The sequence below is a fragment of the Streptomyces sp. NPDC059452 genome (assembly GCF_042750035.1).
Classification (GTDB): Bacteria; Actinomycetota; Actinomycetes; order Streptomycetales; family Streptomycetaceae; genus Streptomyces.
Genome location: NZ_JBHYVE010000002.1, coordinates 369,396 through 411,050, shown reverse-complemented (window position 1 = coordinate 411,050; position 41,655 = coordinate 369,396). Strand labels below are relative to the sequence as shown.

Below are 41,655 nucleotides of genomic sequence, written 5' to 3'. Positions count from 1 at the left end.
CGCCCCCGTCCCCGCCCGCCCCCCCGGTCCCCCCCCAATCCCCGAACCCGGGGGGGGGGCCCGCCTGGGTCCCCCCCCCCCCCACCGAAAGGGGTGAACCGTCGTAACTTTCCCGGCCCGGTCGCGTTCCGTCGCGATAGGGCGGTCGGTTGTTACGGAGGGTCAGGCTGCGGCCAGCTCCTTGCGGGCCGCCCGGCGGGCCGCGGCCAGCCCGGGATCGAGGGCCGGAACGGCTGCCAGGAGCTGCTTCGTGTACGGGTCGCGGGGGTCTCCGTACACCTCGTCGGCGCTGCCCTGTTCGACGATCAGGCCGCCGCGCATCACCGCGACCCGGTCGCTGACCTGCCGGACCACGGCGAGGTCGTGGGCGATGAAGACCAGGCCGATGCCCAGTTCGCGCTGGAGTTCGGCGAGCAGGGCGACCACCTGGGCCTGGGTGGTGACGTCGAGCGCGGAGACCGGTTCGTCGCAGACGATGACCTTCGGCTCGGCGGCCAGGGCGCGGGCGATCCCGATGCGCTGGCGCTGTCCGCCGCTGAACTCGTGCGGGTAGCGCTCGAAGTGCGCCGGGTCGAGGCCGACGCGCTCCAGGAGTGCGCCCACCCGGTCCCGTACGCGCTCCTCGTCGCGCTCCCCGGCCGCCCGCAGCGGGTCGGCCACGGACTCCCCCACCGAGCGGCGCGGGTTGAGGGAGGCGACGGGGTCCTGGAACACCATCTGGAGCTCGCGCCGGAAGGGCCGCAGCTCCTTCTCCGACAGCGAGCCGATCTCCGTACCCCCGTAACGGAGCAGGCCCGCCGTCGGGTCCAGCAGGCGGACCAGCATCCGCCCGAGCGTGGTCTTGCCGCTGCCGCTCTCGCCGACGATGCCGAGCGTCTCCCCGGCGTGCACGGTGAGCGAGACCCCGCCCACGGCGACGGCCTTCCCGCTCCCCCGGCCGAACTCACGCCGCAGGTCGACGGCTTCGAGCAGCGGTACGGAGGTCTCCCCGGCACCCACGCCCGCCTCGGCGGCACGCGGGGAAGGCACCGGACCCGGCGTCGTCGGCACCCTCCGGGTCTCCACCCTCGGCACCGCCGCCAGCAGCTCCTTCGTATAGGCCTCGCGCGGCGAACCCAGCACCCGCGCCACCGGCCCGCGCTCCACCTCCCGGCCGCCGCGCATGACGAGCACCTCGTCCACGCTCTCGGCGGCCACGCCCACGTCATGGGTGACCAGCAGCAGCCCCATGCCCGTCTCCTGCCGCAGGGTGTGCAACAGGTCCAGGATCTGGGCCTGCACGGTGACGTCGAGCGCGGTCGTCGGCTCGTCCGCCACGATCAGCTGCGGCTCGCAGGCCAGGGCCATCGCGATGAGCGCCCGCTGCCGCATCCCGCCGGAGAACTCGTGCGGGCGCAGCCGGGAGCGGCGGGCCGCGTCCGGGATGCCGACCCGGTCCAGCACCTCCACGGCCCGGGCGCGGGCGGCCCGGCGGGAGGCGCGGTGGTGTACCCGGTACACCTCGGCGATCTGGTCGCCCACCGCGTAGTACGGGTCGAGCGAGGAGAGCGGGTCCTGGAAGACCATGGCGGCCTTCGCACCCCGCAGCGCCCGCAGCCCGGCGTCGTCGGCCGCGTTCACGTCCGTACCGGCGACCTCGACCGTGCCGCCGACCCGGGCGCCCGTCCCCCGGTGCAGGCCGAGCAGGGCGTAGGCGGAGGCGCTCTTGCCGGAGCCGGACTCCCCCACGACGGCGAGCGCGCCGCCCGCCTCCAGGGTGAAGGAGAGCCCGTCGACGGCCCGGACGGAACCGAAGTCGACGGTGAGATCGGCGACGCGCACCAATGGCTCACGCGGTGCCTTCAGTAGGTCATGCGTTGTCTTCACCGGCTCGCGCGTTGTCTCCTCTGGTGCATGCGTTGTCTTCACCGGCTCACGCGTTGCCTTCACCGGCTCATTCGTTGTCATGAAAGGACCACCCGTCGGTCGGCCAGCGCGTACAGCAGGTCCGCGACGGCATTGGCGAGGACGACGAAGAACCCGGTCACCAGCACCATGCCGACCACCACGGGCAGGTCGACGAGCTTGACGGCGGTGACCAGTTCACGCCCGATGCCGGGGATACCGAAGAGGGATTCGGTGAGCACGGCGCCGCCGAACATCGTGCCGAAGTCCAGCGCGCTGAGGGCGATGACGGGCGCCACCGCGCCCCGGAGCGCGTGCCGGCCGATGATGGCCCGCTCCCCGACCCCGTACGCCCGGAAGGTGCGCACATGGTCCTCGGCGAGCGTCTCCAGCATGGCGCTGCGGGTGAGCCGCGCGTACTTGGCGGACTCGATCAGCGCCAGCGACACCCAGGGCAGCAGCAGCCCCCAGGCCCACTGTTCGGGGTCCTCGGCGAAGGGGACGTACGACGGCGCCGGGAGCCACTGGAGGGTGGAGCAGAACACGATGATGAGCAGCAGCCCGATCACGAAGACGGGCGTGGCCGAGCCCGCCAGGGTCAGCCAGGTCAGGACGCGTTCGGTGATCCGGCCGCGCCGCCAGGCGGAGAGCACGCCCGTGCCCACGCCGAGCAGCAGCCACCCGGCGAAGGCGCCGATGACCAGCGAGCCGGTGACCGGGAGCTTGGCCAGGATGAGCTGGGTGACCTGCTGGTCGGACTGGTAGGAGACGCCGAGGCAGGGCGCGGAGCAGTGTTCGACGCCGACGCCGGTGGAGAAGTCGCGCCCGGCGACGATGCCCTGGAGGAAGTGCCCGTACTGCACGTACAGCGGGTCGTCCAGCCGCAGTTGCTCGGTGACCTGGGCGACCTGGGCGGGTGAGCAGCGCGGGCCGCAGACGAGCTGGGCGACATCGCCGGGGGCCACGTAGAAGATGCCGTAGAGGATGGCGGTCAAGGCGAACAGGACGAGGACGGCCCCGCCGAGCCGCCGGATCAGGAACCCGGTCATGCCGCGCCTCCCTCGTTCTTCTCGCTGTTCTTGGTGCCCACCCGCAGCCGGGAGGCGGCGCGCGGGTCGAGGGCCGTGCGGACGCCCTCGCCGAGGACGGTGAGCGCGAGGACGGTGATGAAGAGGAGCACGGCGGGGAGCAGGAGATAGGTGGGGGCGGCCTGGTACCAGGTGTTGGCCTCGGTGAGCATCTGGCCCCAGGACGGGGTGGGCGGTTTGATGCCGACGCCGAGGAAGGAGAGGGCCGCCTCCGCGACGATGTTGGAGGGGAAGGCCAGGGCGCCGTACGTGATCACGGGGGCGGCGAGCGAGGGCAGCAGCTCGCGGCGGGCGATGGCCCATCGGCCGCGCCCGCTGAGCCGGGCCGCCGCGACGAAGTCGAGGGACGTGAGCGCGAGCGCCTGGGCCCGCACGATCTTCGACGTACCGGACCAGCCGATGCCCCCGAGGACCAGGGCGATCAGGACGGGCCGGGGGAAGGTGTCGGGGACGATCGCCAGGAGCGCCAGGGCGATGACCATGAGCGGCAGGGCGACGTTGATGTCGGTGATCCGGCTGAGGAGCTGGTCGACCCAGCGGCTGCCGAGCGCGGCGGTGAGGCCGATGACCAGGCCGAGGGTGATCTGGAGGACGGTGGCGACGAGGGCGACGCCGAGCGAGACCCGGGCGCCGTACACGATCCGGGCGAACAGGTCGCGGCCGGTCTGAGGTTCGACGCCGAGCCAGTGCTCGGCGCTGATGCCGCCGAAGGGGCCGATGGGGACGCCGCCGGCCGCCGAGTCGACGAGGTCGGGGTGGTAGGTGTTCGGGTCCTGGCCCGCCACTGCGGTGAGCAGCGGCGCGGCGAGCGCGACCAGGACGAGCAGGAGGACGACGAGGGCCGCGGCGGAGGCCGCGCGCTGGGCGCGCAGCCTCCGCCAGAACAGCCGGGCCCCGGAGGCGGGGACGACGGCCGGCGCCGCTCCCGCCTCCTTGACCAGCAGAGCTTCCGACATGGTTACTTGACCGCGACCTGGGAGACGTCCAGGACGCCGGTCCAGTCGCTGATGACGACGTTCTTGACGCTCTCGCCGTACAGCCGCTTGTAGACCGGGTGGAACAGCGGCACGGTCAGCGCCTTCTCGCCGATTTTGCTGTCGAGCGCGCCCCAGCGGGTGGCGGCGGCCTTCAGGTCGGTCAGCTTGTTGATCTCGTCGATCTCCTTGTTGACCTCGGGGTCGTTCAGGAAGGCGGCGTTGTAGTTGGAGCCGCCCTTGACGATCTGCCGGCCGTCGAAGATCGGGGCGAGGAAGGGACCACCGGAGGGCCAGTCGGCGCCCCAGCGGGAAAGGAAGAAGCCGGGCGTCTTCTTGGCGTCGTGGGTGGTGTCGTAGTAGTCGTTGTCCTCCAGGCCCTGGAGCTCGACGGTGATACCGGCCTTCTTGAGCGCGGCCTGGATCGCGGTGGCGATCTCCGGGCTGGTCTGGAAGTCCTTGGCGTTGGAGTGGGTGAGGGTGACGGTCAGGCCCTTGTCGTACCCGGCCTCCTTCAGCACCTCCTTCGCCTTCTCCGCGTTGCCCGTCTTCCCGGCCGGGAAGTGGTCGTAGGGCGTGTGGCCGAAGAAGTCACGCTCGGGGAGGAAGGTGGTGGCGGGCTCGGCGAGCGAGGAGCCGCCCGCCGCGTTGATGACCGAGGTGCGGTCGATGGCGTACGAGATCGCCTGACGCACCTTCGGGTCGTCGAAGGGCTTCACCTTCGGGTTGAAGGCGATGTAGTTGGTGTAGCCGAAGTGGCCGGTGCCGACGCGGGCGGCGAGCTTCTTGTCGCTGCCGACCTTGGCGAGTTCGGCCGGGCCGAGGTTGGTGTCGGTGGTGACGGCGGCGGAGTCGGCGCCCTGGGAGGCGGAGAGCCGCTGGTTGATGACGGCGGAGTCCAGGCCGGAGCGGACGTCGATCCGGTCGGGGTAGGCCTTGCGCTCCTCGTCGGTCTCGGCCGACCAGTGCGGGTTGCGCTCCAGGACGAGGCGCTCGCCGTCGTTCTCGTTGGTGACGACCTTGTACGGGCCCGAGGCGATCGGGTGCTCCTCGTACTTGGTACCGGTGTCCTTGACCTTGGGTACGGGGGTGGTCTGGGTCTGCGTGGCCAGGTAGGGGAACTCGCCCTCGGGCTTGTTCAGCCGGAAGACGATGGTCTTGTCGTCGGGCACCTCGATGGAGTCGAGGCCCTTCTTTTCCTTGTACGGGCCCTGGTAGTCGGCGCCGCCGATGAGCCAGTCCCGAAGGTAGGGGGCACCGCCGGAGAGTTCGGGGGCGAAGGAGCGCTCGATGCCGTACTTGATGTCGGCCGAGGTGATCGCGGTGCCGTCCTCGTACTTGAGGCCGTCCTTCAGGGTGTACGTCCAGACCGTGGCGTCCTTGTTGGGCTTGCCCAGGTCGGTGGCGAGGTCGGGGACGACCTGCGCGCCCTCGGCGCCGTCCTCGCGGTTGCGGGTGGTGAGGGTGCGGAAGACGAGGGAGGGGACGTTGCCGCCGCCGGAGGTGTAGAGGCGTGCGGGGTCGAAGTCCTGCTGCGGGTTGCGGTTGAGGACGGTGAGGGTGCCGCCCTTCTGCGGCTTGCCCTCGGCTCCGGAGCCGCTGTCGCCGCCCTTGCTGTCCTCGGGGCCGCAGGCCGCGGCACCCGCGGCGAGGACGAGGGTGACGGTGGCCGCTGCCACGCGGCGCGATATGACGGACGGTTGACGCATCGGAAGATGACCTCTCGGAGTACTGCGGAACAACGCGGAAAGGGAAAAGGGAAAGGGGAATCCGCGCAGGCGACAGCATGAGAAACGATCCTGGCCTCGGAACCAGGGCCGGAAGCCCGGGAACCAGGGCAGGAAGCCCGGGAACCAGGGCAGGAAGCCCGGGAACCAGGGCAGGAAGCCCGGGAAACGGGGCCGGAAGCCCGGGAAACGGGCCGGAAAAGGAAATGCCGCGCCTGCGGACGGAGTACGTCCGGGCGCGGCGGTCACGGTGCCATCGGAGCCAGTCAGGGGCTCACGGATGGGTCACGGACAGAAGAGAAAACCGACGGCGCGCTCGGACAGGCGTCAGCGACAGAGAATGTCGGCTACGCAGTGCCCGGTCACGCCGAGAAGCGCCAGCTCAAGGGCGGCGATCTCGGAAGGTGCGGGGCTGCGTGACATGCCGAGAAATATGAACGACCGCCTTGACCGCTGTCAAAGCGGAATAAGACGGCCGTCTCGATATGCGGACACCGGTCGTCAACTACCGGGATACGCCCAGGGGTTGGGCTTGCACTTGATCCCGTCGATCTCCAGGGTTTTGGTCTGCTGCTGCATCACAGGGGCCAGGGTGCCGGGGGTGCGGCAGCTCACATGCCCATAGCCGAGCCGGTGGCCGACCTCGTGATTGATGAGCATCTGACGGTAGGGCAGAAGCTTGTCCGGACCGAAGGTGGCGGAGCCCTGCGCCCAGCGATAGGCATTGATCATCACGCGGTCGGTCGAGGCGGAATCACAGGAGACGTTCTCGACCGTCGTATCCAGACCGGATTTCGCACACCATTCGCCGGTCGTTCCGGGACTGGCAAGCGTGATCACGAAGTCCGGCCGCCCCGAGGAGATCCGCTCGAAGGTCATCGCACCGTTGTGTGCCCAACTCCGGTCGTCGTTCAGCGTCTTCTGGACGGCCTCGGCGAACAGGCCCGCGTCGAGCGAGAGACCCTTCTCGACATCGATCCGGTAGCGGTACTTCTTTCCCTTGCCGGGCGCCTTCGCGAGTCCGGGGACCGCCTCGAATTTCCCGCTCGCCTTCAGGTCCGCGGCGAGCGGGAAGGGCTGCGCCATCTTGGCGGCGTACGAGAGCGGCTTGACCTCGGGGGGCTTCGCGGGGTGCTCGGGGGTCGGGCGGGCGTCCGAGCGCGAGGCGCCCTCGCCGCCGTCCCGGTCCACCCCCGCGGCCCGGGCCGCCGCGGCTCCCCGGTCGGCGGAGTCCTCGGCGACCTGACCGGCCACCACGATCGCCAGGACGGTGGTCACGGCGGCAGCGGCGATCCCGGTGAAGGTGCGCCCCTTGCTGCCCTTGGCCTCGCGGCGTTCGGCGGACTCCCCGTCCGGGGCGCCGTCCGGCTCGACCGGCGGACCGGCGGCTCCGGAGTCGGTGCGGAGGCCGGAGGGGTCGGACAGGTTGGCCGGATCGGACGGAGCGGAGGAGCCGGTCGGGCCGGACGCGCCGGGGGCCTCGGCGTCGAAGGCGTCGACGAACTCCCGGCGCGGGCCCGGCATCACTCCGGGACCGCCGCCCGGCACTCCGGGTCCACCGCCCGGCTGCCGCGCCGCCCGTCCGTCGGCCGCGCGCTGTGCGGCCCGCTGGGCGGACACCTGGCGCGCCACGGCCTGCTCCCGGGCACCGGCGTCCTGGCCCTGGGGGCCCGGTGCGTCGGCGTACGCCTGGGGGTACGGCGAGCCGGGCGTCTGCGGGTACGGCGGTGCGCCGACGGCCCGGGCGCCGGCTGCGGTGGCGCCGTACGGCGACGGCCCGGGGGCCTGGGCACCGTACGACTGCGGCCCGGCGTACGGCTGCTGCCCGGCGGGAGCCCCGTAACGCGGCTGCGGTCCGGTGCCCCAGCCGCCGCCCGGCTCACGCTGCTCGGGGTGGCCGCCGCGCACCTGCGGGGCGGCCGAGAAAGGGCTGCCCGACGAAGGGCCGCCCGGGAACGAGGCGTCAGGGAACGAGGCGTCAGGGAAGGAAGCGTCACGGAACGAGGCGTCAGGGAAAGGCGCGTCCGGATACGAGGCGTCCGGGGAAGGCGCGTCCGGGAAAGGGGGGTGCCCGTCGGCCGGGGGCGCGGGCGTCTGGCGTCGGCGTCGGCCGCCACCGCCGGGCCGGGGTACGGCGCGCCGACCGCCCGGATCCGCCGCTGCGGCGTCCGGGCGGGTGGCCCCTGCGCCCTTTCGGCTGTGTCGTCCCACGCCCCGGATCAGCTCCCGCCGCAATCGTCCAGCAGCCCCCGGAACGCCTCGGCGACCGCCTCCGGGTACTCCATCATCGCCACGTGCCCCGCATCGGGCAGGGTCAGCAGCCGGGCACCGCGGAAGGCCGCGGACGCCCTGCGCGCCATCCGGTACGAGACGAGCTGGTCCCGTCCGCCGTACACGAGCTGGGTCGGTGCGAGCACCCGCTCGGCCTGGCGCCACAGTCCGTGCTGGCCGCCCAGGGTGTACGCGTCCACGATGCCCCGGGCCGAACGCGTCATCGCGTCCCAGAAGTACGGCAGCTCCAGCCGGCGCTCCATCTCGGCCACCGCATGACGGAAGGCTTCGTCGGAGACCCGTGCCGGATCGCCGTAACAGAGTGCCATGACTCCACGCGTCCGCTGCTCCGCCGTCCAGTCCTTCGTGAGCCGGGCGAACAGGGAAGCGACCCCCGGCACCGCCAGAAGACCGGTCGGCACGGCGGGCCGCTGCACCCGCCACTCGGGCAGCGCGGGCGAGATCAGGGTGAGGGTGCGCACGAGGTCGGGGCGGACGGCGGCCACCCGGGTGGCGACCGCGCCGCCCAGGGAGTTGCCGAAGAGATGGACGGGGCCCCGGCCCCCCGCATCCAGCAGCCGGATCACCGCACGGGCGTGCCCGGTGACCGAGTAGTTCCCGTCGTCCGGCGGCGGCGAGTCACCGAATCCGGGCAGGTCGACGGCGTCGCTGTCGAGCGTGTCCGCCAGCAGCGGCATCAGCGCCGACCAGTTCTGCGAGGAGCCGCCGAGCCCGTGCACGAAGAGCGCGGGGGCCAGTCCCGTCCGGTCGGCGGGCCGGGAGCGGACGGTCAGCGTGAGCCCCGGGAGCGCCACGGAGCGCAGCCGCTCGCCCTCGGCGACCCGTACGGCGCTGACCGTGGGCGCCACCGCGGCGGCGACGGCCTGAGTACCCGGCAGCTCGGTCGAAGACATGCGCCAATGTTACGAGACGATCACGCGGCAGTTCATGTGTTCGCGGTCACAGGCCGCATCGCGGGGTAGGAGTGTTGCTCCTACGCTTCAAGAGAAGCCGCTTCGGGGGAGAAAAGAGGGAGCCACACATGACGGTCGACCCGAGCGACCCGGACACCTTCGAGAACCCCGGGCCGGACACCCCCGGCCCGGAGGCCCCGGAGGCGGATGCCGCCGAGCAGCGGACGGACATCCGGCCCGAGGAGGACGAAGAGGTGGAGATCGTCGACCTGGCCACGGCGAACGAGGCCGATGTGGCGGAACAGCGCAGGGTGATCCCTCTCGATGAGGATGATTACCGCTGATACGCCCCGCTTTGCTCCTGGCGCAGGCGAACTGTGGCTTCCGCAGTCGTCCGGTCCGTGAAATTCTGCGTCCGCGCCGCGCGCACCGGGGTTACCCAAAAGTACGATGTCTGTACGGCGCAGCGTGTACGGATCGGCTGTGCTGGAACACACATTTGGGAGGCGGCGTGAGCGCCATCGAGCAGACAGAGGCAGCGCGCCCGCGGGGCACGCGCCTTCCCCGCCGCGCCCGACGCAATCAGCTGCTGGGCGCCGCGCAGGAGGTCTTTGTCGCACAGGGCTACCACTCCGCCGCGATGGACGACATCGCCGAGCGGGCGGGTGTGAGCAAGCCGGTGCTCTATCAGCACTTCCCCGGCAAGCTGGAGCTCTACCTGGCCCTCCTCGACCAGCACTGCGAGTCGCTGCTCCAGGCCGTGGTGACGGCCCTGGCCTCGACGACCGACAACAAGCTGCGGGTCGAGGCGACGATGGACGCCTACTTCGCGTACGTCGAGGACGAGGGCGGCGCCTTCCGGCTGGTCTTCGAGTCCGACCTGACCAACGAGCCCGCCGTGCGCGAGCGGGTCGACCGGGTCTCCCTCCAGTGCGCCGAGGCGATCTCCGATGTGATCGCCGGGGACACGGGGCTGTCCAAGGACGAGTCCATGCTCCTCGCGGTGGGCCTCGGCGGCGTGTCGCAGGTGGTGGCGCGCTACTGGCTCTCCAGCGGCTCCAGCATCCCGCGCGACACGGCGGTCCAGCTGCTCACCTCGCTGGCCTGGCGGGGCATCGCGGGCTTCCCGCTGCACGGCGCCGAGCAGCACTGACCCCGGTCCCGGCCGAGCTTCGAGCCGCGTACCGCACCGTGTTCGCTGCGGGCGTTGCCGGTCGGGCCGTGAGGCGTGGTCCCACCGGGCTAATGTGGCTGCGTACGGCGCGGTTCGCCGCGCAGGGACTGACCGTCGGAGGGACATAGCCGTGGAGGTCAAGATCGGGGTGCAGCACACGCCCCGCGAGATCGTTCTGGAGAGCGGGCTTTCCGCCGAGGACGTCGAGAGCGCGGTCGCCGCTGCACTGGGCGGCAAGGCGGAGCTGCTGAGCCTCACGGACGACAAGGGCCGCAGGGTCCTGGTGCCGGCCGACCGGATCGCGTACGTGGAGATCGGCGAGCCCAGCACCCGGCGTGTGGGGTTCGGCGCGCTGTAGTCCACGGGCCGCTCCCGTATGCCGTGGGGCCGCTTCCGTACGGCCGTGGGGCCACTTCCGTACGGCGATGGGGCCGCTTCCGTACGGCGATGGGGTGCGGACCCGTGCCCGTACGGCCGTACCTGTGCGGGGCGCCGCGTGTGCCGTACGGTGTCCGAGCTGTTGGCCCTGGGTGTGCGAACGGTTACCCGTACGGGTTTCCCGGGCTCCGCGGAGGGTTGTACGGCGTGGGCCAGGGGTAGTACCGCCTACGACCGATTTGCCCGCCCCGCACACCCCCGCGAGGTGATCCTTAGTGATCTGGGAATCCTTCGGCGCCGCCGTCCTCGGACTCGCCCTGTCCTGGGCGGCCGTCCGCTCACTGGCCGACCGGCTCCCCTCCGCCCGTGCGGTGTATCTCACCGGCGCGCTGGGGGCGCTGTTCGGGGCCTTCCTCACGCACTCCGCGCTCGGCCCCGGTCACACCGTGGCGACCCTGGTCGGTGCCGTATCCGTGGGGGCGGTGACGCTGTCGCTGCTGATCCGCCCACGCGGCCGCCGCCTCACCAGGTCGGCGGCGGCCCAGTAGCCCGGTGTCACGCGGTCCTAGGCGGCCAGCCCCAGCGCGGCCATGCGCTTGGTGTGGGCCTCGGTGATCCGGGAGAACATCCGGCCCACCTCCGCAAGGTCGAAGCCGCCCGCCACGCCGCCCACCAGCATCGTCGAGAGCGCGTCGCGGTCCGCGACCACCCGCTGGGCCTGCGAGAGCGCCTCACCCATCAGTCGGCGGGCCCAGAGCGCGAGCCGTCCGCCGAGCCGGGGGTCGGCCTCGATCGCGGCGCGCACCTTCTCCACGGCGAAGTTGCCGTGGCCCGTGTCGTCGAGCACGGCGAGGACCAGGGCGCGGGTGTCGGTGTCGAGCCGGGCCGCGACCTCCCGGTAGAAGTCGCTGGCGATCGAGTCGCCGACGTACGCCTTGACCAGGCCCTCCAGCCAGTCGGACGGGGCCGTCTGGCGGTGGAAGTCGTCGAGCGCCTTGGCGAACGGCTCCATCGCGGCGGTCGGGTCCTCGTCGATGGCGGTGAGCCGCTCGGACAGCTGCTCGAAGTGGTGGAACTCGGCGGTGGCCATCTTTGCCAGCTCCGCCTTGTCCCCGAGTGTCGGCGCGAGTTTCGCGTCCTCGGCGAGGCGCTCGAAGGCGGCCAGCTCGCCGTAGGCGAGGGCGCCCAGCAGGTCCACGACGGCGGCGCGATACTGCGGCTCCGCGGCGGCGGTGGCCCAGTCCTGGGCGGCGATCCCGGTCGCCGCGGGCGGTTCTTCGGGGTGGTCAGTGGCGTTGTCAGGCGTCTCCATGAACCGCACAATAGCCCGCTCGACGAGGGGCGGAAGGGCCCGGTGAGGAGCGGACATCACACCGTTCCGATGAATTCGTCCAACACACATGCGCGAATCCGGGGTACAGTGGTATTGCGCTTACTGAGCATTTTCCTGTGCCAGGGGCGCGTCCCTTGAATGAGGATGCCCGGTCGGTGGCCCGATCGGCTCCGACCCGACAGCCCTCCACGCGGTGCGTACGACACGTACGACCGCAGCATGAGGGGCCCCCTCAGCGGCACGAGCGCTCGAGCGACGGCAGTGGTCCCGCGCCACCCGGCCCATCCACGGCCGGATGACCAACCCCGGCACGGTACGACCCCCAGCGTTCGCCTCGGACCGCGTCTCACAGAAGAGGCAGCACCCTGACTACGTTCCGCGACCTCGGTATTCTTTCCGAGACGGCCGAAGCCCTTGAGGCGGTCGGCATCATGTCCCCCTTCCCCATCCAGGAGATGACGCTCCCCGTGGCGCTCTCCGGCTCCGACGTCATCGGCCAGGCCAAGACCGGCACCGGAAAGACGCTCGGCTTCGGACTCCCCCTCCTGGAGCGCGTGACCGTCCCCGCCGATGTCGAGGCGGGGCGTGCCACGCCCGAGCAGCTGACCGACGCGCCGCAGGCGCTCGTCGTCGTCCCCACCCGTGAGCTGTGCCAGCAGGTCACCAACGACCTGCTGACCGCCGGCAAGGTCCGGAACGTCCGCGTTCTCGCGATCTACGGCGGCCGGGCCTACGAGCCCCAGGTCGAGGCCCTCAAGAAGGGCGTCGACGTGATCGTCGGCACCCCGGGCCGTCTGCTGGACCTGGCAGGCCAGCGCAAGCTCGACCTCTCCCACATCCGCGGGCTCGTCCTCGACGAGGCCGACGAGATGCTGGACCTGGGCTTCCTGCCCGACGTCGAGCGCATCATCACGATGCTGCCGCCCAAGCGCCAGACGATGCTGTTCTCGGCCACCATGCCCGGTGCCGTCATCAGCCTCGCCCGCCGCTACATGTCGCAGCCGACGCACATCAACGCCACCTCGCCCGACGACGAGGGCACGACCGTCAAGAACACGGTCCAGCACGTCTACCGCGCGCACAACATGGACAAGCCGGAGATGCTGGCCCGCATCCTCCAGGCCGAGGGCCGCGGGCTCGCGATGATCTTCTGCCGGACGAAGCGGACGGCCGCCGACATCGCCGAGCAGCTGGAGAAGCGCGGCTTCGCCTCCGGCGCGGTCCACGGCGACCTCGGCCAGGGCGCCCGCGAGCAGGCGCTGCGCGCCTTCCGCAACGGCAAGGTCGACGTCCTCGTCTGCACCGATGTCGCCGCGCGCGGCATCGACGTCGAGGGTGTGACCCATGTCATCAACTACCAGTCGCCGGAGGACGAGAAGACCTACCTCCACCGCATCGGCCGGACCGGCCGCGCGGGCGCCAAGGGCATCGCGATCACGCTGGTCGACTGGGACGACATCCCGCGCTGGCAGCTGATCAACAAGGCGCTGGACCTGAAGTTCCCGGACCCGCCGGAGACGTACTCCACCTCGCCGCACCTCTTCGAGGAGCTCGGCATCCCGGCGGGCACCAAGGGTGTGCTGCCGCGTGGCGAGCGGACCCGGGCCGGTCTGCGCGCGGAGGAGGTCGAGGACCTCGGCGAGACCGGTGGCCGCGGCCGCAAGTCCGCCGCCCCGGCTCCGGCCCGCGAGGAGCGCGAGCCCCGTACGCGTACGCCGCGTCAGCGCCGCCGCACCCGTGGCGGGTCCACCCTGGAGGAGGGCGCCGCGACGGTGCCCGCACCCGCCAAGGAGGCCACGCCGGTCACTCCGGCCGGTGACGAGGCCCCCGAGGGGCCGCGCACGCCGCGCCGCCGTCGCCGTACGCGGGTCAGCGCTGCCGAGGCCGTGACCGAGGCGGCCGTGGCGGTCGCCGAGGCTCCGGCCGCGGCTCCGGCTCCGGTGGCTCCCGCCGCCGAGGCCGTCGCCCCGGTCGCGGCCGAGCCGGTCGCGGAGACCGTCACGGAGGCCAAGCCGCGCCGTCGTCGCAGCCGCGCCGCCGCGAAGCCGGTGGCCGAGCCGGTGGCGCAGGTTCCTGCCGCCGCCGCTCCGGCCGAGGTCGGGTTCCAGACCGTGGCGGCCGCCGCGGGCATCGCGGAGCCGGTCGCCGAGCCGGTGACCAAGCCGCGCCGCCGCGCCCGGATCGTGAAGCCGGCCGACGAGGTCGACTTCCAGATCGCCCCGGCCTCCGAGCCGGAGCCCGAGTCGAAGACCCGTCGCCGTCCGGCGCGCGCCACGAGCCGACCGAAGACGGAGTCGAAGCCGAAGGCCGAGGCCGGTACGGAGACCGAGTCGAAGCCCAGGCGGGCTTCGAGGGCGAAGGCCGCGGCCCCCGCCGAGACCGTGGCTCCGGAGGCTCCGGCCGCCGAGGCCGAGACCAAGCCGCGCCGCCGCCGGGCCACCCGGAGCGCGACCGGCACGGTGGCCACGGCCCCCGCCGAAGCCGCCGCCCCGGAAGCTCCGGCCGCCGCCGTGGAGGCCGAGGCTAAGCCGCGCCGCCGCAGGGCGACCCGCAGCGTCACCTCGACCGCGACCCAGGAGGCCGCCGTGGTCTCCGAGGCCGAGGCCGTGGTGAGCGAGGCCGCCGCCGAGGCGAAGCCCCGCCGCCGCCGAGCCACCCGCGCCGCGGGCAAGGCCACGGCGACGACCGAGAGCTGACGGCCTGATCGGTCCGACGAGACACCCTGAGGCCCTGGCCCCCGCAACTGCGGGGGCCAGGGCCTTTTCGCTGTGCGGGGGCCCCGGGACGCCCGGTGGGCCCGGGCACGGACCGGCGACCGGGGCTGCCCGACGGTGCCCCAGGCCGGGCCCGACGGTGCCGGGGCAGGCCCGACGGTACTCCGGCAGGCCCGGCGGTGCTGGGGCAGGCCAGCGGCGCCCAAGCCCGGGCAGCCGATCGCACCCCGGGCCAGGACCGGCGGCGCCCCGCACCAACCCATGGCACCCCAGCACCACGGACCCCGGCACCACGGCCCCCGGCACAGCCCGTGTCACCCCGGCACCGCGCTCCCCGGCACACCCCATGGCACCCCAGCACCACACTCCCCGGCATGCCCCCTGATGCCCCGTACCCGACGGCGGCGATAGCCTCGGCCCATGAGTCGCCCGCCCACCTTCACCCCGCCGCCCTGCGCCACCGCCCGCGTCCTGCGTACCGCGCGCGGGGACTTCGCCGTCCTGGATGCCGTACCGGCCGTTCCCGCACGGGCCACCGCCCTGCTGCTGCCCGGGTACACCGGCAGCAAGGAGGACTTCATCGCGCTGCTCGAACCGCTGTGCGCGGCCGGGTACCGGGTGGTCGCCGTCGACGGTCGCGGGCAGTACGAGTCCGAGGGGGTGGACCGTCAGGAAGCTTACGTCCAGGGGGAGTTGGCCCGGGACGTGCTGGCGCAGGCGGCGGCTCTGAGCGGGGGCGGGCAGACGCTGCACCTGCTCGGGCACTCGCTCGGCGGCCAGATCTCCCGTGCCGCCGTCCTGCTGGACCCCGCCCCGTTCCGTTCGCTGACGCTGATGTCCTCCGGCCCGGCCCAGGTGGTCGCCGCCCAGCGGGACAAGGTGAAGATGCTCAGCGACGCGCTGTCCGTGCTCTCCATGGCCGAGGTGTGGGAGGCGATGACGGCCCTGGACCCGCCGCAGGACGCGGACACCGGCGACGGAGAGGACATGCGCCGGCGCTGGCTGCGCCACAACCCGGCGCAGTTGATCGCCACCGGCGCCCAGCTGGCCGCCGAACCGGACCGGGTGGACGAGCTGGCCGCGCTCGGGCTGCCCGTCCACGTCCTGTCCGGCGAGCGCGACGACGTATGGCCGGTGGAGCAGTTCGACGCGATGGCCGAACGCCTCGGCGCCCGCCGCACCACGATCGCCGGGGCCGAGCACTCCCCCAACACCGCCCGGCCGCACGAGACCGCCGAGGCCCTCGCCGCGTTCTGGGATGTCGTGGACGGGGCCTGACGGACCGGCGGTTCCGCGTGGGCGGGCGGACGGAAAGCCCGCCCACGCGGAGCCGTTGGATCAGACCGCAGGCGCCTCGGGCGTCAGCCCGGTGGCGGAGGTCCACAGCTGGTCGTCCTGCACCCAGACGGCGGTGGCGTTTCCGTCGGGGCCCACGGACACCGAACCGGCCGTGTACGCGGACGGCTTCTCGCTCAGCCGGGTACTCGCGGCCCAGACGCCGTCGACGCGGGCGACGGTGTGGAAGACCTGCCCCTCCCCGCCCGTCTCGTCGCCCTGCGCCCAGCCCACCTGGACCGTGCCGTCGGCGCCGATCTTCGCGTCGAACTCCTCGGACACGTACCCGCTGGACAGCGTCCGGACCTCGGACCAGCTCCCGGTCGCGGCCGAGCGGTCGGCGGTACGCAGGCCAAGCGTCTCCTGGTAGTCGATCCAGACCAGGGTGACGTCACCGTCGGGTCCGACCAGCGGCGCCCCGAGCCGGGAGAAGGAGTCGGACTGGATGGTGTGCAGGGCACCCCACTCGGTGCCGCCCGGGGCCCTGACCGACGAGACGACGTCGATGTCACTGCCGATGTCGTCCCCGAGCCACTTGTGCGCGACCCAGGCCAGGGCCGCGGTCCCGTCCGGCCCCTGGGACAGCACCGGGGCGCCGCCCTCGTAGGGCTCCGAGACGAGGACGGGTGCGCTCCAGTCGGCGGCACCGGCCGCCTTGGTGACGACCTTGACGGTCATGCCCTCGGCGGCGGAGTCGGCCCAGGCGACCGTCACGCTGCCGTCGGCCGCGACCAGGGCCTGCGGCCAGGAGGCGCCGTCGTCGACCAGCGCGGCGGGCTCCGACCAGGCGCCGTCCGGGCCCGAGCGCTCGGAGACGAACAGCCGGGACTTGTGCCCCTCGTTCTGGTGCCACGTGGCCACGCTCTTCCCGGACGGGCCGCCCGCGAACGCGAGCTCGCCGAAGACCGGGGCCGTCGCGATGTCCACCGGGGCGGACCAGGACGTCGCCCCCTTGGCGAGCGTCGCCGTGCGGAGTACGGAACTGTCCTTCCCGGCGTGCACCCAGGTGACGGCGGCCGAGCCGTCGGACGACGGGACGAGCAGAACACTGTCCCGCCCCTCGGGCAGGGTCGCCAGGACCTCCGCGGGCCCCCACTCCGTACTCGCGGCCGGCCGGACCGCGACCCGCAGCTCCTGCTCGCCGGGGGCGGCAGCGCTGTACCAGACGGCGACGGCGTCACCGTCCGCCGTCGTCCGCACGTCGATGAGGTCGGCGACGCCCTCAGGTCCGGTCAGCGCCGTCGGCGCACTCCACGGTCCGGTGGTCCGGTCGGCTGCCGTCGCGGTCACGGTCGCGGTCGCGGCGGCCGGTGCGGCGCTCGCGGTGGCGGTGGCGCCCAGACCGACGAGCCCCAGGACCAGCGTGGGTACCAGTGCGGCGGTGATGAATCTGCTGTTCTTACGCAACGTGAAATCCCCCCTCGTAGGCATGTGCGCGACAATAGCCGACCGGTTGTCCCCCGCTCACCTGGTATTTCGGGCCGCCTGACGGGTCAGTACCACGACTGCCTGACGGGTCAGTACTGCGACTGCAACGGGTCAGTACTGCGACTGCAGGTGCTGCCAGAAGCCGTCCCGCAGCGCCCGGCGCAGGTGCGCGTGGCCGCGCAGGGAGTGCTGGAGCAGGCGTTCGGCCTCCACCAGGAGGTCCTGGTCGACCGAGCCCGGCAGATAGGGGTGGCCGGGCAGCAGGTCGGCAAGGGATTCGCGGCCACGGGCGGCGAGCCAGGCGGCGGCGATCTGGGCGCCGACGAAGTGGACGTCCTCCCGGGAGGGGGCCGGGGTGTCGTCCTCGTACGTCGTCACCGGGCGCCGGGTGACGTAGGGGCGGCAGAAGTCGAGGTCGAAGGTGCGCTGGCTGTCGACCTCCCAGAGCAGCGGTTCGGCCTGGTTGCGGCCTTCGCCCGCCTCGATGCCCCAGAGGTGGACGCGCGCCCCGTAGCCCTGGGCCGCCTCGACCGCGGAGACCAGGTCCTCGTCGCCGCCGATGAGGGCCGCGTCGCTGATGGCGCGGTGCCGGGCGAGCGATTCGAGGTCGGTGCGGATGAGGGAGTCGACGCCCTTCTGCTGGTTGTTGGCGTTGAGGTTGCCGAGCCGCACCTTGACGTCCGGGAGTTCGGCGATGGCCTGCTGTTCGGTGGTGTGGATGCGGCGCCTGGCCCCGTCGTACCAGTACACGCGCAGCAGTCGGCTGTCCGCGAAGATCGTGCGGGCCCGGTCGATGAACGCCTCGATCAGCCCCTCGGCGTCGAGGTCGAAGGAGCGGCGGTCCTCGGTGCCGGTGACGAGCAGCCCGGCCGCCGCGTACACATAGCCCGCGTCCACGAAGATGGCGTGGGTGGAAGGGGTCTTGGAGACCTCCACGAGCACGCGCTGAAGCAGCTCGTTGGTGCGGTCCAGACGCTCCGCGATATCCGCCGGGTACTTAGACATCCAAAAAATTTCCTTAGCGTAGGGAATGTTTGTACCAGGCAAGCCGTTGTCACATACAAGAAACGGACGAGACGAAGGGAAGCCCTGTGCGCTTCGAGATCATGCGACTCGACGACGTCGACGGTACCGCCGTCGACAGCACCGTCGTGGACGCCGCCTCCGTCAACCGGATCGTGCAGCAGGCCGCGGCCATGGGCCAGCGCATCTACATCCGGCCGACCGGGAGCGCGGCTTCGTAACCCGCCTCGCCCCCTCGGCGACACGGCGCCCCCGCACGGAAGGACCGTGCGGGGGCGCTGTGGTGTGTGGGGGACGGCCTCAGGAGTTCTGGATGACCTGGGTGACGCCGTTGATGATCTGCTGTACGGCGATGGCCGAGAGCATCATGCCCGCGAGCCGGGTCACCAGCACGACCCCGCCGTCCTTGATGATGCGGATGATCACCAGCGAGTAGCGCATCGCCAGCCAGAGCACCACGTGCATGGCCACGATGGCCGACCAGACGGAGAGCTGGCCGCCGAAGCCGTCGGCGTGCTGCACGGCCAGGATGACCGAGACGATCGCGCCGGGACCGGCCAGCAGGGGCATGCCCAGCGGTACGAGCGCCACGTTGACGTCCTTGGTCTGCGTCGGCTGCTCCGTCTTGCCGGTCAGCAGGTCCAGCGCGATGAGCAGCAGCAGGAGTCCGCCCGCGATCATCAGGGCGGGCACGGAGACATGCAGATAGTCGAGGATCTGCTGGCCGAGCAGACCGAAGACGGCGATCACGCCGAAGGCGACCGCGACGGCCTGGAGCGCCATCCTGCGCTGCACCTTGGCAGGGCGGCCCGCGGTGAGGGCCAGGAAGATCGGGGTGACCCCGGGCGGATCCATAATCACAAAAAGGGTGAGAAAAAGGGATCCGAAGACAGCGACGTCGAACACAGTGAGCCTTGCGAGAGATAAGCGGGTGGTACGGGAGGTGCGCGGGTCCGGGCGTGGGCTGTCGGCGCTGGGCGCACGACGGCACACGAAGGGCGCGCGAGGAGTGGGACGTGGTGCGGTGAAAGGAGGCGCGCGCGGGGCGCGCGGGACCTACTACCTACAGACCGGTCCACCGGCGCCCGGCACCGGGAAGGCTCCCGTGGCGCGCCGGGTGATCTCGCCGTAGATCTCGGGGTCGGTCGTGTACTCGCCGAGCCGCACCGTTTTTCGGCTGCCGTGGTAGTCGCTGGAGCCGGTGGGCAGGAGCCCCAGCTCCCGGGCGAGGCCGCGCAGCCGGGCCCGGGTGGGCTCGTCGTGGTCCATGTGGTCGATCTCTATGCCGTCCAGGCCCGCGGCGGCGAGTGCGGCGATCGTGGTCTCGGGGACCACCTCACCCCGTTTCGAGGCGGCCGGGTGGGCGAAGACGGTGACCCCGCCCGCCGCCTTGACGAGCCGGACCGCCGCGAAGGGGTCGAGCTCGTGCTTTTCGGCGTGGGCCCGGCCGCCGTTGCCCAGCCAGTCGGGCGTGAAGGCGTCGGAGACGGTGGGGACGACGCCCAGTTCGACGAGGGCGGCGGCGATGTGCGGGCGGCCGACCGAGCCGTCCCCGGCGATGCGGGTGACCTGCTCCCAGGTGATGGGCACGTCGAGGGCGCGGAGCTTGCGGACCATCTCCTGGGCGCGCGGCACCCGGTCGTCGCGGACGAGCTCGCGCTCGCGCTCCAGCTCGGGTTCGGCGGGGTCGAAGAGGTACGCCAGCATGTGCATGCTCACGCCGTCGACGCGGCAGGAGAGCTCGGCGCCGGTGACGAGGGTGAGCCCTTCGGGCAGCGCGTCGATCGCCTGCTTGTGGCCGCCGACGGTGTCGTGGTCGGTGAGCGCGATGACGTCCAGCCCGGCCGCGGCGGCGTTCGCGACCAGCTCGGCGGGGGTGTCCGTACCGTCCGAAGCGGTGGAGTGGGTGTGCAGGTCGATGCGCACGACGTGTGACTCCAGGGCTCGCGGGCGGACGGGGACCGCTCAAGGATAACCGCCGCACACCAGGGCCCCGGCCCCGATCGGCCCGGCCCGCGCGTGATCTACCGCTCGCCCTCCGCTCGCCCTCGCGGGGTCTGCCGCTCGCCCCTACGTACCTGATCTGCCGCTCGCCCTTACGGGGTCTGCCGCTCGCCCGGCCCCTGTCGGGGCGGTGTCTCCGGGGCGGCGAGGAGGCGCGGGGTGAGCGCCCCGCACGGGACGAGGTCCACCTCTCCCCCGGCGTCGCGCAGATCGGTCAGCACCAGCTCGTCGTACATCAGCAGCCCCGACTGCTCGGGCCACAGGATCGCCCAGAGCCACAGGCCCTGCGCCTCGCCCGCGAAGACCGCCCGGTCCCCCGGGGCGTTCCTGACGTGCCAGAGCGGGGTGGGGCGCCCGGCGGCGTGGACCTTGGCGTCGGGGGCGGATTCGACGTTCAGGTGGGGGCCGGGGTCGGGGCCGTCGATTCCGGCGTAACGGGCTCCGAGGCCGACGCCGAGCTCCTCGGCGACGAGGAGCAGCTCTCCCATGCCCCCCAGCGGACCGGGGCCCGAGCACGCGACAACGCTCGCCCGTCCGCCGCTGCGGTCGTCACCCGCGCCGGCCACCCCGGTGAACAGCCAGCCCACGGGGAGCGGCCAGGGCATCCAGACGGGCACCTGGGAGCGGTGCACCGCGACCCCGAGCGCCTCGACGCTCGGTGGGACGACCGGCTGCATCGGATGCACCTGGCCGTGCGCGGAGCACTGCCAGGCGTCGGCGAAAAGACCGGGCGCCCTGACCCGGCCACCGCACTTCGGGCAACTGGGTTCGCCCCTCATAGAGCCCAACGGTCCTCCCCGCCGGTCGCCCCGTCAAGGACGATCACCCGTCCGCAGCGTGGCTACCACCCGGTAAAGCAGATGCCCGTACCACCTACCGGGCCGCAGGGCCCGGTCAGTCCAGCGGTACGGAGGTGCGCAGCGGGTCACGCAGGTCCGTGCCGTGCGTGAGCCACCGCTCCTGGAGTTCCTGCGCCCCGCGCACCCGCTTCCAGGCGGCCTCGTTGTGGGTCATCGGCAGCAGCGGCAGGAAGCGCACCGGGTCCATCGGCTCGTCCAGCTCCAGGTCCTCCACCAGCCCGCCGGACTCCGCCACCAGCACCGAGGTGAACGGCGCCCCGGTCCACAGCGGCTCCCCCAGGTCCAGTGAGGCGCCCGGCGCCACGATGAGCCCCTCGACCTGCGGGGAGGCGGCCAGCACCGCGAGCGGGCGCAGCACCTGGTCGGTGTCGGCGAGCCCGCCCCGTACCGACAGGATCAGCTCGGCGCGGGGGCCCTTCACCGGGTCGGCGAGCGGCGAGGTGGGGTCGGCCATCGGCTGCCCCGACATGCCGAGCGTGGCGTAGCGCACCACATCGCCGTCGAGGAAGCGGAGCACCTCGATCCGGTCCGTACCGAGGAACGTCACATCGGCGCGGGCGTCCGGTTCACCGAGGGCCGAACGGAGCCGGGCTTCGGCCAGAGCGAGAATTTCTGCCATCCGGCGAGCATAGAGTGCGTATGGAGTGGGCAAAGTAAGGGATTCGGCCCGGGACGGCTGATAGCCTGGCCGCCGGTCGGGACAGCACGCAGAAGCGTCGCTCTCTTTGTCCCGACGACACGTCGTCCCTCACGGGGGACCGGCCGGAGGAGGTGGGGACTGCTATGGATCCAAGTCGACCGTGCAGTACCGATCACCCTTCCGCGTACCACCCTTCCCGTTGACCCTCCCGCTGGGCTTCCGGGTGAACCTCGCGCTGGACTTCCCGTTGAACTGACGCCTCGTCGGCTTCCGCCGGTGGCTCATGAACGGTCGTTCGCACCGCGGAAGAGTCTCGAAGAGTCTGCGGAAAAAGCCTTTCTTCCCTGCCTGTCTGTAGCGAACGCCGTCATCGCGCCCGCGCGGTGCCGCCCGCTTTGCGGACGTGAGCGCACGTCCCCATTCCGGGCTGTTCCACGCCCTCGCCGACGGCCCTCCGTGAAGGAGCCAGCCATGTCGATGATCCGTGACCTGCGCGCCGCCGTGCGCCCGTCCCTGCGCCCCTCCCTCCGTAAGACCAGCGCCCCGCACAGCGGGTACGACACCACCCGTGACCCGTCCGCCTCCAGCGCCGTCGTGGACTGCGCGGTCTACCGCGACGGCTCCCGGGTGGCGGCGCCCGCGACCCCGACCCCGCACGAGGCGATGCTTCAGGTGCGCGAGGACGGCGGCTTCGCCTGGATCGGTCTGCACGAGCCGACGGAGGAGGAATTCGCGGGCATCGCCCGGGAGTTCGGGCTCCACCCGCTCGCCGTGGAGGACGCCGTCCACGCCCACCAGCGGCCCAAGCTGGAGCGGTACGACGACACGCTGTTCACCGTCTTCAAGACGATCCACTACGTGGAGCACGACGAACTGACCGCGACCAGCGAGGTCGTGGAGACCGGTGAGGTGATGTGCTTCACCGGCCGGGACTTCGTCATCACCGTCCGGCACGGCGGCCAGGGCTCCCTGCGCGCGCTGCGCCACCGCCTCCAGGAGGACCCCGAGCTCCTCGCCAAGGGCCCCTCCGCCGTGCTGCACGCCATCGCCGACCATGTGGTCGACGGGTACATCGCGGTGGCGGAGGCGGTGCAGGACGACATCGACGAGGTGGAGATCGACGTCTTCTCCACCCCGGCGAAGGGCGGCCGGCGCGGTTCGGACGCGGGCCGGATCTACCAGCTCAAGCGTGAGGTGCTGGAGTTCAAGCGGGCCGTCTCGCCGCTGCTGCGCCCGATGCAGCTGCTCAGCGAGCGGCCGATGCGGCTGATCGACCCCGACATCCAGAAGTACTTCCGGGACGTCGCCGACCACCTCGCCCGGGTCCAGGAGGAGGTCATCGGCTTCGACGAGCTGCTGAACTCGATCCTCCAGGCCAATCTGGCGCAGGCGACCGTCACCCAGAACGAGGACATGCGCAAGATCACCTCCTGGGCGGCGATCATCGCCGTACCCACGATGATCTGCGGGGTCTACGGCATGAACTTCGAGTACATGCCCGAGGTGGAGTGGAAGTACGGCTATCCGATGGTGCTGGGCGTCATCGGGGCGGTGTGTTTCTCCATCCACCGCATCCTGAAGCGCAACGGCTGGCTGTGAGCTCGAAAGGCCCCGCGCGAGGCCCTAAGCTCCCGGCCATGACTGACGGAGCCGACGCGCTGCTGGAGAGGGCCCTCGTCGAGGAGGCCACGAAGAAGTCCGGCCTCATCTGGGTACGGGCCACCGGGCCCGCCCGTGCCGTCTGGCACATCTGGCACGAGGGCGCGGCCCACCTCGTCGGGGACGGCCCGGGCGAGCAGCCGCTGCCCCCTGGGCTGACCGACGGCGGGAGCGCCGAGGTGACCGTACGCAGCAAGGACAAGGGCGGCCGGATCGTCGCCTGGACCGCGGGGGTACGGGTCCTGGCGCCGCACTCCGAGGAGTGGGAGGCGGCCGTCGCCGAGCTGAAGGGCAAGCGGCTCAACGCGCCGGACGCCGAGGTGATGACCGAGCGCTGGGCGCGGGAGTGCGCGGTGGTGCGCCTGACGCCCGGGGCGGTCAGCACCGATCTGCCGGACACCTCGCTGGCCGCCGCCCCGCTGCCGACCGCGGCGACCACCCGGCGGCCCGTACCGGCCGCGCTCCCCAGGCTGCTGCTGAAGCGGCGCCGGGGGAGCGCGGACGCGTAGTCGCCTGAGAGCTCAGCCGGAGGACTTGGGGAGCTGGCCGCCGTAGTCCACGGTGTCGTCCTTGTCCGGGGCCTCCAGCGGGAAGGCGCGCCCCCAGTCGGCCAGGGAGACCGTGCCCCCGCCGCCGCCCCTGGCCACCCGCACCGGGTACGGCTTGCCCTCCAGGGAGACGTCCAGCGCCCCGCCCTCGCCCTTGCCGCCCAGGAGCTGGATGGTGCGGTGCCCGGCGACCGTGTCCCGGCTGCCCTTGTTCAGGGTGCCGTGCAGCGGCAGCAGACCGCCGAGCAGGACCTTCTTGTCGGTGAAGCCGCGCAGCTGCCGGTAGCTGGGGTCGTCCTTGGGGACCTTCACGTACTTGCCGCCCAGCTTCTCGGCGGCCTCCTGGTCGGACGGACTCACCTTGCCGCCCTCGTCCTCGTGCACCCAGAAGTCGGCGTCGGCCTTGATGAAGAGCTCGTCCTCGATCCGCAGCAGCACGAAGTTCCGCTTCTTGGAGGAGACCGACCCCGTGCCGCCCTTGTCGCTGAGCTTCATGTTCAGCATGTAGGTGCCGCCCTTGCTCACCAGGGTGCCCGCCAGCCGTACGCCGTCGGCGCTGTCGGCCGCCGCTCTGGTCTTCGCGTCGATCTGCTGCGCGGAGAGTTTCCCGATCCCGTTGGTCCCCTTGTCCGGGTCCTCGCCCGCGCAGGCCGTGAGGGCGGCGACGAGCCCCCCGCAGAGCGCGAGCGCGAGCGCGGTCCGGTGATGATTCCGGACTGCCGGGGCAAAAGAGGTCACGGGCGTACTGCCTCTCAACTGCGATCGGGGGGCAGAGCGCAGCGTACCCGGGCTCCGGGCACCGTCCGGCAGCCCACCGTACGGCCGGGTCCGCCGGGGCGCGGTACGGCGGCAGGGGCTAGCCTGATCCCGCGTACGGCTGTCCGCGCACGACTGCCCGCGTACGGTGAAACGCCCTGGTCGGTGCGGAGCGTCGGCACAAGGCGTCAGCACAAGGCGGCGGCCGGACACCGGCGGAGCAGCGGCCGGACACGGTGGCGCAGCGGCCGACCACCGGCGGCACGAGAGACGAGGAGGCGGAGCATGGCGGCAGGAGCCCCCCGGGTCTTCGTCTCGCACCTCGCCGGAGTGCCCGTGTTCGACCCGAACGGGGACCAGGTCGGCCGGGTCCGCGATCTGGTGGCGATGCTGCGGGTCGGCGCACGGCCGCCGCGCATCCTGGGCCTGGTCGTCGAGGTGATCAGCCGACGGCGGATCTTCCTGCCGATGACCCGGGTGACGGGCGTCGAGTCCGGCCAGGTCATCACGACCGGTGTCGTCAACATGCGGCGCTTCGAACAGCGGCCCACCGAACGGCTCGTCCTCGGCGAGTTCCTCGACCGTCGCGTACGGCTGGTGGAGAGCGACGAGGAGGTCACCGTCCTGGACGTGGCGATCCAGCAGCTGCCCGCCCGCCGGGACTGGGAGATCGACAAGTACTTCGTCCGCAAGGGGCGCGGCGGGGCGCTGCGCCGCAAGGGCGAGACGTTGACGGTGGAGTGGTCGGCGGTCAGCGGCTTCTCGCTGGAGGAGCACGGGCAGGGCGCCGAGAACCTGGTGGCCACCTTCGAACGGCTGCGCCCCGCCGACGTGGCCAACGCCCTGCACCACCTCTCCCCCAAGCGCCGGGTCGAGGTGGCCGCCGCGCTGGACGACGACCGGCTCGCCGACGTCCTGGAGGAGCTGCCCGAGGACGACCAGGTGGAGATCCTCGGCAAGCTGAAGGAGGAGCGGGCCGCCGACGTCCTGGAGGCGATGGACCCGGACGACGCGGCCGACCTGCTCTCGGAGCTGCCCGAGGAGGACAAGGAGCGGCTGCTGACCCTGATGCGGCCGGACGACGCCGCCGACGTACGGCGTCTGATGTCGTACGAGGAGCGGACGGCGGGCGGTCTGATGACGACCGAGCCGATCGTGCTGCGCCCGGACGCCACGGTGGCGGACGCGCTCGCCCGGGTGCGGCAGCAGGACCTGTCCCCGGCGCTCGCCGCCCAGGTGTACGTGTGCCGCTCCCCCGACGAGACGCCGACCGGCAAGTACCTGGGCACCGTGCACTTCCAGCGGTTGCTGCGCGATCCGCCGTTCACGCTGGTCAGCTCCATCGTCGACAGCGATCTGGTGCCGCTGCCCCCGGACACCCCGCTGCCGACGGTGACCAGCTATCTGGCCGCGTACAACCTGGTCTCGGCGCCCGTGGTGGACGAGAGCGGGTCGCTGCTGGGCGCGGTGACCGTGGACGACGTCCTGGACCACCTGCTCCCCGAGGACTGGCGCGAGACCGACTTCCACGGCGAGGGGGGCATCCGGCATGGCCGGTGAGGAGCGGTCGAAGGCCGCGTCGACGGGTTCGTCGGGCCTGGTGCGGCCCCCGCGCACCCGGATCGACCAGCCGAAGTCGCCGGGGCTGAAGCTGCTGCCGGAGTACGACCCGGAGGCGTTCGGCCGGTTCTCCGAGCGGATCGCACGGTTCCTGGGGACCGGGCGGTTCATCGTCTGGATGACGCTGATCATCATCGTCTGGGTGGCGTGGAACGTCTGGGCGCCGAAGGAGCTGCGCTGGGACGAGTACCCGTTCATCTTCCTGACCCTGATGCTCTCGCTCCAGGCCTCGTACGCGGCCCCGCTGATCCTGCTCGCCCAGAACCGGCAGGACGACCGGGACCGGGTCACCCACGAGCAGGACCGCAAGCAGAACGAGCGGTCCATCGCCGACACCGAGTACCTCAGCCGGGAGATCGCGGCGCTGCGGATGGGCCTCGGGGAGGTCGCCACCCGGGACTGGATCCGCTCGGAGCTCCAGGACATGGTGCGGGACATGGAGGACCGCCGGATCGTACGGACATCCGAGAGTGACGAAGGCGACCGCTGACGGGCTACCCGCCCGTAGGGCCCGGCGCCGTAACATCGTCGGTATGGCTACGGAAGACGCGGTGCTTGAGGCACTGGCGACAGTGAACGACCCGGAGATCCACCGCCCGATCACCGAGCTGGGCATGGTGAAATCGGTCGAGATCGATCCTGACGGTGTAGTCGCTGTCACGGTGTATCTCACGGTCTCCGGCTGCCCGATGCGCGACACGATCACCAGGAACGTGACGGAGGCGGTCTCCCGGGTGGAGGGCGTCTCCCGGGTGGAGGTCACCCTCGACGTCATGAGCGACGAGCAGCGCAAGGAGCTGGCGAGCTCGCTGCGCGGCGGCACGGCCGAGCGCGAGGTGCCCTTCGCCAAGCCCGGCTCACTGACCCGGGTGTACGCGGTCGCCTCCGGAAAGGGCGGCGTCGGCAAGTCCTCGGTGACGGTGAACCTCGCGGCGGCGATGGCGGCCGACGGGCTGAAGGTGGGCGTCGTGGACGCGGACATCTACGGGCACAGCGTGCCCCGGATGCTCGGTGCGGACGGCAAGCCCACCCAGGTCGAGAACATGATCATGCCGCCGTCCTCGCACGGCGTGAAGGTCATCTCCATCGGCATGTTCACCCCGGGCAACGCCCCCGTGGTGTGGCGCGGCCCGATGCTGCACCGGGCGCTCCAGCAGTTCCTGGCCGATGTGTACTGGGGCGACCTGGACGTCCTGCTGCTGGACCTGCCGCCGGGCACGGGTGACATCGCGATCTCCGTGGCGCAGCTCGTGCCGAACGCGGAGATCCTGGTGGTCACGACCCCGCAGCAGGCGGCGGCCGAGGTGGCGGAGCGGGCCGGTTCCATCGCCGTACAGACCCACCAGAAGATCGTCGGCGTCGTCGAGAACATGTCGGGCATGCCGTGTCCGCACTGCGACGAGATGGTCGACGTCTTCGGCTCGGGCGGCGGCGCCCGGGTCGCCGAGGGCCTGACCCGCACGGTCGGCGCCGAGGTGCCGGTGCTGGGCTCGATCCCGATCGACGTACGGCTGCGCGAGGGCGGCGACGAGGGCAAGCCGGTGGTCCTGTCCGACCCGGACTCCCCGGCGGGCAGCGCGCTGCGGGCCATCGCGGGCAAGCTGGGCGGCCGCCAGCGGGGCCTGTCGGGCATGTCACTGGGGATCACCCCGCGCAACAAGTTCTGAGAGACCGGAGCCCAGCCCGTCCGGACCTCCACCCGGCCCGTCCGGCGTTCGAGGACATCGTGTGACCCGAGCGCCGGACGAGGCCGGCCCGTCGGACCCGTCCGGACGCCCACCCAGCCCGTCCGGCGCTTGAGGACGAAAGCGGCCCGCCGGACGCCCCCGGCCCTACGCGTAGCTCGCGATGTCCTTGATCACCGCGAAGCCCAGACCGTACGCGCTCATCCCCCGCCCGTACGCCCCGATGTGCACGCCCTCGTGCGCCGACCCGGCGAGCACCCAGCCGAACTCGGACTCCCGGTAGTGGAACTCCACCGGAACCCCGTCCACCGGCAGGGAGAGCGTCGACCAGGGCGCGGAGCCGAGGTCGTCGGCGAGGGTGAACGCCGTCTCGGTCTGCTGGTCCAGCCAGTCGTCGCGCAGGGTGTGGTCCATCTGCGGCGGCCAGGTGTACGCGAGCAGGCCCGAGCCGGCCAGCCAGGCGGCCGAGGAGACCGTGGTGGCGTCCAGGACCCCCGTACCGTCGCCGCTGCGTCTCACGGGGCTCGCGGCGACCGTGATGACGGCCGCGAACCGCTCCTTCTCGGCGGCGGAACCGTCCGTCTTCACCGAGGGCTCGTCACCGTGCCCGGTCGAACCGTGCTGCACCGTGCCGTCCGCCGCCGTGCCGACCTGCATCAGCCAGCGCGGACCGGTGAAGGCCTCGTCCAGCCCGTACCAGGGGAACGGGGCCTCCAGATAGCCGTCGACGGTACGCCGCCGGGCCGCCGGCACCTCCTCCGCCGTGACCGTGCCAGGGGCACCGTCCGTATCCACCCGACTCGTCGTCTCCATCTGAGCGGCCGCCTCCTCGATCAGTCCTGATCCGGAGCGGCCCGCCCCCCGCGGGCATGGGCGTCCTCGCAACCGGACAGATGGAGAATAGCCATACCGTCCGGACGAGTCGGGATTGACCTGGTGTCAGGTGGCGTCCGCATCGAACGGCGGCCGCTCGCTCTGCGCCTGCGGCGGGGTCTTCTTCAGCAGGTCAGGGGTGGTGTCACCGGTCTTGGTGAGGCTGGGCGAGGTCGTGGTGGCCGACGCGCCCGCCGAGCCGTTCGCCGCACTGTTGGCGGAATCCGGTGCGGGTGTGCGGCCGTTCACCGCGTCCGTGACGTCGGCGATCTCCTTGCGCAGGTCGAAGCTCTCGCGGATCTCCTTCAGCCCCAGGTCGTCGCTGCCGTCCATCAGCTGCTTGCGGACGAACGTCTTGGGGTTGAGGTCCTCGAACTCGAAGTCCTTGAACTGCGGGCCCAGCTCCGTACGGATGTCTTCCTTGGCGCTGTCCGAGAACTCACGGATCTTGCGGATGGTGCGCGTGACGTCCTGGATGAGCTTGGGCAGCTTGTCGGGGCCGAAGACCAGCACGGCCAGGACTCCGATGGTCAGCAGCTCCAGTGCGCCTATGTCATTGAACACCTAGCTGCTCCTCGTGTTCTCCGCGTGTTCTCCGCCTGATGCCGACGTCCGCGGCAGGCTGGGTCGGGTGCCCGGACCGCTCAACGGTACCTGGCCGAGCTGTCCGGGCGGTACCTCGCCATGTCGCTCACGTGCCGCTCGCCGAGCCCAGCGTCAAGGTGACGGACAGCTCCTTGCCACCTCGGGTGAGCCGCAGCTCCAGCCGGTCGCCCGGCCGGTGGGCGCGGATCTTCACGATCAGCTCCTCCCCGCTGTGCACCCGCTGGCCCTGGACGGCGGTGATGACGTCGCCGGAGCGGATGCCCGCCTTGGCGGCCGGTCCGTCCTTGGTGACCGCGGGGCCGTCGTCGGCGCCCTTCACGCCGACCTTGGCGCCGTCGCCGGTGAACTTCATGTCCAGCGTGACGCCGATCACGGGGTGGGTCGCCCGGCCGGTGTTGATCAGCTCCTCGGCGACGCGCTTGCCCTGGTTGATCGGTATCGCGAAGCCGAGGCCAATGGAGCCGGACTGGCCGCCGCGCTCGGGCCCCTTGCCGCTGTCGGCGGCGCGGATGGCGCTGTTGATGCCGATGACATGGGCCTGGGTGTCGACCAGCGGGCCGCCGGAGTTGCCCGGGTTGATCGGGGCGTCGGTCTGGAGGGCGTCGACGTAGCTGATGTCGCTGCCGTCGCCCTTCTCGCCGCCCGCGGTGATCGGCCGCTGCTTGGCGCTGATGATGCCCGAGGTGACCGTGTTGGACAGGTCGAAGGGGGCGCCGATGGCCACCACGGGGTCGCCCACCCGGACGTTGTCGGAGTTGCCCAGCGGCAGGGGCTTGAGGCCGGAGACCCCCTTGACCCGGACGACGGCGAGGTCGTAGCCGCTGTCCTTGCCGACGAGCTCGGCGGCGGCCGTCTCGCCGGTGCTGAACGTGACGGTGATGTCCCCGCTGGAGCCGGCCGGGGCGACGACGTGGTTGTTGGTGAGGATGTGGCCCCGGTTGTCGAGGACGAAGCCGGTGCCCGTGCCGGACTCGGCGGTGCCGCTGACGTGCAGGGTGACCACGCTCGGCAGGGCGCTGGCAGCGATGCCCGCGACGCTCTCGGGGGCCCGGTCGCCGTTGTCGTGGCTCGCCTGGGGCAGCTCGACGGTGGTCAGCCCGCCATGGCGCTCGATGTACGCGCCGACTCCGCCGCCGATACCGCTGGCGACCAGGGTCAGCAGGAGCACCCCGGCGAAGGCCCCGCCCCGGCGGTTCTTCCGGCGCCCCGGCTCGGTGCCCGGCGCCGGTCCCGTCTGGGTCAGCGGCTGCCCGGGCGCACCCCACGGGTCGTACTGGAGCCACTGCGAGGCCTGCGGCTCCCCCGCCCCGGCGTACGGCGCCTGCTCCGGAGCGCCCGGAGGCGGTACGGGGGTGGGCTGCGGCGGCAGGGGCGACGACTGCTGCGGTGGTACGGGGGCGGGTTGCGGCGGTACGGAGGTGGGCTGCGGCTGTACGGGAGCGGTGTGGGGCGGCACGGGGGCGGCCTGGGTCTGCGGTGGTACGGGGGTGCCGTGGGCCGGGGTCGGCCGCTGGACCGGCGGCGCGGGCGCCCACGGTCCGGGGCCGCCGTACGGCGGGGTGCTGTACTCGTCGGGCTCATGCAGCGGCACCCCGGACGGGCGGGACGGCTGGGCCGACTGGGACGACTGGGACAGCTGCGGCTCCCGGCCACCGGGGTGGGCGGTGGCGCCGGAGCTGCCGGGGTGCCCGGTGGTGTCGGGGTGGGCGGTGGTGCCGGACTGGGCGGTGGCGTCGGAGCGTCCGCTACCGCCGGGGTGCCCGGCACCGCCGGGACGGGCGGCGCTGTCAGGGTGGACAGGGTCACCAGAACGGGCGGCGCGCTCCGTGTGCCCGGACGGGGGCACGGCCTCGCCCTCGCCCGTGCCCGCCTCCCGGTCCTCTGGCTCGGCGCGGCCGGGCCGCCCCGCCGTGGGGCGGCTCCACCACTTCGCCTGGGGCCCGGTGGGCTTCCCGTCGTCCATGCTCTCTCCGCAACTGGCCTCTGCACGCCCCACAGAGGCGTCCCTCCCCGGGATTCAACCAGGTCGGCGGGGCCCTGCGCAGGGCCCCGTCACGGTTCGGACGGAGCCCGGCCTGATCCGGACGGCAGGGCTCGGGGTCCGGACGGGGGACTCAGGGGGAGAGCGGGCTCGCCAGGTCGTTGGTCGGGGCGGCCGGAGCCGGAGTCGAGGGGGCCGGCGGTGTGACCGCCTTCGCCGTCGAACCGCTGCCCAGCACCGCCGCGAGCAGCGGGGTCGAGCCACCGCTCGGACGTATCAGCGGCGGCGGCACGGAGACGTTCAGCACCGGGAACGCGAACGGGTGGCCGCCCGATGCCGACGTGCCGAGCAGCAGGGGCGTCGCCATGTGCGCGCGCGGGGACAGGGGCGGCTTCACCACCGGGGCATGGGTGAGCGAGGGGGACGGCCGGTACGCACCGGTCGACGACACGTCGACGGCGGACCGGTCGGCCGACAGGGGCTCGCCGCCCACCGACTGGGCACCGCCCCGGCGGCTGACCGCCTCGGCGGAGCCTCCGGCGCGGGTCTCGGCGTCGAGCGGGGTCACGCTGTTGCCGCTGCCCTCGGCGCGCGGGACGGATTCGGAGCCGTAATCCAGCGGCAGGCTGCCGCCGAGCGCGAGCGCTGCCAGGGAGACGGCACCGGCCGCGGCGAAGGCGAAGCGCCGGCCGCGCCACGGGGAGCGCTCGGCGTCCCGGGCCACCTCGTGTATGCGGAAGGCGGAACGGTGACCGCCCGGGAGGGCGGTGGAGCCGTGGGGGGCCGGGAAATAGCCGAACTCGTCCAGCGGGGAGGAGGAGGGGGACGCGGCGTCGCCTCGGGTGGAGCCGGAGGACCGGGCCGGGGGGAAGAACTCGTCGGCGAAGGGCCCGCCGGAGCCGAACGGCCTGCCGCCACCGGGGCCGTCGCCGCCAGGACCCCCGGGAAGGCCCTGGAGACGGGCCAGGAACCCCTCGGAGGGCGAGGGTGAGGCGGACATGGCGAAGGCGCTCTTGAGGCGGCGCTGGGCGTCGGCCTCGGCCTTGCACCGGGCGCAGGTCGCCAGATGGGCGAGGACCCGCTCGCGGGCATCGTGATTGAGCTCGCCGTCGACCAGCGCGGCGAGCCGGTCCCCCAGATGCGCTTCGGCCGGGGTGGGACCGGTGGGACCTGTACCGCTCACGCCGTTCCGCCCTCCCCTGCCAGGACCGCGTCCGCCAGGGAGCGCTGCTCGGCGCGGGCCTCGGGCGAACGGTGCTTGAGCGCCTTGCGCAGATGCGAGCGGCCGCGGTGGATGCGGCTGCGCACGGTGCCGAGCTTCACCCCGAGGGTGGCGGCGATCTCCTCGTAGCTGAGGCCCTCGATGTCGCAGAGGACGACGGCGGCGCGGAATTCGGGCGCGAGGGTGTCCAGCGCCTGCTGCACATCGGCGTCGAAGTGGGTGTCGTTGAAGACCTGCTGCGGCGACGGCTCCCGGCTGGGCAGCCGCTCGGCCGCGTCGTCACCGAGCGAGTCGAAGCGGATCCGCTGCTTGCGCCGGACCATGTCGAGGAAGAGATTGGTGGTGATGCGGTGCAGCCAGCCCTCGAAGGTGCCGGGTGTGTAGGTCGACAGCGAACGGAAGACCCTGACGAAGACTTCCTGCGTCAGGTCCTCGGCGTCGTGCTGGTTGCCCGTCAGCCGGTAGGCAAGGCGGTACACGCGACCGCTGTGCGTGCTGACGATCTCTTCCCATGAGGGCGGGGTCCACGCCTGAGAATCCGCATCAGAGGCGAAGGTCGCGGTCGGTGCGGAGTCTTCGGAAGAACGGTCAGCAATGTTGGTCACGGATTTCGGCTCACCGGCCGACCTGAGAAGGCGCCGCAGCACCCCGCCCCGATCCACAGGCGCAGCCGCACCTCCCCTATCGGCTCTGGTGGTGTCCAGTGGAGCCCCTACCATAGCCACCTCGCCCGTTAGCTCCGGATAAGCCTTTTTCCCTGCTGGGGCCGGGCTTCACCCGGAACTTCGCGACAGCCGGCCGGTCCGATCCGCGGGCCGGGCAGCTGCGCTTTCCCCACTCCTTGCACAACGCCCGGTCCCATCTGCGGGTTCCCGGGTCCAGCGGATACAGTCACCGTTGCGCCAACTACGGGGACAGGAGAGGGTCATTACCGCCAACCGGCAGACGAGCTGGAGCCTCGCCGACGCCTTTGTCGCCGAGGACGAAGCTCTGCACCGGGCCCGGGACCGGGCCCGCGAGCTGGGTCTCCGCTCGGTGTCACCCGGCACCGGTGCCGCGCTGCGCCTGCTGGCCGGCGCCGCGGGCGCCAAAGCGGTGGCGGAAATCGGTACGGGCACGGGCGTGTCCGGCATCTATCTGCTGCACGGGATGCGGCCGGACGGGGTGCTGACCACGGTGGACCCGGAGCCCGAGCGGCAGCAGTTCGCCCGGGAGGCGTTCCGCGAGGCGGGCTTCGCCTCCAACCGGTCCCGCTTCATCCCCGGCCGCGCGCTGGACGTCCTGCCCCGGCTCGCGGACGGCGGTTACGACCTCGTCTTCTGCGACGGCGACCGGCTGGAGAGCCTCGACTGCCTCGCTGAATCGTTGCGCCTGCTGCGCCCCGGCGGCCTGGTCTGCTTCGAGGGCGTCTTCGCCGACGGCCGCACCGTCGACTCCGCCGCCCAGCCCGCCGAGGTGCTGCGGCTGCGGGAGCTGCTGCGCGCGGTGCGCGAGAGCCAGGAGCTGATGCCGACGCTCCTGCCGGTCGGGGACGGGCTGCTCTGCGCGGTCCGGCGCGGCTGACCCCGTACTCGTAGCAACAACGCCTGTGAACGCACCACTGCCCGGTACGGAGATCCGTACCGGGCAGTGGTGAAGGTGATGGGCGTTCCGCGTCAGCCGACGACCTTCTTCAGCGCGTCGCCGAGGGCATCGGCCTCGTCCGGAGTCAGCTCGACAACAAGCCGACCGCCGCCTTCGAGCGGAACGCGCATGACGATGCCCCGCCCCTCCTTTGTCACCTCGAGCGGGCCGTCGCCCGTCCGCGGCTTCATGGCCGCCATGCTCGTTCCCCTTCCTGAAACCAGCTCATCGCAACCGGCGGCCCCATGACAGGCGCTGCCTCACCGGCATCGAACACATTGCTTCTTCGCCATTATCCCGCATCAACGACCCTGATGACCAACATCGCTCTGCATCGCTTGCGCAACGCGCTCTCTCAAAACCACTCAATTCGGCGATCCGGCTGCGATACTGCGCCACTCCGGGCCCCCAGGTGAGAGCCAATTGTTAGACGCAGGTCACATCTGCGGGCCGCCCCGCGTCGGCCATGCTTGCCTCCAGTGGCAACGATGCCCGAGCAGTGAGGGGACAAGCACCATGGCCGACGAGCTGGCTAACACCGTGCTCTACGACGTGACCGACGGTCTCGCGACGATCACGATCAACCGACCCGAGGCGATGAACGCCCTGAACACCGCGGCGAAGGTCGCGCTGCGGGACTCTCTCCGGGCCGCGGCCGCGGACCCGGGTGTACGGGCGGTTCTGCTCACGGCCACCGGGCGCGCCTTCTGTGTCGGCCAGGACCTCAAGGAGCACATCGCCACGCTCGCGGCGACCCGTGAGGCGGGCGACGGCAACGCGCTGAGCACGGTGCGCGAGCACTACAACCCGATCGTGCGGGCGATCACCGAGATGCCTAAGCCGGTCGTCGCCGGGGTGAACGGTGTCGCGGCCGGGGCCGGGTTCGGGTTCGCCCTGGCGGCCGACTACCGGGTGGTCGCCGACACCGCCTCCTTCAACACCTCGTTCGCGGGCGTCGCACTGACCGCCGACTCGGGCGTGTCCTGGACCCTGCCCCGGCTGATCGGGCAGACCCGCGCCGCCGATCTGCTGCTCTTCCCGCGCTCGATCCCCGCGCAGGACGCCCTGGAGCTGGGCCTCGTCAACCGCGTGGTCCCGGCGGCCGAGCTGGCCGAGCGCGCCGCCGAGGTGGCCCGCACCCTGGCCAACGGTCCGACGGTGGCGTACGCGGCGCTGAAGGAGTCGATGGCGTACGGCGCCGGGCACACGCTCGCTGAGACGCTGGAGAAGGAGGACGAGCTCCAGACCCGGGCGGGCGCGTCGCAGGACCACACCATCGCGGTGGAGGCGTTCCTGAAGAAGGAGAAGCCGGTCTACCTGGGGAAGTGACCGCTCATCCCACGGTGGCCCCGCCCCGGGCCGCGCAGTCCGCGAGGTGGTCGTCGACCAGTCCGCACGCCTGCATCAGGGCGTAGGCGGTGGTGGGGCCGACGAAGCGGATCGAGCGCTTCTTCAGCTCCTTGGCGAGCGCGGTGGACTCCGGGGTGACGGCGGGGACGTCGTCCAGTCCGCGCGGGGCGGGGCGGCCGGCCGGATCGGGGGCGTACGACCAGATCAGCTCGTCCAGCTCCCCGGCCGGCCAGTCGGCGAGCACCTTCGCGTTGGCGAGGGTGGCGTCGACCTTGGCCCGGTTGCGGATGATGCCCGGGTCGGCGAGGAGCCGCTCCCGGTCGGCGTCGGTGAACTTCGCGACCTCGGGGATGCGGAATCCGGCGAAGGCCGTACGGAAGGTCTCGCGGCGGCGCAGGATCGTGAGCCAGGACAGGCCGGACTGGAACGCCTCCAGGCAGAGCCGCTCGAACAGGGCGTCGTCCCCGTGGACCGGGCGGCCCCACTCGGTGTCGTGGTAGGCGAGGTAGTCCTCGGTGGAGAGCCCCCAGGGGCAGCGCAGCCGCCCGTCGGGAGCCGCGACGGCTCCGCCGCTCATCGCCCCTCCCCTTCCGTGCGGCCCGGGCCACCGGCCTGCGGGGCGTCGCCGGGCTCGGCGGGCCGGTCCCCCGGCTGCTTGAACAGATCGGCGCCCGTGCTCACCGCGGAGGCCTGGGCCCCGGCCAGGGCGGACTCCAGCTCCGCGATCCGGGCGTCCCGCTCGGCCAGCTCCGCGCCGAGCCGGGAGAGCGCCTCGTCGACGTCCGCCATCCGGTAGCCACGGGCCGCCATCGGCAGGCGCAGGGCCTCGATGTCCGCCCGGCCGACCGGGCGGCTCGCGGGCAGGGGGTCGGTGAACCGCTGGGGCTCCACGTCCTGGAGCACGGCGCTCCCGCCACCGCCGACCACCGCGAGGGTGACCGCCGTGACGACCACGACCATCGTGAGCAGCAAGAACCAGAACACGCGCATCTCCCCGGGAGCGGAAACCTCGTCCGGCTCCGATCGTGCCATGCGGCACGGACAGTCGGGGCCGGCCGTTGCCGACCGTTAGGGTCGCAGGCGGACTACTGAGGAGGAAACAGGGGATGGCAAGCGGTGCACTCAGGCTGGGGCGGCGGGAATTCGGGCCGCACGAGCCGGTGATCATGGCGATCGTGAACCGGACCCCGGACTCCTTCTACGACCAGGGCGCCACGTTCCGGGACGAACCGGCGCTCGCCCGGGTCGAGCAGGCGGTGGCCGAGGGGGCCGCGATCATCGACATCGGCGGGGTGAAGGCGGGCCCCGGCGAGGAGGTGAGCGCCGAGGAGGAGGCGCGCCGCACGGTGGGGTTCGTCGCCGAGGTCCGCCGCCGCCACCCGGACGTGGTGATCAGCGTGGACACCTGGCGGCACGATGTGGGCGAGGCGGTCTGCGAGGCCGGGGCGGACCTGCTGAACGACGCGTGGGGCGGGGTCGACCCGAAGCTGGCGGAGGTCGCCGCGCGGTACGGGGTGGGGCTCGTGTGCACGCACGCGGGGGGCGCGGAGCCGCGGACGCGGCCGCACCGGATCGCGTACGACGACGTCATGGCGGACATCCTGCGCGTGACGGTCGGGCTTGCGGAGCGGGCCGTGGAGCTCGGGGTGCGGGCGGACGGGATCATGATCGACCCGGGGCACGACTTCGGTAAGAACACGCGGCACTCCCTGGAGGCGACGCGTCGCCTTGAGGAGATGGCGGGGACGGGGTGGCCGGTGCTGGTGTCCCTGTCCAACAAGGACTTCGTGGGCGAGACGCTGGACCGGCCGGTGAAGGAACGGGTCATCGGGACGCTGGCCACGACGGCGGTGTCGGCGTGGCTGGGGGCTCGGGTGTACCGGGTGCACGAGGTGGCGGAGACGCGGCAGGTGCTGGACATGGTGGCGTCCATCGCCGGGCACCGGGAGCCGGCGGTGGCGCGGAGGGGGCTGGCGTAGGGGTTGCCGCCTGCCCGGCGGGGCGGGGTCCGGGGCGCTGCCCCCGAGCCCCGCTCCTCAAGCGCCGGAGGGGCTGAAGAGATGTCCTCAATCGCCGGGCGGGCTTGATTTGCCGGACGGGCTTGATTTGCCGGGTGGGCTGGAAGTTACCGCCCGACCTCCTTCGTCACCAGCGTCACTGCCTCCTCCACGTCGTCCGTGACGTGGAAGAGCAGCAGGTCCTTCTCCGAGGCCTTGCCGCCGGCGACCACCGTGTCGCGGAGCCAGTCGACCAGGCCGCCCCAGTAGGCGGTGCCGAAGAGGACGATCGGGAAGCGGGTGACCTTGCCGGTCTGGACGAGGGTGAGCGCCTCGAAGAGCTCGTCCAGGGTGCCGAGGCCGCCGGGCAGGACCACGAAGCCCTGCGCGTACTTCACGAACATCGTCTTGCGGACGAAGAAGTAGCGGAAGTTGACGCCGATGTCGACGTGCGGGTTGAGCCCCGACTCGAAGGGCAGCTCGATGCCGAGGCCGACCGAGACGCCCTTCGCCTCCCGGGCCCCCTTGTTGGCCGCCTCCATCGCGCCGGGGCCGCCGCCGGTGATCACCGCGAAGCCCGCGTCGACCAGGGCCTTGCCGATCTCGACCCCGGCGTCGTACTCCGGCGATCCGGCGGGGGTGCGGGCCGAGCCGAAGACGCTGATCGCGCTCGGCAGCTCGGCGAGCGCGCCGAAGCCCTCGACGAACTCCGACTGGATGCGCATCACCCGCCACGGGTCGGTGTGCACCCACTCGGAGTCGCCCTCGGAGTCCAGCAGCCGCTGATCGGTCGTGCCGGGCTGGACCTGCTCCCTGCGGCGCAGTACCGGACCCAGCCACTGTTCCTCGGGGGCCACCGCGCCCTCGGGGACCTCCGCACCTTCGGGGATCCGTGCGTCCTCGGCGTTGCCCATGTTCCGCTCCCTCCACCGACCTGCGTCGTCCTGGGTCGGGCTGTGTCGTGCTGCGTCCGGCCAGCGTAGATCGGCGAAGGTTACGTACGGGGGAATGCCGTACGTCAAGCGGTCAGCCGGTCAGTCGATCAGTCGGTCAGCCAGGAGCGGAGGCGGTCCTCGCAGTGGGTGATCTTCTCGACCACCACGTGCTCGTCGCGCTTGTGGGCGTACATCGGGTCGCCGGGGCCGTAGTTCACCGCGGGGACGCCGAGGCCGCCGAAGCGGGAGACGTCCGTCCAGCCGAACTTGGGCCGGGCGGTGCCGCCGACCGCCGCCATGAAGGCCTTCGCTGCGGGGTGGGAGAGGCCGGGCATGGCCGCGCCGGAGTGGTCGTCGATGACGATCTCGGCCACCCCGCAGTCGGCGAAGACCTCGCGGACGTGGGCGATGGCCTCCTCCTCGGTGCGGTCGGGGGCGTAGCGGTAGTTGACGACGACGGTGCAGGTGTCCGGGATGACGTTGGTGGCGACCCCGCCCTCGATGCCCACGGCGTTGAGTCCCTCGTGGTATTCGAGGCCGTCGATGACCGGGCGGCGGGGCTCGTACGCGGCCAGCTTGGCCAGGATCGGGGCGGCGGCATGGACAGCGTTGGACCCCATCCAGCTCCGCGCGGAGTGTGCCCGCTCACCTGCTGTACGGAGGTGGACCCGGAGCGTGCCCTGGCAGCCGCCCTCCACCTCGCCTTCCGAGGGCTCAAGCAGGACCGCGAAGTCTCCGGCGAGCCAGTCGGGGTGGGCGGCGGCGATGCGGCCGAGGCCGTTGAGGTCGGCGGCGACCTCTTCGTTGTCGTAGAAGATGAAGGTCAGGTCCCGGTTGGGTTCGGGGACCGTCGCGGCGATCCGGAGCTGGACGGCGACCCCGGCCTTCATGTCGGTGGTGCCGCAGCCCCAGAGGATGCCGTCCGCGTCGAGGCGGGAGGGGACGTTGTCGGCGATCGGTACGGTGTCGATGTGCCCGGCGAGGACGACACGCTCGGCGCGGCCGAGGTTCGTGCGGGCGACGACGTTGTTGCCGTGGCGGTCGACGGTCAGATGGGGCAGGCCGCGCAGCGCCGTCTCGATCGCGTCGGCGAGTGCCTTCTCCTCCCCGCTGACCGAGGGGATGTCGACGAGCCGGGCGGTGAGCGCCGGGCCGTCCAGGGTCAGGTCAAGCGTGCTGTCGGACATGGCCACGACCCTAGAGGACGGCACGCCGGACCTGGCCACGCCCCTGAGGGACCGGGGTATCGGGCCATGAGGGACTGGGGTATCGGCCCCGGCCGAACCCTCCAGTACGGTGGGGCCCGTGCCCCGGACAGCCAGCCCCCGCCGTCGCAGCCGCCTCCTCCGTTACACGGCCGCCCTCGCCGTGCTCGCGGCGCTCGGCGGCTATCTGGCCGTGCAGTACGACTCCTCGAACACCAAGGCCGTGCCGCGCTGTGTGGTGCGCGCCGCCGACGGGGACCACGTGTACGAGATGAGCCTGCACCAGGCGGCGAACGCGGCGACGATCTCCGCCGTCGGGACCACGCGCGGGATGCCGGAGCGGGCGGTGACGATCGCGATCGCCACGGCGATCCAGGAGTCCACGCTCCGCAACATCGACTACGGGGACCGTGACTCGGTGGGCCTGTTCCAGCAGCGTCCCTCGCAGGGCTGGGGCACCGTGGCGCAGATCATGGACCCAGTCCACTCGGCCGGGGAGTTCTACGACCACCTCGCCGAGGTCCCGGGCTACTCGCGGCTCCCGCTGACCGTGGCCGCGCAGCGCGTGCAGCGCAGCGGGTTCCCGCAGGCGTACGCGAAGCACGAGCCGGATGCCGCGCTGCTGGCCGCCGCGCTGACCGGGCGCGAGCCCACCGCGCTGAACTGCACGCCCTCGACGAAGGCCGCGGAGGGCCCGGGGGACGCGGCGAAGGTGCGGGCCGAGCTGATCCGCACCTTCGGCAAGGACGTCCTCCCGGCCACGAAGGCCGCCGGGGCCTCGGCCGCCTCCACCGTCTCGGTGCCCGTACCGGCGGCAGCGCGGGCGAAGGCCGACACCGCGCCCCGGCGCGGCTGGGAGCTGGCGCACTGGGCGGTGGCGCACTCCCAGGAGCTGCGGATCGAGCGCGTGAGCTATGCCGACCGGATCTGGGAGGCCGGTTCGGGCTGGCGCACCGAGAACGCGAAGGACAAGCAGCCCGGCACGGCGGCCGTCGGAATCCGGGTCGCCCAGTAGTACGAAGCGTCACCCGTACGGGCCCTAAGGCCTATCTCCCGGACCCGCTTCGGCAGCACCCTCCCCCTTCCGTTCGTTCCGCACCGATTCCCTTGCCGCCCAAGGGAAGTGACGGTTCGTCGAACGACTTCGGAATGCAGTGTTTGCCCGGGTTCCTCCACTGCGGATTATCGGACGCATTACTTACTCTTTACCTTTGCCCGCCGCAACTTTCCCTCCCCTCCGACCTGTTGTCAGTCCGTCCGGCTCACCGGAACGAATCGTTGACATCTCGTCGAAGGAGCACCATGTCCCTCCCCCTGCCCCGTCGGATCGCTCGTACCGCGCTGCTGTTCGCCGCGGGTGTCGTCCCCGTGGTCGGTGCGGCCGGTGCCGCAGGTGCCGCAGAGCTCCCGCAGACCCCGGACCTGGGCGGCCTGACCGCGCTGGACGGTGCGAGCGTCGGCAACACCCTGGACAGCGCCGCCCAGCAGGGCACCCAGGCGGCCGGTGACACCGGCGGCCGTATCGTCGGCACCGCCGTACCGGCCGCGGGCAAGGCCGCCGGCAACACCGCCGCGGTGGCCGCCCCGGCCGCCCAGGAGACCGCGGGCCAGACCGCGGGCCAGCTGGGCGGGGCCGTCGGCGGTGTGGCCGACGCCGCCGGTGGCGGTCTGCCGACCGACGCCCTCACCCAGGGCGGCGGGCTGCCCACGGGTGGCCTGCCGCTGAGCGGCCTGCCGATCGGCTGACCCACCGCCGTACGACATACGAACGTACGAGAGGGGCGGGGGGGGGGGGGGGGGCCCCGCCGCCCCCGCACCGAGTCAAGACGTAGAAGACGACGAGGGCAA

Annotated in this window: 42 protein-coding genes; 17 read left to right on the top strand and 25 right to left on the bottom strand. The window is 72.2% G+C overall.

The genetic code is table 11. The features are described 5' to 3' along the window. Positions 1–162: 162 nt before the first annotated feature. From ACFW9Z_RS04795 to ACFW9Z_RS04765, 7 genes are all read right to left on the bottom strand, one after another. Positions 163–1,821: a dipeptide ABC transporter ATP-binding protein gene (locus ACFW9Z_RS04795; protein ID WP_384634350.1), complete on the bottom strand. Its 1,659-nt coding sequence runs from the start codon at positions 1,819–1,821 to the stop codon at positions 163–165. A gap of 122 nt (positions 1,822–1,943) precedes the next feature. Further along, positions 1,944–2,933, bottom strand: a complete 990-nt coding sequence (locus tag ACFW9Z_RS04790; protein ID WP_384634347.1) for an ABC transporter permease — start codon at positions 2,931–2,933, stop codon at positions 1,944–1,946. Next, a complete protein-coding gene (locus ACFW9Z_RS04785) occupies positions 2,930–3,928 on the bottom strand; it encodes an ABC transporter permease (protein WP_384634344.1) in 999 nt (332 codons plus the stop codon). The genes ACFW9Z_RS04790 and ACFW9Z_RS04785 overlap by 4 nt, the downstream gene beginning before the upstream one ends. A gap of 2 nt (positions 3,929–3,930) precedes the next feature. Next, the gene (locus tag ACFW9Z_RS04780) at positions 3,931–5,655 is read right to left on the bottom strand and encodes an ABC transporter substrate-binding protein (RefSeq protein ID WP_384634341.1); all 1,725 of its coding nucleotides are present in this window, start codon (positions 5,653–5,655) and stop codon (positions 3,931–3,933) included. 345 nt (positions 5,656–6,000) lie between these two features. After that, the gene (locus ACFW9Z_RS04775; protein WP_309544399.1) at positions 6,001–6,096 is read right to left on the bottom strand and encodes an Ms4533A family Cys-rich leader peptide; all 96 of its coding nucleotides are present in this window, start codon (positions 6,094–6,096) and stop codon (positions 6,001–6,003) included. A gap of 78 nt (positions 6,097–6,174) precedes the next feature. Continuing rightward, the gene (locus ACFW9Z_RS04770) at positions 6,175–7,884 is read right to left on the bottom strand and encodes a DUF3152 domain-containing protein (protein WP_384634338.1); all 1,710 of its coding nucleotides are present in this window, start codon (positions 7,882–7,884) and stop codon (positions 6,175–6,177) included. A gap of 8 nt (positions 7,885–7,892) precedes the next feature. Continuing rightward, a complete protein-coding gene (locus tag ACFW9Z_RS04765) occupies positions 7,893–8,858 on the bottom strand; it encodes an alpha/beta fold hydrolase (RefSeq protein WP_384634335.1) in 966 nt (321 codons plus the stop codon). Positions 8,859–8,986: 128 nt separating this feature from the next. Between ACFW9Z_RS04765 and ACFW9Z_RS04760 the strand changes: the two genes are divergently transcribed. The 4 genes from ACFW9Z_RS04760 (at position 8,987) to ACFW9Z_RS04745 (ending at position 10,958) form a co-directional block, all read left to right on the top strand. Beyond that, positions 8,987–9,202 (top strand): hypothetical protein, encoded by a 216-nt coding sequence (locus ACFW9Z_RS04760; protein WP_384634332.1) that lies wholly within the window; start codon positions 8,987–8,989, stop codon positions 9,200–9,202. Between the two features lie 167 nt (positions 9,203–9,369). Then, positions 9,370–10,011 (top strand): TetR/AcrR family transcriptional regulator, encoded by a 642-nt coding sequence (locus ACFW9Z_RS04755; protein ID WP_093693230.1) that lies wholly within the window; start codon positions 9,370–9,372, stop codon positions 10,009–10,011. Positions 10,012–10,162: 151 nt separating this feature from the next. Next, positions 10,163–10,390 (top strand): DUF3107 domain-containing protein, encoded by a 228-nt coding sequence (locus tag ACFW9Z_RS04750; protein ID WP_015611191.1) that lies wholly within the window; start codon positions 10,163–10,165, stop codon positions 10,388–10,390. A 295-nt stretch (positions 10,391–10,685) separates the two neighbouring features. Then, positions 10,686–10,958 (top strand): hypothetical protein, encoded by a 273-nt coding sequence (locus ACFW9Z_RS04745; RefSeq protein WP_384634328.1) that lies wholly within the window; start codon positions 10,686–10,688, stop codon positions 10,956–10,958. A 17-nt stretch (positions 10,959–10,975) separates the two neighbouring features. Here ACFW9Z_RS04745 and ACFW9Z_RS04740 read toward each other — a convergent pair whose 3' ends face one another. Further along, positions 10,976–11,722, bottom strand: coding sequence for a ferritin-like fold-containing protein (locus ACFW9Z_RS04740; RefSeq protein WP_384634325.1), 747 nt, complete (start codon positions 11,720–11,722; stop codon positions 10,976–10,978). Positions 11,723–12,174: 452 nt separating this feature from the next. On the opposite strand from ACFW9Z_RS04740, the gene ACFW9Z_RS04735 reads away from it, so the two are divergent. Next, on the top strand, positions 12,175–14,439 hold the full coding sequence (locus tag ACFW9Z_RS04735) for a DEAD/DEAH box helicase (protein WP_384634322.1): 2,265 nt from the start codon (positions 12,175–12,177) through the stop codon (positions 14,437–14,439). A 438-nt stretch (positions 14,440–14,877) separates the two neighbouring features. Further along, entirely contained in the window at positions 14,878–15,735 is an 858-nt protein-coding gene (locus ACFW9Z_RS04730; protein WP_384634319.1) for an alpha/beta fold hydrolase, read from the top strand. A gap of 60 nt (positions 15,736–15,795) precedes the next feature. Here the strand turns inward: ACFW9Z_RS04730 and ACFW9Z_RS04725 are convergent, their stop codons facing one another. Beyond that, positions 15,796–17,199: a hypothetical protein gene (locus ACFW9Z_RS04725; RefSeq protein WP_384634316.1), complete on the bottom strand. Its 1,404-nt coding sequence runs from the start codon at positions 17,197–17,199 to the stop codon at positions 15,796–15,798. Between the two features lie 132 nt (positions 17,200–17,331). Then, positions 17,332–18,225 (bottom strand): NYN domain-containing protein, encoded by an 894-nt coding sequence (locus ACFW9Z_RS04720; RefSeq protein ID WP_384634314.1) that lies wholly within the window; start codon positions 18,223–18,225, stop codon positions 17,332–17,334. A gap of 86 nt (positions 18,226–18,311) precedes the next feature. Between ACFW9Z_RS04720 and ACFW9Z_RS04715 the strand changes: the two genes are divergently transcribed. After that, positions 18,312–18,464: a hypothetical protein gene (locus tag ACFW9Z_RS04715; protein WP_384634312.1), complete on the top strand. Its 153-nt coding sequence runs from the start codon at positions 18,312–18,314 to the stop codon at positions 18,462–18,464. A 79-nt stretch (positions 18,465–18,543) separates the two neighbouring features. Here ACFW9Z_RS04715 and ACFW9Z_RS04710 read toward each other — a convergent pair whose 3' ends face one another. From ACFW9Z_RS04710 to ACFW9Z_RS04695, 4 genes are all read right to left on the bottom strand, one after another. After that, entirely contained in the window at positions 18,544–19,149 is a 606-nt protein-coding gene (locus tag ACFW9Z_RS04710) for a MarC family protein (RefSeq protein ID WP_084749113.1), read from the bottom strand. Between the two features lie 153 nt (positions 19,150–19,302). Continuing rightward, a complete protein-coding gene (locus ACFW9Z_RS04705) occupies positions 19,303–20,169 on the bottom strand; it encodes a PHP domain-containing protein (protein ID WP_384634309.1) in 867 nt (288 codons plus the stop codon). A 170-nt stretch (positions 20,170–20,339) separates the two neighbouring features. After that, positions 20,340–21,026, bottom strand: a complete 687-nt coding sequence (locus ACFW9Z_RS04700) for a DUF6758 family protein (RefSeq protein WP_384634305.1) — start codon at positions 21,024–21,026, stop codon at positions 20,340–20,342. 115 nt (positions 21,027–21,141) lie between these two features. After that, positions 21,142–21,726, bottom strand: coding sequence for a suppressor of fused domain protein (locus ACFW9Z_RS04695; protein ID WP_384634302.1), 585 nt, complete (start codon positions 21,724–21,726; stop codon positions 21,142–21,144). Between the two features lie 492 nt (positions 21,727–22,218). Between ACFW9Z_RS04695 and ACFW9Z_RS04690 the strand changes: the two genes are divergently transcribed. Beyond that, a complete protein-coding gene (locus ACFW9Z_RS04690; RefSeq protein WP_384634299.1) occupies positions 22,219–23,346 on the top strand; it encodes a magnesium and cobalt transport protein CorA in 1,128 nt (375 codons plus the stop codon). 38 nt (positions 23,347–23,384) lie between these two features. After that, positions 23,385–23,915 (top strand): hypothetical protein, encoded by a 531-nt coding sequence (locus ACFW9Z_RS04685; RefSeq protein ID WP_384634296.1) that lies wholly within the window; start codon positions 23,385–23,387, stop codon positions 23,913–23,915. A gap of 12 nt (positions 23,916–23,927) precedes the next feature. On the opposite strand, the gene ACFW9Z_RS04680 is transcribed toward ACFW9Z_RS04685, so the two are convergent. Beyond that, a complete protein-coding gene (locus ACFW9Z_RS04680) occupies positions 23,928–24,692 on the bottom strand; it encodes a hypothetical protein (protein ID WP_384634294.1) in 765 nt (254 codons plus the stop codon). Positions 24,693–24,995: 303 nt separating this feature from the next. Here ACFW9Z_RS04680 and ACFW9Z_RS04675 point away from each other — a divergent pair, with 303 nt between their 5' ends. Genes ACFW9Z_RS04675 through ACFW9Z_RS04665 form a run of 3 tightly spaced genes read left to right on the top strand, consistent with a single transcriptional unit; the run spans position 24,996 to position 27,997 of the window. Further along, positions 24,996–26,270, top strand: a complete 1,275-nt coding sequence (locus ACFW9Z_RS04675; RefSeq protein ID WP_384634291.1) for a magnesium transporter MgtE N-terminal domain-containing protein — start codon at positions 24,996–24,998, stop codon at positions 26,268–26,270. Continuing rightward, positions 26,260–26,820, top strand: a complete 561-nt coding sequence (locus tag ACFW9Z_RS04670) for a DUF1003 domain-containing protein (protein WP_384634288.1) — start codon at positions 26,260–26,262, stop codon at positions 26,818–26,820. The genes ACFW9Z_RS04675 and ACFW9Z_RS04670 overlap by 11 nt, the downstream gene beginning before the upstream one ends. A 43-nt stretch (positions 26,821–26,863) precedes the next feature. Continuing rightward, entirely contained in the window at positions 26,864–27,997 is a 1,134-nt protein-coding gene (locus ACFW9Z_RS04665; RefSeq protein ID WP_384634285.1) for an Mrp/NBP35 family ATP-binding protein, read from the top strand. A gap of 165 nt (positions 27,998–28,162) precedes the next feature. Here ACFW9Z_RS04665 and ACFW9Z_RS04660 read toward each other — a convergent pair whose 3' ends face one another. The 5 genes from ACFW9Z_RS04660 to sigE form a co-directional block, all read right to left on the bottom strand. Further along, entirely contained in the window at positions 28,163–28,828 is a 666-nt protein-coding gene (locus ACFW9Z_RS04660) for a hypothetical protein (RefSeq protein WP_384634282.1), read from the bottom strand. A gap of 126 nt (positions 28,829–28,954) precedes the next feature. Beyond that, entirely contained in the window at positions 28,955–29,452 is a 498-nt protein-coding gene (locus ACFW9Z_RS04655; protein WP_384634279.1) for a sec-independent translocase, read from the bottom strand. A gap of 127 nt (positions 29,453–29,579) precedes the next feature. Further along, positions 29,580–31,457, bottom strand: coding sequence for a trypsin-like peptidase domain-containing protein (locus ACFW9Z_RS04650; protein ID WP_384634276.1), 1,878 nt, complete (start codon positions 31,455–31,457; stop codon positions 29,580–29,582). A gap of 151 nt (positions 31,458–31,608) precedes the next feature. Then, positions 31,609–32,658, bottom strand: a complete 1,050-nt coding sequence (locus ACFW9Z_RS04645; protein ID WP_384634273.1) for an anti-sigma factor family protein — start codon at positions 32,656–32,658, stop codon at positions 31,609–31,611. Beyond that, positions 32,655–33,416 (bottom strand): RNA polymerase sigma factor SigE, encoded by a 762-nt coding sequence (gene sigE, locus ACFW9Z_RS04640; protein ID WP_179500089.1) that lies wholly within the window; start codon positions 33,414–33,416, stop codon positions 32,655–32,657. The genes ACFW9Z_RS04645 and sigE overlap by 4 nt, the downstream gene beginning before the upstream one ends. 178 nt (positions 33,417–33,594) lie before the next feature. Between sigE and ACFW9Z_RS04635 the strand changes: the two genes are divergently transcribed. Continuing rightward, the gene (locus ACFW9Z_RS04635) at positions 33,595–34,260 is read left to right on the top strand and encodes an O-methyltransferase (RefSeq protein ID WP_384634269.1); all 666 of its coding nucleotides are present in this window, start codon (positions 33,595–33,597) and stop codon (positions 34,258–34,260) included. 92 nt (positions 34,261–34,352) lie between these two features. Here ACFW9Z_RS04635 and ACFW9Z_RS04630 read toward each other — a convergent pair whose 3' ends face one another. After that, a complete protein-coding gene (locus ACFW9Z_RS04630) occupies positions 34,353–34,520 on the bottom strand; it encodes a DUF3117 domain-containing protein (protein WP_003966491.1) in 168 nt (55 codons plus the stop codon). Positions 34,521–34,836: 316 nt separating this feature from the next. Between ACFW9Z_RS04630 and ACFW9Z_RS04625 the strand changes: the two genes are divergently transcribed. After that, positions 34,837–35,649: an enoyl-CoA hydratase/isomerase family protein gene (locus ACFW9Z_RS04625; RefSeq protein ID WP_384634266.1), complete on the top strand. Its 813-nt coding sequence runs from the start codon at positions 34,837–34,839 to the stop codon at positions 35,647–35,649. A gap of 4 nt (positions 35,650–35,653) precedes the next feature. Here ACFW9Z_RS04625 and ACFW9Z_RS04620 read toward each other — a convergent pair whose 3' ends face one another. Then, entirely contained in the window at positions 35,654–36,247 is a 594-nt protein-coding gene (locus ACFW9Z_RS04620; RefSeq protein WP_384634264.1) for a DNA-3-methyladenine glycosylase I, read from the bottom strand. Next, positions 36,244–36,660, bottom strand: coding sequence for a cell division protein DivIVA (locus ACFW9Z_RS04615; protein ID WP_384634629.1), 417 nt, complete (start codon positions 36,658–36,660; stop codon positions 36,244–36,246). Before ACFW9Z_RS04615 ends, ACFW9Z_RS04620 begins: the two co-directional genes overlap by 4 nt. Before the next feature lie 116 nt (positions 36,661–36,776). Between ACFW9Z_RS04615 and folP the strand changes: the two genes are divergently transcribed. Continuing rightward, positions 36,777–37,649: a dihydropteroate synthase gene (folP, locus tag ACFW9Z_RS04610; protein WP_384634260.1), complete on the top strand. Its 873-nt coding sequence runs from the start codon at positions 36,777–36,779 to the stop codon at positions 37,647–37,649. Between the two features lie 146 nt (positions 37,650–37,795). Here the strand turns inward: folP and ACFW9Z_RS04605 are convergent, their stop codons facing one another. Beyond that, entirely contained in the window at positions 37,796–38,581 is a 786-nt protein-coding gene (locus ACFW9Z_RS04605) for a TIGR00730 family Rossman fold protein (protein ID WP_384634257.1), read from the bottom strand. A 128-nt stretch (positions 38,582–38,709) separates the two neighbouring features. Beyond that, entirely contained in the window at positions 38,710–39,789 is a 1,080-nt protein-coding gene (gene dapE / locus ACFW9Z_RS04600; protein ID WP_384634254.1) for a succinyl-diaminopimelate desuccinylase, read from the bottom strand. Positions 39,790–39,907: 118 nt separating this feature from the next. Here dapE and ACFW9Z_RS04595 point away from each other — a divergent pair, with 118 nt between their 5' ends. Then, positions 39,908–40,822, top strand: coding sequence for a hypothetical protein (locus tag ACFW9Z_RS04595; RefSeq protein ID WP_384634251.1), 915 nt, complete (start codon positions 39,908–39,910; stop codon positions 40,820–40,822). A gap of 287 nt (positions 40,823–41,109) precedes the next feature. Next, positions 41,110–41,553, top strand: a complete 444-nt coding sequence (locus tag ACFW9Z_RS04590) for an ATP-binding protein (RefSeq protein WP_384634249.1) — start codon at positions 41,110–41,112, stop codon at positions 41,551–41,553. Positions 41,554–41,655: the final 102 nt, after the last annotated feature.

Bases quoted from the DNA above. Each gene is read 5' to 3' on its own strand.
- ACFW9Z_RS04790 (WP_384634347.1), bottom strand. From the start codon at position 2,933: ATGACCGGGTTCCTGATCCGGCGGCTCGGCGGGGCCGTCCTCGTCCTG.
- ACFW9Z_RS04785 (WP_384634344.1), bottom strand. From the start codon at position 3,928: ATGTCGGAAGCTCTGCTGGTCAAGGAGGCGGGAGCGGCGCCGGCCGTC.
- ACFW9Z_RS04780 (WP_384634341.1), bottom strand. From the start codon at position 5,655: ATGCGTCAACCGTCCGTCATATCGCGCCGCGTGGCAGCGGCCACCGTC.
- ACFW9Z_RS04775 (WP_309544399.1), bottom strand. From the start codon at position 6,096: ATGTCACGCAGCCCCGCACCTTCCGAGATCGCCGCCCTTGAGCTGGCG.
- ACFW9Z_RS04765 (WP_384634335.1), bottom strand. From the start codon at position 8,858: ATGTCTTCGACCGAGCTGCCGGGTACTCAGGCCGTCGCCGCCGCGGTG.
- ACFW9Z_RS04760 (WP_384634332.1), top strand. From the start codon at position 8,987: ATGACGGTCGACCCGAGCGACCCGGACACCTTCGAGAACCCCGGGCCG.
- ACFW9Z_RS04740 (WP_384634325.1), bottom strand. From the start codon at position 11,722: ATGGAGACGCCTGACAACGCCACTGACCACCCCGAAGAACCGCCCGCG.
- ACFW9Z_RS04735 (WP_384634322.1), top strand. From the start codon at position 12,175: ATGTCCCCCTTCCCCATCCAGGAGATGACGCTCCCCGTGGCGCTCTCC.
- ACFW9Z_RS04730 (WP_384634319.1), top strand. From the start codon at position 14,878: ATGAGTCGCCCGCCCACCTTCACCCCGCCGCCCTGCGCCACCGCCCGC.
- ACFW9Z_RS04720 (WP_384634314.1), bottom strand. From the start codon at position 18,225: ATGTCTAAGTACCCGGCGGATATCGCGGAGCGTCTGGACCGCACCAAC.
- ACFW9Z_RS04700 (WP_384634305.1), bottom strand. From the start codon at position 21,026: ATGAGGGGCGAACCCAGTTGCCCGAAGTGCGGTGGCCGGGTCAGGGCG.
- ACFW9Z_RS04695 (WP_384634302.1), bottom strand. From the start codon at position 21,726: ATGGCAGAAATTCTCGCTCTGGCCGAAGCCCGGCTCCGTTCGGCCCTC.
- ACFW9Z_RS04690 (WP_384634299.1), top strand. From the start codon at position 22,219: ATGTCGATGATCCGTGACCTGCGCGCCGCCGTGCGCCCGTCCCTGCGC.
- ACFW9Z_RS04685 (WP_384634296.1), top strand. From the start codon at position 23,385: ATGACTGACGGAGCCGACGCGCTGCTGGAGAGGGCCCTCGTCGAGGAG.
- ACFW9Z_RS04675 (WP_384634291.1), top strand. From the start codon at position 24,996: ATGGCGGCAGGAGCCCCCCGGGTCTTCGTCTCGCACCTCGCCGGAGTG.
- ACFW9Z_RS04670 (WP_384634288.1), top strand. From the start codon at position 26,260: ATGGCCGGTGAGGAGCGGTCGAAGGCCGCGTCGACGGGTTCGTCGGGC.
- ACFW9Z_RS04665 (WP_384634285.1), top strand. From the start codon at position 26,864: ATGGCTACGGAAGACGCGGTGCTTGAGGCACTGGCGACAGTGAACGAC.
- ACFW9Z_RS04660 (WP_384634282.1), bottom strand. From the start codon at position 28,828: ATGGAGACGACGAGTCGGGTGGATACGGACGGTGCCCCTGGCACGGTC.
- ACFW9Z_RS04650 (WP_384634276.1), bottom strand. From the start codon at position 31,457: ATGGACGACGGGAAGCCCACCGGGCCCCAGGCGAAGTGGTGGAGCCGC.
- sigE (WP_179500089.1), bottom strand. From the start codon at position 33,416: ATGGTAGGGGCTCCACTGGACACCACCAGAGCCGATAGGGGAGGTGCG.
- ACFW9Z_RS04630 (WP_003966491.1), bottom strand. From the start codon at position 34,520: ATGGCGGCCATGAAGCCGCGGACGGGCGACGGCCCGCTCGAGGTGACA.
- ACFW9Z_RS04625 (WP_384634266.1), top strand. From the start codon at position 34,837: ATGGCCGACGAGCTGGCTAACACCGTGCTCTACGACGTGACCGACGGT.
- ACFW9Z_RS04620 (WP_384634264.1), bottom strand. From the start codon at position 36,247: ATGAGCGGCGGAGCCGTCGCGGCTCCCGACGGGCGGCTGCGCTGCCCC.
- ACFW9Z_RS04615 (WP_384634629.1), bottom strand. From the start codon at position 36,660: ATGCGCGTGTTCTGGTTCTTGCTGCTCACGATGGTCGTGGTCGTCACG.
- folP (WP_384634260.1), top strand. From the start codon at position 36,777: ATGGCAAGCGGTGCACTCAGGCTGGGGCGGCGGGAATTCGGGCCGCAC.
- ACFW9Z_RS04605 (WP_384634257.1), bottom strand. From the start codon at position 38,581: ATGGGCAACGCCGAGGACGCACGGATCCCCGAAGGTGCGGAGGTCCCC.
- dapE (WP_384634254.1), bottom strand. From the start codon at position 39,789: ATGTCCGACAGCACGCTTGACCTGACCCTGGACGGCCCGGCGCTCACC.
- ACFW9Z_RS04590 (WP_384634249.1), top strand. From the start codon at position 41,110: ATGTCCCTCCCCCTGCCCCGTCGGATCGCTCGTACCGCGCTGCTGTTC.